Source organism: Pseudomonas sp. 31-12 (assembly GCF_003151075.1).
In the GTDB taxonomy this organism is placed as follows: Bacteria; Pseudomonadota; Gammaproteobacteria; order Pseudomonadales; family Pseudomonadaceae; genus Aquipseudomonas.
In genome coordinates, this window is sequence record NZ_CP029482.1 from 4,401,088 (window position 1) to 4,458,758 (window position 57,671).

Genomic DNA, 57,671 nt, shown 5'->3' on the forward strand with positions numbered 1-57,671 from the left:
CACGCTGGGCAGCACCACGGTGCCAGTGACCGGTCGCTGGAGGTTGTCGGTGAACAACAGCACCACGGTGATCCCGTCCGCTAATCCGACGGCGACCATCCGCTCATCCCAAGGCACCGTGCGTACCGTGACGGTTATCTCCAACTGAGTCTCGCCCACCCGCCGATGTCGGCGGGTGGGCCAGCCTCTTCCCCACGGGACAACGCCATGAAAACGCCGACCGCCGCCTGCTCTGCCTGCTTCTGCTTTGCAGCAGCGCAGGCGTGCGCCGACGATTGATGGAGAACGACGACCGGCACCTTCCGCCGACCTCGGCGAGTTGCTCCACCGGTGGGCCAGCACGCGCTGATCGACCAGAACGGCTGGGCCAACGTGGCGCTGATTCAACAGAACGGCCAATCGTTGCTCGGCACCATCGTCCAGTCAGGCAGTAACCGTGAAGCGTACATCCTGCAACAAGGCAGCGACCTCATGGCAATGATCACCCAGCAAGGTTCCGGCAACGCCGCCTCAATCACACAGAACGGCAGCCATAACCGCGCGCAGATTTCCCAGAACGGTAATAACAACGACGCCAGCATCAACCGGGCCGGTACGGGGCTTTCAAGCGCCGTGACCCAGTCGGGGAACGGCATGAGCGTTTCGGTCAAACAGTATCGCTAAAGCACTGCACCCCTTGGAGGTTTCATCATGTTCAAACTGAGCGCCCCTCACCGCCGCCATCCTGGTCATGGTCAGTGCCGCGCGATGGCCGACGACAGCGTTTCCACCCGGGCCCGGTCGGCACCGCCAGCATTGCCGAAGTGAAACAGACCGCGGCCCCTTTCAGTACCGCAGCCCAACAGCAACTGGGTGAGGGTAACGATGCCATGGCGGTACAAGACACCGCCACCGGCACCATCACCCGATCAGGTCGGCGACTTCAACGCCGGTTACGGTGAGCAACTGTTCGAGAACGGCAGCACCATCGTCCAGCAACAGGTCGGCAGCCTCAACACCAGCCATGCCAGCCAGTCGATCGGCATGGGCGAAAACCAGCACTGCAACAACAGACGGGCAGCGGCAACTTCTCGTTCCTTTATCAGGACAGCCAAGAAGCCACCAAAGGCCAGACCTTCCAGTTCGGTGACGCCAACGAGGCCAATATCGAGCAGATCCAACTGGCATCGCCAACAACGCGACGATCATCCAGTACGGCACCGCCAACTACGGCACCGCCGAACAGATCGCGCACATGGGCGGCGAGATCGGCATCAACCAGGCCGGCGAAGGCAACTATGCCTATGGCGACCAGCGCGACGGCAACGGCGGCGTCATCACCATCAACCAGTTCGGTGATTTCAACGGCAGTGAGGTCTGGCAAGGCGCACAAACCGCGAGCGAGGCCACCGTCAACCAGTACGGGCAAACCAACGAAGCTGTGGTCGACCAGAGCTTCGGCCAAAACAACAACGCCCGTGTCCTGCAAGTCGGCGACGTCAACGCCATCTATGCTGACCAGTTCGACTCGTCGGCTCGGTGCTCGCGCTGTACCAGCAAGGCACCGGCAACGTGCACTCACCTATCAGAGCGGCGACAGCCATGTGCTGACCGCCACCTCCGTGGGCACCGAAAACAAGGTCTACGCCAGCAACTGGAAAGGCCCGCAACTGGGCGGCAATTCTGGCAGCAACCAGCGTGCGACCGTCACCCGTGGCAACGGCAACATCGCCAGCTTTAACCGAGGATGGCGTCGGCCACATCATGACCACCAACCAGACCGGTAGCGGCAACAAAACCACGGTCAGCCGGGCTGAAAACTACAACGAGCTGTACTTCGACCAGAACGGCAGCGACAACATCCTGATCGCCGACCAGCGCGGCACCACCAACCGCCCAAGGCACCACCAACGGCACCGGCAACACCACCGAGTTCGACCAGTCCGGCACCGGCAACCGGGCATTCACCACACAACTGTATGGCAGCGACAACATGATCACCGTCAAACAGGCTGACAGCATGAACGTCGCGTACGTGACCCGTGGCGGTACCGGGAACACTGCCAGTGTTGATCAGAGTGGCATGACCCAGATGGCGACGGTTCAACAGATGGGTGCTGACAACCGGGCGACCGTGCTGCAGCAATAATCGCAAGGCATAAAACCGCGGCCTTGGGGAGGGTCGCGGTTTTTCGGTGAGTCTGTGGCGAACTGGATGCCTGACAAGCCGCTTTCGAACGATTACGCGGCCCGCCTGACGAACTCAAACTGTGGCGAGGGAGCTTGCTCCCGCTGGCTGCAGCAGACCAAACCCGGCAAACGCATCTCCATTGACACACCGCATTCACCGGTTTTACGACGGCTTCGCCGCCGAGCGGAGCAAGCTCCCCGCCACAGAAACTCTCTCACCACAGACTCAGCGTTTACCCCTGGGAACGACGTTATCCAGCGCCCGATTCACCGCCAGCTCGCCCAGCATGATGATTTGCTGAAGGGCCAGCATCGTGTTGCGGTGCGGGCCTTCGAGAAACCCGGAAGTCGCTGGCTATGACACTGGCTGAAGCCGGATTCGCAGGCATTGGCCAACAGGGTTTCGGTATCGATATCCAGGGCGATGAGGTAAATGGTGCTGGGCTTGCGTGCTGGGATCGCGCTTTTCAGCGGATTGAGATAGTGATCCAGCGCACGATCGGCAGCTTCGCTGAGTTTTTTGGGATCGAGGGGATCGTGGGGAAACGTCGTCGGAGTGCGGGGATTGGGTGTGGCTTTGAACATGGTGGATCTCCTTTGAAAATTGGCGCCACCAAACCCGTCGCTAAACAAATAAGGGTGGCGACTGTATGCAGGTTAGCGAACCGGTCAAGGCACCCGGTAGACCCGAAGGTCTCCCGCACACAGTCACCATGACGAAATTGCAGACGTAAAAGCCTGCTAGAAAGTCTGGAGCATTGATGCACTTTGAATGGTCCGAGTCGCTAAACCCGACCGCTGATTGGCAGCGATGCGGGAAACGATAAAGACCGTGCACAAAGCGCACAAGCCGGCGGATTCTGGCGCAGTCGTGAGGCAACGGCGCAAGGAGCTGTAGCTTTCAGGAAGTAACGCTAAACACAATTAAACACACCCCTCAAATCAGCACACATTCCCTGTAGAGTGAGCCTGCTCGCGATGGCATTGGATCAGCCGACATCAATGTTGAATGACACACCCCCATCGCGAGCAGGCTCGCTCTACAGCGAATTGATGGACGACAGGAAGAAAATGCTCGGCTGTCTACGCCATCGCAGGGCAGATAAACCACCCTCCCCAAACACCGCGAAAAATTCGGACTTCCCCACAAGCCAAACCGAATCCGCCGGCATCCACCCACAAGCCCCATCGCCAAAGTGCCCCATTTCCAGGACCGTGCACAACGCGTGACAAAACTCATCCCCAACACCAACTCGGCGGCGAGCGCGGCGGTACTCGATAGCCATCAAGCTGCCGACGCTCTTCGCCAAGCCCTCAACTACCCGTACGACGTGCAAGGCTTCGACGACCTGCTGAATGCCGTTGGCGCCAACCGCTCCAACTACATGCAAGCCGCCCACCAGCAGAAACTGATCAACGCCGTGAGCAGCGGCAATTGGGCAGTCGTCACGCCTCGCGTCAATCCGGATAACGGGGCGGCTCATGGAATGGGTTCAAGACCCAACCTGAACCACCCCGGCGCAACATCTGGTCGAAGATCACGCCTTCACGCAGCCCAAACCGGCGGAGTCGGGGTTTCACATTATTGAGAAGCCCATGAGTCTTGAATCACTGGAACGCTCGCTGTACGAGAACTCGCCCAGCGATGCATTACGTCGCGAATTCCGTTCGCTCAACCGCCATCTGGGTGAGCACGTGAAGCCGGGGCAAATTGTGATCTTCAGTGACTCACGGCATTACATGTGTCGGCGTGAAGAGGCGCAGATGATGATCGCGGCACAGAAGGTCAACGACGCGCTGAAGGATCTGAGTGATGAAGAGGCTTCGTTCTTGGTTGAGCACCATGAGGTCATAGAACCGTTTCTAGGTATCACTTCCGGTGGACTAGGCGTGGCATCGTTTATGATCAGTCGTCACTTGGAAGACCTCGGAGACACTCTCAAAGAATTGGAACGCCTACATCAAGAGCAGTACCAACAACATCGTCATCTTCATTCACCAGAATTTTTTGCTCGTCGCAAACGCCTGATGGCGAAACTGGACGCCGGATTCGGGCCTTTGGTGCGCGGGACTCGGACTCGCCGATCATCCCAAGCTCAAAAAAAGCGTTGGGGCTTTCGTCTCGTAAAACTATTCATCATTGGAACAAAGCAGGTTCTCCAACTCAGTTACCGGGATACGCAACGAACATCTCAGCAGTTTCTCAAGCCGTTAAATATAAGGAAGACAGGTGGTTACGTGGCGATTGCTCTGGGAGCAGGTTCAGCGGCAATGAAAATTAGCGAGGCTTGCCGCAGTGGGCGTGAAGAGGAGTGTCGTCAGGTGAAGTTTGTGGAGGGCCTCGAAATTGTCTGGCAATGTTTTGGGAGGCATAGCGGCTGGCCGACTGACCCCTCTGGTTGCCCCTGCAACCTGTGCTGCGATCGGCGCTGGAACGGCGGGTTAGGTGGACTCGTTTGTATGTTGATGGTGAGTGGGGCCGTGATCGCCGGTACCGCAGACGGGGGCTGTTCTCGGTGAAGTTGCCGGCGAAATGCTTTATCAGGTTACCGCTCCATGAGTCAGCATGACTGGGCATTTTGGCGTCTTGTTTACTTTGGGCGACAGTGATGTTGGTGAACACAGCGGTATCGGTATACGCAGCCTACGTCAAAGCAGAAGAATGCGGGCGCACTTTGTGAAATCGAATCTGGTCAAGCAATACCGATTTGAACCGTTCGATAGCTTCTTGAGCCGGCTAGAAGTATGGGAATGGTCTATTCCCTATTGGTATTCAAATATCAGCGCCGTTTAGATCCCGTCGCAATTGAAGAAGTGAGCACGTTTCCTGCACACCTGCGTCCTTGGATTGTAATTCCCGCCACATCAATTTGTTCTGCGTTGCCGGATGTTTGCAATGTTGGTTGGGCCAAATACACGGGCCCGGTTTAGGGAGTCAAGGGAGCGGACGGACGCCTGTGTTTAAAGAACTATGCGATCCGAAACTGCGAGCCGAACTCAGGCTTGAAAAATACAAAGACATCGCCTGTAAGTCGAAGTGAAGCAGTCCAAGTACAAATAAATCTGTCACATATTCTTGATCGCCAATCAGCGCGGCACCACCAGCCGCCCGTGGCACCACCAACGGCACCGGCAACACGGCCAGTGTTGATCAGGCGGCATGACCCAAATGGCGACGGTTCAGCAGTTGGGCAGTGACAACCGGGCGACTGTGTTGCAGCAGTAATCGCACGGCATAAAAAACCGCGGCCCTTGGGGAGGGTCGCGGTTTTCGGTGAGTCTGTGGCGAACTGGATGCCTGACAAGCCGCTTTCGAACGATTACGCGGCCCGCCTGACGAACTCAACTGTGGGCGAGGGAGCTTGCTCCGCTGGGCTGCAGCAGACCCAAACCGGCAAACGCATCTCCATTGACACACCGCATTCACCGGTTTTACGACGGCTTCGCCGCCGAGCGGGAGCAGCTCCTCGCCACAGAAACCCTCCCGCTCCAGACTCAGCGTTTACGCCTGCGGAACGACGTTATCCAGCGCCCGATTCACCGCCAGCTCGCCCAGCATGATGATTTGCTGAAGGGCCAGCATCGTGTTGCGTTGCGGGCCTTCGAGAAACGCGGCGAAGTCGCTGAGCTGACACTGGCTGAAGCCGTGATCTGCAGGCGTTGACCAACAGGGTTTCGTGTCGACATCCGGGGCGATGAGGTAAATGGTGCTGGGCTTGCGTGAGCGGGATCGCGCTTTTCAGCGGATTGAGATAGTGATCCAGCGCACGGTCGGCGGCTTCGTTGAGTTTTGGGATCAAGGGGATCGTGGGGAAACGTCGTCGGATTGCGGGGTTGGGTGTGGTTTTGAACATGGTGGATCTCCATTTATACCTGTTGGAACCACCAGCACCTGTCGCTAAACAAGTAAGGGGTGGCAGCTGTACGCAGGTTAGCGAACCGAGAGGTATAAGACCCGGCAGACCCGAGGGTCTCCGCGCACAGCCACCATATCGAAACTGCAGACATGCGCCTGCAATAAAGACGGAGGTTGTTGCGCTTATACCGATCAGGTCGCTAAACCCGATCGCTGATTGGCAGCGATGCGGAAACGATAAAGATCGAGGCACAAAGCGCACAAGCCGGCGGGATTCTGGCGCAGTCGTAGGCAACGGCGCAAGGATCTGTAGCTTTCAGGAAGTAACGCTAAACACTTTTAAACATAGCCCTCCAAATCAACACACATTCCCCTGTGGGAGCGAGCCTGCTCGCGATGGCATTAGTCAGCCAACATCAAATTGAATGACACCCCCATCGCGAGCAGGCTCGCTCCCACAGTGGATGGGTGTATGACTTGAGGATAATGGTCGGCTATCAGGCCGCCATCGCTGGCAAGCCAGCTCCCACAGGGTTCGGTGTACACCTGCAAGAGGTGGTCTAGTCAGGCCATCGCTGCAGGCCAGCTCCCACAGGGGTCGGGGTGCATCAGCAAGAGATTGGTCGGCTGTCAGGCCGTCTTCGCGGGCAAGCCTCGCTCCTACAAAACGGATTGGCGTACACCGTTTGCTTCTCACCACTCATCAGGCCGAGCGTTGCTCGCCTGCAGCTTTGATCTTGCTCTGCCCGCCCCGTCGGGAGGCTGAGTGGAGGTGTTCATCCGGAGTGGCGCGCAGCGCCGTTCGACGCAGTCGAACACGCTGCATGGGTCGTCGCGAAGCAGACCGGAGGGCAGTGTCCCCGGATGGATACCGAGCGAAGGAACGCCGAAGCCTAAGCGAGGGGCCGGACGTTGGGGCGAAGCCTTTTGGTTCCTTTTTGGCGTTTGAAAAAGGGACTCGCCGTAAGGGCGAAACCATAAGTAGCCGTTACCGCAGCAATGGATATGTACTCAGTCAACAAGAACCAGGTCGGCCCGAAGGCCGCCTAGGCTCACTCTTCCTCACCCTCACCCTCAGGCACAACCTTGGCCTGAGTCAGATAACGATCCAGCGTCGCATTGTTATCAGGCGAAGAATTATCCCCCGCCACCTGCCACAAACGCCGCTCAATCCCCTGGGCCAAAAGATGCCCGACGGCCGCCTCGATCGCCGACAACACACACAACTGCGCCGGCTCGTTCGTGGTGTACCCGACCTCAGCCTCAAGCAACTTCTTGAACTCGATAAACTTGAACACCCCGGCACTGCGACCCACCGAGTAAATCGTCTTGCTGGTCATCACATTCGCCAGCACCTGCCCACTGCGCACATCCACCGCCCGCAGGTTGACCGTGACCTGATCTATCCGATACTCCCGGGAAATATCGATCCCCAGGTAGCGCGCCCCTTCCCCGCCACTGCGCACATTGGTGTCGTAGGCGATGATCCCGCCTTCGAGCATCATGTTCGCCGCCTGCAGCGGAGGCAGTTCACCCTGGATGTTCACCGGCGTATTGGGCTTCTTCTGCGAGGCGCGGATGATCTTGCGCTCGGTCAGCAGGTTCTGCAGCCCCTCACGTTCCAGCACCACAAACCAGCCACTGGCCTGCAACGCATCCATCAACATGCTCGCCGCGCCCTGGGTCACGCTGGTCGAAAACGAACTGGCCGGGGTCGGTTTGTACTGCCCGGTCTGGTCCCGGAAGCCGTACACCACCGCCATCAACCGGCCCTTGGGTCGTGGCATGTTGATCAAGTCGTAATAGGTCGACGCCCGGGGTGTCAGGGTCGGTGATTCGGTGTCCTGCTCGGCACCCACGTTCTCGCGCAAACTGCACCCTTGCAATGCCGCCAACATCAGCCCCAGCGCTATTATTTTTTTCATGTCCGTCTCTCCCCATCCGACCCGAATCCCCGTCAAGGGGCGAGGCCATTCACCTGGATTTCCGAAATTTCACCGGTCGCTCGGTCGGTCACCTCAATGGTCAGTGCACCGGAGTCGTCGACGACGTTGACGATAAAAGCGTCGGTGGACAGGCTCCCGGTATTGCCCGTGGAGATGTTGTCCAGCAACTGCCCCAGCAGCCGCGATTGCAACTGGCTGGTGAAGCGTTCGAGGGCCGAAGTCCCGGCCACCGACGTGCGGTTTTTCAGGTCTGGATCGTCGTAATCGTTTTGCGCCTGAGCGTTGTTCAGCAACCAGGTGCCGTTCAACGGGTTACCGCCGAACGAGGGGTTGATGGGCGTGTAAACCAGCTCCGTGGCGTGCACCAGGCTGCAACTGCCCAGCCCGATCAACCAGAGCCCGAGGTTCCGTGAGACAGTTTTCGTTTTCATAATTCGTCCCTCTCAAGGTCCGTAGTGTCTTGCAACAAGGCTTCCAGCTTGCGCTGGACAATCTGTCCGCGAACCCAGTCGGCGGCTTCATAGGCCTCGTCCTTGAGTTCCACGGTGTTCGGCGGCAGGAAGCGCCGATAAACCAGTCGCTGCTGATATTCCACGGTCACCAGGCTGCCCCAGCGTGCCGAAGGTCGTTCGCGCACCACCAGGTTGAAATCCATCGGGCTGGTGGCACGCAGGCGTTCACTGAACGAGTAGTAAAAGTCGTGGCCGATGTGCGAGATCGTGTCATCGACGATAAACCCCTTCATTTCGTCCTCCTCGCTGGCGCTGGCGAACATCGCCACACCGGCAAGGATCAGGGCCGACAGCCACTGGCGGTTCATGGCGTCACCGCCTGCGGCGATCCGGCCTGGTTTTTCACCGGGCCCGAGGCGCCATCGAGGAAGGCTTTCTCGGCCACGAACTGCCAGTCCTTGTAGCTCGCCATGCCGGTGAAGTCCGACCACTGGCTGGGAAAATCCGACTGCTTGAGCGGCAGGTCGGTGGAAGGACTGCTGAGGCCGGTGATGCGCCCGTCGAAGCCGCGCATCAAGGTCCATTCACCGCCGCCAATCGGGTCCGGGTACAGCTGGCGAATGTGATGTTTGGGCGTTGGAAAACGCTCGTCCTGCAACAGGTCCTCAAGCTCTTTGGGGTACTGCGCCAGACCCGGCGAACTGCGGTAATAACTGCGCAATGCCTGGGCATATTGAGTGCCGACCCACAGCAACTGACGTTCGCGATCACGGCGCGAGGCGGTGGACCACAACTCGCCGGCACTGGCCAGGCCCATGCCCATCACCATGATCAGAAACAGCACGCCCAGGTAAGTGAACCCGGCCTCGTCGGCGGGCTTACCACTCGGAATAAAGGCTGCCATCACGCGCCCTCCCTGTGGCACCGCTTTTGATATCGGCCACCCCGCCCGGTACGCCGTCAGGCGGCGCGACCAGCACCCAGAGGTCCTTGCGTTCGGAAATCGGGTCCATCGGCGGGTTGCGCAAGTAACGCTGCTCCACCAGCTGTTCCAGGGAATCGGGATAGCGCCCGGTGTCGCCGTAGTAGTGATCCAGGGCTTCGCGCATGGCCGACAGGCTCTGGCGCAGCGTGGTTTCTTTCGAGGCCTCAAGGCTGTTGAAATAGCGTGGCAAGGCGATGGTCATCAGGGTTGCGATGATTGCCATGACCACCATCAGTTCCAGCAGGGTAAAACCCTTTTCCCGACGCATGATTCACCACTCCTTGTACGCGATGCCGTTGAGCCCCTTGCCGCGTGCATGGGAGTAAACGTCGAAGACGTCTTCCCCCTCCCGCGGGTTCTGAGCCGTGCTGTCGTAAGAGCGCAAGCCCCAGCCACCGTCGTCGTCACGCTTGACCGGCGTCAGCGGGTCATGGGGCACGCGCCGCAGGAAGTAGAACTTGGCCCCCTTGGCGCTGCGCACATCACGCACCCCTTCCACCAGCACTTGCAGGCTCGGTGGATAGCCGCTGCTGTTCAGCGACTTCTCGATGTAACCGGCGTCGAAGGCGCGTTTGTAGGCGTCTATGGCGTCGCGGATCTGGTACAGCGCCGTGCGTAACTCCTGCTCTTTGCCCCGGCGCACCACGGTCTCGGTCAGTGGCGCGGCCATGCCGGCCAGCAGGCCGATCAGGGCCAGCGTCACCACGACTTCGATCAAGGTAAAACCACGTTGCGAGGCGTTCATGATCAAGGCTTCTCGACGACGACAGTGGTGGTATTGGACGCAACCGGCCGGTCGATGTGTTCGTTCTGAATCGGCGCCGGCATCCGACGGTCAGGCGCCTGGATGTGCATGCTGGTTTCGGTGCCGGTGGGGAACTCCATGTCCGACGGGCTCTGGTACGGCAGGTTGCGCACGATGCGCGGAGTGATGGAGAGCACCAGTTCCGACTTGCCGACGGTGTCCTTGTTGCTGCCGAACAACCGGCCAAGACCTGGGATGTCGCCAAGGCCCGGAATCTTGTTGCCCGTGGCGCCATGGTCATCGCGCATCAGGCCGGCCAGCACCTGGGTTTCGCCGTCATGCAGGCGCAGGGTGGTCTGGGCGTTGCGGGTGTCGACCTGCACCGGAATCGTGCCCTGGCGGGTCGGCTCCAGCGGCGTGGCGTTACTGACTTCCAGGGCAATCTTGATCGCCACTTCATTGTTCAGGTGCACGGTCGGCTGCACTTCGAGCTTCAGACCGACGTCCAGGTAGGTGACGCTTTCGGTGATGACCGGGCCTTGGGTCGACGGCACCGAAGTGGCGCTGATGATCGGCACGCGCTGACCGATGTGGATGCGCGCCTGTTCACGGTTGCTGACGCGGATCACCGGGCTGGCCAGGGTGTTGATGTCGTTGTCCTGGGCGTTGATCTTGGCCTGCGGCGACGGCGAAATGCTGATCCGGCTGGAGTTGATGCCTTTGAGTTGATCGAGCAGGGTCACCGCCGAGCCATCGCTGTTGACCACGCCGAAGGTGTTCGGCCATTGCAGGCCAAGGTCGAGGATGCGTTGGGTGGCGACTTCCATCACTTCCACTTCCAGCACCACTTCCGGGTTGGACTGGTCTTGCGATTGCAGGAGTTTCTCGGCCATGCGCACAGCATCTTCGCTGTCGCGCATGGTCAGGGTATTGAGGCGTTCATCGACGAACACGTCACGGGTCTTGAGCATGGTCTTGATCATGTTCAGCGCGGTGTTGGCATCGATGCTGGTCAGGTAGAAGGTGCGCATCACCAGCTCTTGATAATCCTTGAGTTTCTGCGGCGAGTCCGGGTAGATCAGCAAGGTGTTTTCGTTCACCACTTTCTGGTGCAGCTGGTTCTGTTGCAGCAGCAGTTCCACGGCGTCTTCGATGCGCACGTCACGCACGAAGATGGTGGCTTTCATGTCGGGGCGCAGGTCTTTGTCGAAGATGAAGTTCAAACCGGCGACCTGGGACAGCACCTCGAAGATGGTTTTCAGGTTGGCGTCGCGAAATTCCAGGGTCACCGGCCGGTCGAGACGGGTGCGCAATTGTGGGTAAGGAATGACGTTGCGGCTTTGCACCAGACGGATATTGCTTTGCAGCTCCAGGGCGCCTTCATTTTTGGGGTCCAGTTCGAGGATCTGTTTGACCTGGCGATCGGCGCCATAGATGTCGCCGCGACGCAGGTCGCCCCGGGCCAGTTCGAGTTTGTCATCGAGGCTGCGCATGTGTTCGAGTTGGCGCAGGGAATCCTGGGCACGGCGGTTGTTCGGTTCGAGGGTCAACACCCGGCTATACGCCATGCGTGCCGACGCGAAATCACGCTGGGCGCGATCCATGTCGCCCTGGGCCAACAACGCCGTCACCGCACGAGCGCGGCCGCTGGTCAGGGCGATGTGCAACTCAGTGTCGCGAGGGTTTTCCTTGAGCCCTTCCTCGATACGGGCCAAGCCGGCTTCGTACTGCCCCGCCGCCATCAGGTCGGTGCCCTCTTGCTTGGCGACCTGCGCCGAACTGCACGCCGCCAGCCCTACGCATACACAAAGGTTCAACAGCAAACGGGAACTGTTCATTGCGTGCTCCCCACAGACAAGGTCTGGGACAAATGCAGAGGCAGGTAGACAAAGCTGAGTTCCACATCGGAAATCCCCTCGATCCGCCAGGTGTCGTCGATCACATCCCCTTTGCGTACGACGTATATTTTTTCGCCGTTCTGCAAAAACACTTGCAGGTCGGAACGGTCATGGAGCTTGCCGACGAACTGGAAAGGCATCGGCGGTACGCTGGGGACTGGCACCACCGGGGTCTGGTTGACGGGTTGTTCGGTGACGCTGGCCAGCGTCGGGGCAGCCTTCCAGCTGCGGGCGGCGAACAGGTCGCCAGACGGGCTCAGGTCCTTGATCACCGCTGGTTTGCCGCTGACTGAAGCAGCCGGCAGCGTGCCGCGGGTTTTGCTTTTGGTAGGTGTCGTCGCGGTCGCAACCGACGCCTCGCCTTCGTCCGACGGCATGAAGTAATCAGGCCCCCAGGTCAGCGCCGCGGCCACACCGAAGAACGCCACCCAACCCACTACGCGTTTGGTATTCATCATGACCTCGACAGGTAAAGGGTCATGCGGATCCGCCCGGTCAGGTCGGTGTCGGCGATCTTTTTACGCTGGAACTCCACGTCCTCCACCACCACGGCCGGCAACTGGCCAAGCAACGCGTGCAGGAAGCGCCGCAGTTGCGGGTAGCTGCCACGCACCGGCAACAGAATCTGATAACGCGCCAGATGGGTCTTGGGGTCGATGCCCAGTGAATATTCGCCGCGGGCCAGGGTGATGTGCTCCTGAGCCGCCAGCGCGTAAATCTTGTCGATGGCCACGGTGGCTTGGGGCTGCGACGGCAACTTGCTGCGGAAGTCGTCGAGCTGACGTTGCGGGATCACCGGGGCGGCGACACTGCCGTCCTCGACCTTGGCCAGGTACTCGCCGGCTTCGCGGGTCTGCTGGCTGAGGGTTTGCAGCGAGTTCCAGTCCGGCATCAAGCCACCCAGGGCCCAGACCAGCGCCAGCAGCAACATCGCCAGCCCTGCCAGCCCCGGCACGCCCAGGCCTTGCAGGTATTCGTGGACGATCAATCTAGAGATTCGCATCGCCGATCTCCCAGCTAGCCGACAGGTTGAATTGCACCGGTTGTTCCGGCGATTTCACGACGATTTCGTGGCTGAGCAGCGACACATCGGAGAGCTCGTCGCTGGCTTCGAGGCGGCGGTGGAAGTCGAGCATCGCTTCCAGGTCCCGTGCCTCGGCGCTGATGCGCACCTGGCCTTTGCGGGCATCCGGGGTCAGGGTCAGCAAGGCGACGTTGTCGCGCGGCATGGCTTCGAGCATGGCGAACAAGCGTTCCCAGGGCCGGCGCAGTTGCTGCGAGACCTTGCGCATTTCCGCCAGGTTCTGCGCCTGCTCGCGGGTTTCGGCCGGGCTCAGGGTGACTTTGCTGCCGGTGTCGCCGGTGAGTTCGCGCTGAGCGTTTTGCAGATGGCCTTGCTGTTGCGAGGCCTGTTCGGCGACGTGCTGCTGGGCGACAAAACAGGTCACCACCAGCACCACGCCGCCCGCCAACAGGCTCCAACCCAATGGGCCGGAGCGGCGGCGTGGCTGGAAGTCGAGCGTCAGGGCGCGCATGTCAGGCCACCGCCCGGGACATCACGTACAAACAATCGCGTACGCCAGTCCGGTCCTCTTCGAGGGTGCGCAACTGCACACCGGGTAAGTCGGGTTGCACATCGATGCGAGCTGGTGCGTGCAGGTAAACGTTCAGCGGCCGGTCGCTGGTGGAAGCCTGCAACTGGTTTTCCCGGCCGATCAGCGCGGTCAGTGCGGCATCGCTGTCGCTGCTGCCTACCGAACGCACCGAGGTCCAGCGCCCTTCCCTCGCCAGCAGCAAGACACTGCGCACAGGCTCGGCGACCACGAACAGGAAGTCGCCGCCATCAAGACTTTTATCGAAGTGATTGAACGCCGCCATCAGGTACGGCTGCACCGAACGCAGGCGCAGGCCACGACCGCTGACCAGGCTGCGCAGACGCGCCAGCAAGTCTTGCGGCAGCGCAGTGGCGATCCGGTCGTAACCTGCAGGTTCGGCCGACAGCACCATGTTCCAGGGTTGGGTCGGTACGCCGTAGAGGTCTTCGAAACACAGTTGGGCATACCCGAGCAATTCGTCAGGGCTGGTGATTTGTTCGCTCCAGGGCACCAGGCAGAAGCGGCTGAAGTGACCGGAAACCACCACGCTCAATTCCGCACCGGCGGGGGCGTGTTCGCCCAGCAAACGGTCGAGGGTTTCAAGGGCGACGGCCCAGGCGTGGAAGCCTTCGTCGATAAAGCCGACGCTGCCCAGCCACAGGGTGTCGCCACCCTTGCGCTGGCCCAGGCCGACACCACTGGCGCCGAGCACGGCGATATAACGATCACGAGACAAAAGTGACACGATTGATCTCCTCGAGCGTGGTCCGCCCCTCAGCAACCAGTTCCAGGGCTGACTCGCGCAACAAGCGCAAGCCACGTTTGCAAGCGTGTGCCTTGATCTTCGAAACCGGTTGGCGCTCGACGATCATTTGCCGCAGTTCGTCGTCCAGGTGCAGCAGCTCGGCAATCGCGGTCCGCCCGCGATAACCGGTGCCGCGGCAATGGCCGCAGCCTTTGCCATGGACGAAGTGGTAGTGATCGACCTTTTGCGGATCGAGCCCGGAGAGGCGCAGTTCTTCATCGGTCGGGTTGCTCGGCGCGCTGCAACTGGCGCACACCAGGCGGATCAGCCGCTGGGCGAGCACGGCGTTGAGGGCGGATACGAGGCTGTAGGGGTCGATTTCCATCTGGGTGAATCGGCCGATCACGTCAAACACGTTGTTGGCGTGAATGGTGGTAAACACCAGGTGCCCGGTGAGGGCCGATTGCACGGCGATCTGGGCGGTGTCGGGGTCGCGGATTTCACCGACCATGATTTTGTCCGGATCATGGCGCAGGATCGAGCGCAGGCCACGGGCAAAGGTCAGGCCTTTCTTTTCATTGACCGGGATCTGCAGCACGCCCGGCAGTTGGTATTCCACCGGGTCTTCAATGGTGATGATCTTGTCCACGCCGTGGTTGATCTCGGTGATCATCGCGTAGAGGGTGGTGGTCTTGCCGCTGCCGGTCGGGCCGGTCACCAGCACCATGCCGTAAGGTTCGGCGGCCAGCCGGCGCAACTGGCGCAGGGTGTCTTCTTCAAAGCCCAGGGCCTGCAATTGCACGCCGCTGACCTTGTCCGCCAGGTCTTGTTTATCAAGCACCCGCAGCACCGCGTCTTCGCCAAAAATGCTCGGCATGATCGACACCCGGAAGTCGATCTGCCGGCCGCTGATGCCGATCTTGAAGCGACCGTCCTGGGGCACGCGTTTTTCGCCGATGTCCAGTTCGGCCATGACTTTGACCCGGGAGATCACCTGCTCGGCGAACTCGCTGCCCTGGATTTTGCTGATGTTGTTCAGCACGCCGTCGATCCGGTACTTGATCACCAGGCCGCTGCCGGTGGTGCCCAGGTGGATGTCGCTGGCGTGCATTTTCAGCGCATCGTAGAGGGTCGAGTTGACCAGTTTGACGACGACGCTGGCGTCTTCGCTGATGCTGGTCAGGGACAGGCTTTGCAGGGTGTCGATTTCGACATTGGCGTCGGCCTGGGCGTTGAGCGATTCCACCGCATGGAAGCTCTCTTCGTGACGCGCCAGATAAGCTTTCAGGTCGTCGGCATGCACCAGGTACAGCGGCGCGCCGTGCAGGCAGTCATCGATCCAGGCCAGGCGCGAGGTGTCGAACGGGTCGGCAAACACGCCGATGACCGCATCGTCGTGACGCAGCAGGATGAATTCGCGCTTGAGGCATTGGGCCAGGGTGACCCGGTCGAACACCGGGGTGGCTTGAAACAGGGTGTCGGTGTCGAGCACCGGATAATGCAAGGTAGCGCCGAGGCTCTGGATGAAGGGCATGGGGGCCAGTTCGCACAACACCCCGAGGGCCTCCAGAACCCGCTCGCCGGAACTGGTTGCCCGGGCCCGGGCCTGGGCCAGTTGTTCACTGGAAAAGCGAGACGGTACACCTTCCAACTGCGCCGGTTCTACGGCAAGGGATAGACGGTCCATGGCATGCTCTCCAACGCCGGGGGCTTTGAGCCCTGTCGACGCGGCGAGCAATTACGGCATGTACCGGAACGGCTTGTCGCGCCACTACTCCCCGGTGAGCAATTGTTCGTCGTCTGGTGCCTTGGAGGTCGATGAACTTCGTCGACGATCTGCCAGCACCCAACTACCGTCGTACAGCTGCAGCGGGAAGCTTTCGGTCCTGCTCTGGCGTCGTTCGACGAATCCTTCGGATGGGCTCGCGCCTGTTCGGTTTTCCCGCTCCATCCCTAAAAGGTCACAGACTGCACGGGCCAATTCCGCCAACGGAAACGGTTTGAACAGGATATGGCTGACTCCCAGTTGCCGGGCCCGCTCACAGACTTCAGCGGTTGGGTGCCCGGTAATCAGCACAAAATGGCACTTCCTGTTCTGGCGGACGGCATCGAGCACCTGAAAGCCTTCCATATCGGGCAAGCGGTAATCGAACACCATCACATCGGGTGCAAAACTCTTGGCTACGCCAATCGCTGCTTCACCGTTGTGAGCTATCCGGACTTCCAGCGCTTGCGCCTGCAGGTAACCCTGGAGGTTTTCCGCCAGCAGCTGTTCGTCTTCAACAACCAGTACTTTGTTTAACAAGGTGGACTCCTTGAAACCGCAGGTCCGATATTCGTGCCTGGGAGTACGCGCCTTAATTAGGCTAACGCACACTTCATGCCAGACTGAGCGCCGGTTTTCGACCGCTTCATCTCTATGATTTTCATGAAAAAATCTTTTCGTTCAGGAACCCCGTCCCCCAAAGGCGGGGAAGCGCTCGGAATTGCCCCTGAAGCTTTCCCCACATTTGGGGGGGACGCTTCAATCATCGTCAATCCGTTCGATACGATTGCTTGATCGCAGCTGCGCCAGAACCTGAAGACGCGCCTGATCCTTTTGCTGTCGGGCAAGGTAAGCCCGAACCATTTCAAGCCCCTGAGATTCTGAGACATCGGCGGCCTCCTGGTGGTTCTGCACGTCAATCAAATGCCAGCCCAGCGGCGTGCGCACCGGTGCGCTGACCGCCCCCGGTGCCAAGGCAAACGCCGCCGCTTCGAACTCCGGCATCATGCGCCCACGAGGAAAATAGCCCAGATCCCCGCCTTCGGTAGCGGAAGCATCTTCGGAGCCGGCCCGGGCCACGCTGGCAAAGTCCTCGCCCTGGCTGATTTTCACCCGCATCTCTTCTAAGCGTAGCCGGGCTGCTTCAACTGTAGCGGCCTCGGCGCCCTGCGGCACTTTGACCAGGATGTGCCGCGCCTGGATTTGCTCCGGTGTGCTCATTTCGGCGCGATGTTCCTCGTAGAACGCACGGACCTGTTTTTCGTCCGGCTCAGCCGCCTGGACCAGCTCGGCAAACACCTTTTGTGCCGCGAGCTCACGGCGCGTGTACTCGATATAAGTGGCTTCGTCGAAACCGGCGTCTTCGAGCCGGCGGGCGAACACCTCGGCACCACCGATCGCTTGCCGCGTCTGCTCGACCTGGCTTTGCACCACTTCATCGCTGATCACCACCCCGCGCTTGCGCGACTCCTGCCACAACAACTCCTTGTCGATCAGGGCATCCAGCGCTTTCTGGCGCAATTGTTTGTAGGCCTTGGGGTTGCGAATGCTGCCCACGGCGCGACCCTGGTCCTCCAGGAATTCGGCGAAATAACGCTCCAGGCGGAACTCCGAAATTTCCTCGCCGTTGACGCGCGCGGCGGCCGGGCCATTGCTGGCGAGCGCCATGGGGCCCCACAGCGTCAGCAGGATCAGCAGCGTCTTGAACTTCATCATGAGGCCTCCCGTCAGGGTGTCGCTGCAATGGGTTTGTACGGTGCGACCAGATAAAAGCGCTGGTCCTGCAAATCTACGGTGACAATGTGGGCACCGCTCAAGCCCAGGCGGCGGCCGGGACCGAAGCTGAGCAGCGGGGTCAGTCCGGTGTCGAAATCGTGCAGGCCTTCCAGGGCGCTGATGAACTTGTCGCGGCTGGCGTCGCGCCCAGCCTGCTTCATGCCTTCGCTCAACAGCAGCATCGAACTGTAGGCGCCGACTTGCAGCACCGCGTGCTCACCGCCCAGTCCCTGGTTCTGACGCAATTGGGTCAAGGCCAGGCGTCCGGCCTGCGTCCAGTCACTGGGCACAAACGGATACGCCAGAAACACCCGTCGGGAAAAATCACTGGGCACTTGAAACAGGTCTCCGGCCACCTGATTCGACGCGGCGAACAGGTAAGGCACCTGCCCCGCCGTTTGCAAACGCTCGGCGAGGCGACTGAAACCGCCGCCGCTGCCCAGGTAAAACACCGATCGCGAGCCCAGCGGTAATTCGTCCTGCGCCGAGGTGTAGGTCTGCAGCCGCACTTGCTGCCAGGCTTGTTCCTGCAGGTGCTGGCCGAGGGTCTGCGCCGCCAGCCGCTGGCTCGGCTCATCCGGGTAGACAATCAGCGTCGGCCCCTGGAGCAAGCGCAAATGGGCAGCGCCGTAATCGGCCAGGGCGATCAGTTGCTCGCGAAGCCCGGACAGCGGCTCGAATATCTGCCTACTGGCCGGGGCCATGCCCTGCAGCGAGAGCGGCCCGATCAGCGGAACGCCGGCGCGTTCCAGCCGCGTGACCAGCTCAGTATCGAGCGCGGGTGCCAGCGGCGCGATCAGGGCGAACACCTGCTCCTGTTCGATCAAGCGGTCCAGCGCCTGTTCGGCACTGGCGCGATCCGGGCCCGGATCGAGAATGGTCAGGCGTAGTTGCCGGCCATGAATCCCGCCCGCCTGGTTGATCCGCGCCACGCTGCCCTTGAGCACCGCTGCCACGGTGGCGCCCTCCGCGCTCAACGGTCCCTGCCTCGGCAACAAGGTGCCCAGGTGCAGGCTGTCGGCGGTCAACCCCGGATCGCGGTCTTCGGCCACGCGCTTGAGGTAGGCCGTGAGGTTGCGCTGATCATTCATCGGCATCACGAACCGTGGCATCGCCGGGTCCAGCCGATTGTTCGCCGAATCACGCCCTTCCTGGATCGCGCGGGCCAGCGCGCCCTCGGTGTAGGCCGGGTAATTGCGGCCGTTGACCTGTTGCTGACCGTAACTGCTGGAGAGGCGCGACCAACTGATGTCTGGCGGCCGTACCCCGCCCTCGGGTCGTCCCTGAGCATCGGCGCCATGGCAATTGGCGCAGGGCAGACTGGTGGCCGGCAGCAGCATGCCGGCCGCGCCCACCCGGGCCATGATCGGTTCACCGCTTGCGGACACGCCCTCGCGATACAGCCGTTTACCGGCGCTTTCGCTGGGGCTCAGCGGCAACGCATTAGCGGTGAAGCTGATGCCGCCAATCAGTAGCAGGCCGAGGACGAGGGCAATTTTCATGGCGCGTGCTCAACGACCGGCCACGGGCATTGTCAGCAACTGCAAGCGCTGGGCAATGGCGGCGGCCGGTGCGTCGGGACGGATCTTGCTCCAGCGCTTGTTGGCCACGTCACCGACAATCAGCTGCGTCGAGTGCTGCTCGGGGGTCGGCACAATCTGGCCGATGCGCCCCAGCACAAGGTCCATTTGCGCCTTGTCGCCGGTGAGAAAAAGCCAGTGAGGACCATCGACGCCCTGCTTCAAGGTGTAAGCCTTGAGCACCGCCGGCGTATCGCGCAGCGGATCACTGGTAAGGGAAATAAAGGTGATGCCATCGGCCTTGTCGCCCAGCACCTCACGGACTTCCTTGAGCTTTTGGGTGATCAGCGGGCAGGCATCGTTGCAACTGGTGAAAATCACGTTCAGCAGCACCACGCGGTTTTGCAGCGCATCACTGTAGAAGCGCAGCGTGTTGCCGTTCTGGTCCAGCAACGGCGTGTCGGTGAACCAGGTTTTCGCATCCCGGGTGCCGCTGGCCGGTTGCTCGGCGGCGACCGCCGGCGAGGGCTCGTGATGCTCCTCGTGGGAAAACGCCATAAAACTGATCACGCAAAAACTCATCGTCAGGAAGATCAAAACGAGGGCTTTCATGGCTGATGCTCCATCGCAATGGCAGTGTGTTTGGCGTGGACGTTACGCTGGCCGCTGAGTTTCTCGACTTCACGTATGAGCACCGCCGGGTCGGTAAAACCGTAATAGCGCGTCCAGTGGCGGCTGTTGCCGTCACCGACGAGGATCAGCGGCTGATGACTTTTGAAGTCACCGCTGAAAGAGCCGAGGCCCTTGAGGGTTTCGTTGATCGACTGCGAGCTGCCGGTCAGCCAGCTCCAGCCCGGCCCCTTCTGGAAGCTGCGGGCGTAATCGTTGAGGCGCTTGGCGTCATCGCGCTGGGGGTCAATGCTGATCGACACCAGTTGCACTTCTTCACCGACCCGGGCGCCGAGTTGCTTCTGCACCTTGCCCATGATCGAGGACACCACCGGGCACACCGTGGTGCAACTGGTGTAGATGAAGCTCATGACCACGATCTTGTTGGTCACCAGATCCTTTTCCAGACGCACCGGTTTGCCGTTCTGGTCCACCAGCGCGACGTCGGCGAATTTGACCTGGGCGCTTTCCGAACTGGCGCTTTTGGCCGGCATGTCGTGCCCGGCGTGTTCATCCGCCGAGTGCGCCAGGGCCTGGCCGATGCCGACAGCCAACAGGCAGAGCGTCAGCAGTCCACGGTGTGCGAATCGATTCATGTCGGTTTCCTCTTCAGTGGGCATCGCCGGGCAACACCCGAACGCTGGCAAAGGTCTTGTCATCGAAACTCGCGCCAAGGGACGCCGCGCGAACGTGCAGGTACCAGGCGCCGTTCTGGTCGAGGGTCACCGGGGCTTCGTAGATGCCGTTGCCCACTTCAAGGGCAGCGACGTATTGGGCCCGGGAAGTCGGGGCGCGGAAGTAGCGCACCTGAACGTCCTTGACCCCGCTGCGCTGTGCCTTCTGCTGGCCCTGAACGATGCGAAACCGCACGGTGTAAGGGCTGCCGAGGGCCGCGGTGGACTTGTCGAGCATGAACTCGACTTTTGGCACGCCAGGAAGTTTTGCGAGGTTCTTGTCCGGTTCAACCAGCGCCGTGAAGCAATGGATGATGTTCGGTTGGTTGAGCAGGAACGCCACGTCGAAACGCCCGGCGACTGGCAGCTTGATCCGCGAACTGTAGAGCCCGGGCTCGATCTCGCGCAGGCTGCGGTCGATGACCATGGCCGCCCGCGCCACCTGCCCGCGATTGGGGTAACCGGACATCGGTGCGTTCATGCCTTCGGCGTAGAAGTAGGTGGTGTTGTCCACCGGGTTGACCACGAACACCGCGTTGTCGTCCCGCGACACCGCCAGGCTCGAGGCCAGCGGCAAATCACCGGCCAGCCGTGGTGCCTGAGGCCCGGCTTCGAAGCCCTGGCTGATCGGCGTACGGCCTGCGCCCAACGACGAGAGGTTGATCATCGTGACCTTGGCCGAAGCCAGACCGCGGATGTAGGCATAGGCCTTGGTGAACACCACTTGGTAGGGTTCAGCGGACACGTCCAGTTCATGGATCAACGAATCGGTGGCCGCGTCGATCACCGCAGCCTGGTTTTCCAGGGTGTTGAGGGCGATGCCGAAACGTCCGTCGGCGCTGAACCCCATCGGGCCCAGGCCCTGTTTCATCTTGATCACTCGCCGCACGGCGAGACTGCTGGTGTCGACCACGGTCACGGTGCCGTCCTTGCCGTCGGCGACATACACCGCCTGGGACAGCGGCGAGTACGCCACCGACAGCGGGTGCGAACCGGTCTTGAGTTGCTTGCTGATGGTCAGGCTGGCGATGTCGATGATGCTCAGCGTGCCGTCGTCGCGATTGCTGACGAAGGCGTAACGGCTGTCTTTGCTGAAGGCGATTTCGTGGTGCCCAGGGCCGGTGGCCAAGTGTTTGAGAGGCTTGAGGCTGCGGGTGTCGATCACCGTGACGCCGGACTGTTCCGGCGTTTTCGCATTGTTGCCGACCCACAGCAGGCGTTCATCCGGTTGCAAGGCTACGCGCACCGGGTTGCTGCCAGCGGCGACCGAGTCGACCAGTTTGAATTGCTCGCTGTCGATCACCGCCACTGCATCGGCGGTCGGCATGGAGACGAACACCCGTTTGTTGTCCTTGGGCGTGGTCCAGTCCATCGGCGGTTGCTTGATGTCGATCCGCGCCATGGTGCTGGTGATGCCGCCCACCGACACCGACGGATCGATCACCGAGACGCTGGCGTCGCGGTTCATCACCAACAGGAAGTAGCTGTTCAGATCGAGCATCGGCCGTGCGCCGATGCTGGATTTCAGGAAGACGCCGACCCGGGATTTGCAACTTTGCTCGCGGCCCTGGGCCTTGTCGGCGGCGACGGTTTCCGGATCGAGCCAGGCACCGGGATTGATGCCCGATAATGGCTGGCCCGAGGCACTGTCGCTGACGCGGAACTGCACGTCGGCAAACTCGCCTTCACGCAACACGCCATCCTCGGCCAACGCCTTGACCTCAAGCGCCACCGAAATCCCGTCACGGGAGAGGTCCTGACTGCTCCAGGTGTCGGGCAGTGCGACCTGACTCAGCAGGTTGGGCGGCGCGGTGCGCCAGACGCCGACACTGATCAGCGCGACCCCGACAGCCAGCACGCAAACGGCGAATCCGATAGTCCTGTTCATTACACTCTCCCCTTACAGATCTGTGCCTGCCTTCGAACACTGCCCCTGTGGCGAGGGAGCTTGCTCCCTCGCCACAGATCACTCATCGCACGTTCTTTCTCTTTACTGGCCAGTGCCCCTACGGTGCCGGTGCCGGCTCAGGTTCGTTGGTCACCCGCAGCAATCCCCAAAGCCCGGCGGTGTTGCCGTAGGCGCCGTAGTCGCGGTACAGGTAATCGCCTGGTATCGCGTTGCTGCCCCCGGCGCTCGGGTGCATGAAGCTGAAGTGCGCCGCCGGCAGGATGCTTTCACGCGCGCCGATGTACATCGACATCGGGTTGTAGCCGAACCGCACCGACCCCACCCCAGGCGTGGCCATCGGATAACCACCGACATCGCTCTTCTCCGACTGGAACGGGTTGACCGACCAGACGTGACCGTCCAGTTGGAAGGTCGTGCCGCGACTGCCACCGCTCGGCATCATGATGTGGGTGCGGAACGGTTGACCCGGTTTCACATACAGCACCGGTGTCTGCGGATCGCCCCCGATCAGCGCATTGCTGTAGGCCATATGCGCGTTCGGCACGTCACCGTAACCGGCACCGTTGGCATGCCCGAACGGTGCATCCGGCGCCAACCCGAAGCGGAACCAGATCGGCTCGGCCTTGTAGTTGATGGCCATGCTCGAGTTGTCCTGTGGATCGGTCGGTACACCGAAGCCTTCGGCGGCAATGCCTTCCACCGGCCGACCATTGGCCCAGCGGATGTTCAACGCTTTCTGCCAGACCATCGCAAAGTCGCGGTAAGTGGTCTGCCCTGGCACCGTGACCGTTGCGTTGGTTTTCCGTGCATCCTCAACCCAGGTTGCGCCGACCGGCAGGATGGTCATCGCCCCGCCCAAGCCTTTCTGCGGTTGTTTGATGAGGTCCGCCGGGGTGATATTCAGTCCGCCGAACTCCACCGCCGTGGCGATGATGTTGTCGACACTGCGGCCCAGTTGCGTGACCGGTTTGCCTTCACGTTCAAGATGCCCGGCGTAGTACTGATAAGTACGGGTCGGGTACGCGCCACTGTTGCCGATGCGCGGTGGCACGGTCTGGATAGGGTTGGCACCAACGTTGGTGCCGTCGGATTTTGTGATGTCGTACGCCAGCAGTTGCGCGTGCAGACCCACGTGGCTCGACGGCCGCAACAGGTTGTTGGTGAAGATGGTCGAACCCTGGCCATTGTTCCGGTCACGCTTGACCAGCCCTTGCATCACGGCCGTCTGAGTCAGGTCGGGCATGACCACCGGCAAGCGGTTTTCCAGGGTGATGTTGATGCAATCGCCCGCCGTTGCGCGCAATACCAGCGGTTCGACAGGCACGCCGGCTTTCAGCTTGCCGGTGGCCGGATCGAGGTCGGATTTGCGCACATACAGGATCGCAGTCGGATCATGCAACGGGCCGCTTTGCCCGCCGACGGTGATGGTTTCACCATCCTCAGGATCGACCACGGTGACCTGCGGGATGTTCACCGGCCGCGAGTTGAACACCAGGGTGCCACCCGCCGGATTCAACGGCCCGCCCACGTGTTGCCCGATGCCGGCCGGATCGCCGATGGTCAGGTTCAACGGATTGAGCAGGATGTCGTTGGCCAACGCCGCAACCACTTCATAGTTGCGTTGCACGGTCGGCCGGGTGCCGATGCCGTTGGGGTTGGCACTGATCCGTGGGCAGGAGCCATTGAATGCCACGGTGTTGCGCATGCCCGCAGGTTTGGGGTTGTTTGGCACGGCGAACAGGTCGCTGCGCTGGGCCGTGTAGTTGCGCATCACGCCCCAGATACCGTTCCAGTAACCTTCAATGGAAGCGTCCATCGAGTACAGGTAGTCCCCCGTGGTCGCCGCTGAACTGGAAAGCATCGAGACCGGTGCATTGAAGCCCATCTGTTCGGAGATACCGACCATCTGCGACGCGCGCCAGCCGGAGTTGGAGCTGTTGCCGAAGCCGGAACCGCTTTGCAGCCATTTCACGCCGTGCAGGGTCACGTTGTGCTCTTCTTCGTGACCGCCGGCATGCACCCGCAGCCGCACGTTGTCACCGGTGTAGGTGCGCAACATCGGGGTGAACGGGTCACCCGGCTCCGCGCCGCCACGGTTGACGTGCGGCGGGAACAGCGTGGTGCCGCCGGTTGGACCGGTGGCCGAGGTGACCAGGTTCGGTGCCAGGTTCATCGCCGGGATGGCGCGGTCGGTACGGCTTTGCATGGCGTACGCCAGGTCACCGCCGAGGCCGTCGGCCTGCATGCCGCGCTTGCCGTCCGGGCCGACCTTGTTCGGGTCGTACACCCGTAGGGCCAGCGGTTCGTTGCGGTAGTTGACCACGAACATGCCGGGGTCATCGACCGAGATCGCCTGTGGGCATGGCCGAGTCGGACAACCCGGCACCATGCCGCCCTGCACTTCGATGATGCCGTCGAGCAAGGTGCTGGCGTTGTTACGCACCGGCGGATTGATCGCGTAGCGGAAGCTGTCGGCGGTGGCCGGGAAGGCTTGCGGATCAGGCACGCCGTTAGGACCGGCGCCCACATACACACCGGCTTCATAGGCGTGCTGGAAGTCGCTGTATTCGAGGAAGAACTCACGGAAGCTGTCGTTCTTGCCGTCGCCGTCGATGTCACCGGTGGACACCACCGCTTGCCACGAAGTCGGCCCGCCGTCCTGGCGCGCGCCGCTGTACAACGGCTCGCCGGTTTCAGCGTGGAACCAGGTGGAACCGGCCGGTTCAGCCAGCACGGTGGCGTACAGGCCAATCTGTTGGTGAGTCGATGGGCCGAGGTGGTCGTGGGTGAAAATGGTCCCCAGGCCACGGTCGACACCTTTGGCGTTTACCACCGGATCGACGAACCAGCGCTGCATTGCCGTACGCGCCCCGACCCAATCCGCCCGGCCAAATTGACCGAAGTACGGGTGATTCTTGGCTTTCGGACAGGCCGGTGTGCCGTCACGTGGATCGGTGCCTGTGCACTGGTTGAACTCGCGAATGGCGAGGATTCGTTCTTGCACGGCCCCCGGGGAAAGCACGCCATCTTCGTAGTTCCAGCCGTTGGCCGAACCGTCGGCCGCCGTCAGGTCCCATTTCGGCAGGTGAATGTGCTGACCGATCACGTCGGTCGGCGTGCGCACCTGATAATCGTCCATTTCATAGACGGCAGGCACCAGGTTGGTTTGCTGGTATTGCACGCAGTCGAAAGTGTTCATGCGCATTACCAGCGGCTCTGGCGGACGCTGTTTGGTGATGACCGGCCAGGCGTCTTCCCACAGCGCCAGGATGCGCGCTTGCGGGAAGTGGTAGCCGACTTTGTTGTACACCGCGTCGAACTGGATGTTCGCCGCTTTGTAGACCCGTGGACGGTCGGCGGTGAAGGCCGAGGAGCCGGTGTAGGACATGCCGTCGATGCGCTCGCCGCTGGCAAATTCGCCGGTGCCGGCGCTGCTGGTCAGGCGTTTTTGCCGGTCGTCCATGCACGGTTCGTAGTACGGCGCGCCGGCAATCGGCAAGGCACCGTTGGTGCGGAAGGCCTTCGCCACGATTTGATTACCCGGCAGCACGGCAAAGCTTGGGTGGTCCTTTTTGGCGTGGAAGGCCATGGCCGCCTGTTCGACTTCGGTGCCCTCTTCCGGCATGTAGATCGGTTTGGCGCGGGTCACTTCCTTGGAGAAATCCAGCGACGTGGTAATGGTGTTCGCCACGCCACCGGCGGAGAAACCGTCCAGGGAGTGACGCCCCAGGCCGCCGTCCCAACCGCCGGACTGCACCGGGTCGAGGTTGGCCCACAGGGCGTTGCCGCTGGTTTTCAAGGACTGGGCCTTGGCCGCGTCAAGCATGTCCAGCGGTGGAGTCGGTGGACGTTGGCCGACCGAGGTTTCCATGCCGCCGATCCAGAACGGATAGCCAGGGTTTTTCAGGCTGCCGTCGGCATTGCGGTTGGCTTCGCTACGATCCACCAAGGCCAGGGAACCAATGGCCTGTGCACCACCGCTGCCGCCGTGATGTTCGCCGTCGTCATCTTCTTCGTCATCGTCGTCATCACCAGCGACCAGTATCTCGCCGATTTTCGGCACCACCGCGACCTTGCCTGGCATCGGCGCCATGGCTTTGCCCGGCAGCGGCACGACCGCAGGAATCGGGGTACCGGCAATGATTTCGCCATCGGGCAAGGCCCGGGCGCCCGCCGCCGGTTTGCCGCTGCGCAATGCGTAAGGTTCGTTGTGGAAACCGTCGGTGCCTTGTTGGGAGACTTCGAGTTTGGTGCCTTCTTCAAACACGTCGTGCACCCGCCACATGCTCCACATGCCCTGGGCAAAGTGTGGGTAGAAGTGGCAGTGGTAGATCGCATCACCGGCGACGCGGTTGCGGTTGCCCGAACCGCCGTTGGCGATTTCATAGGTGTAGCCGGCGCCCGGGCCGATGCCCTGGGCATCCACATAGTCGGAGTTGTCGTCGTTGGGGTTGAACAGCCACTGATGGCCGTGCAAGTGAAAGATGTGCTGCTCGTGGCCGTTGTGGGTGTTGCGGAATTTGACGAAGTCGCCGATGTAGCTGTGGTTGACGTTGGACGGCTCGGACGGATACAGCGCCATGGTGGCCTTGACGCCAATCTGATCGGCGCGCGGAACCTGCCCTGGAAGAATGCCTTCCAGGCCGGCGTTGGCCGGTACGTCCACCAGCATCGCCACGTCGCCGACGGTGTGCGAACTAAGGAAAAATTCTTCATAGGCGCAAGACAGGCAATCGTGCATCGGCCCGACGCCCAAGCGGTTGGCCACCACCTCGGCGCCCATGCCGCCGGAGCCATAGTTGATCATGAACGAATCGCGGGTCGGCTCCAGCACGTGGGCCATTACCGGGTCTGCCCAATACGCGGGGAACGCCTGGGTCGCGGCGGTTTCATCCTGGAACTGCGAGGCGAAATCGCGAAACGGCTCCAGCCGATTCGGAATCGCCGGGTTGCGTTTGCCCACGGCTTCCAGCGGATAGGTGGATGGAGGGAAGCTGCCGTCGGCATTGCTGCCCATCACAATCGCGTCGCTTTCGCTGGAGATGATTTCATTGCCGTCGACCATGTTGATGATCGGCGTGCCGGCCTTGCCTTCACGGATCCACGGTTCGCGCTGCGGGTAGCGCGCCTGGTAATCGACGATCGGTTGACCGGCCGGGGTGCGGCCGCTGCTGGCCAGGCGCATCTCTTCTTCGGTCACGGTGTTGCGATAGCTGCGGCCGCCCTTGGGCACCACCACGACCTGGCCGAACAAGCCGTTGGCAACGTTGCCCGCATCGCCCTCACCACCGAAGGTCGCACCACGGCTGCTGGCGGCGAATGCACCTTCGCGCTCAGCGAACAACGTGTAGGAACGGGTGCCGCCCGGGGCGACCAGCGAATTGCCGTTGCGCCCGGTGTACGAGGCGATGTCGTCGATGCTGTTGACCGCTTGCATGCCGTTGACCTGGAAGCCGACATGGCGATCAGCGACCTGCTCATCGACTTTGAACTGATCGACGTTACCGATTTCGACCTCACCCTCAATCTCACCCTCCTCCCCGTTTTCGTGGCTTCCGGGGTTGGCCTGGTACGCCAGCAGGTTCTGCAGGTTGATGGTCAGGCAGTCACCGGCCGCCACGCGCAACACCAAGGGGCGCGGACGCTTGTCGGGACGCAGCGAGACTTTGCCCGGCACCGCCGCGCCGCCCTGGGCCAGGGACACGTTATGGTCGTCGACCACATCGCGGCGCAGGGCGAACATCATGCCATTGACGTTTTGTGCGCCGAGGCGGTTGAACATCAGCGGCTGATCCAGCGCCACGACGTTCGCCACCAGGTTGCGCTCGCAGCGCAAGGCCGCCTCGGCCAGCTCGATGCCGAACATCGACACCACCAACAGCGCACATTTGAACAAGGACGAAGCGTGGGGTATGCCGGTCATGATCACGGGCCTCGCTGTGGGTGCTCACAAGGAAATAATTCTCGACAAATCCTTTGGAGCAATCCGCATGCCATAAAAAATTCAGTTAGTTTTCAGCCACTTGAAGCAACGATTTAATAACGCGGGGGATATTCCCCACTTATTCCCCCCTTTTCCGGGTGGATGACAACCTCCACCCCAAAACTCAAACCCCATAGCAGCTGTCGAGCTTGCGAGGCTGCGTTCGGCGACGAATGCGGTCTTCGGTCAGTGGTACAAATCGGGTTACCCCACATGTGGGGGATTGCCCCAATCACAGCGGTGCGTCCATGGCCAGGCCCTGCAAGCGCCGGTACTGGCGCAAGACATTGGGCACATAACGCTGGGTTTCAGCGAACGGCGGGATCACCCCGCCACGGCTCAGGACCGCCTGTGGTCCGGCGTTGTAGGCCGCCACGGCGAGGGTGATGTCGTTGTCGAACAAGGTCAGCAGGCGCTTGAGGTATTTGGCGCCGCCCTGGATATTGGCTTTCGGGTCATAGACGTTTTTCACCCCCATCTCCCGCGCGGTATCGGGCATCAATTGCATCAGCCCGCCAGCGCCTTTTGGGGACGTTGCATCCGAGTTGTAGCGCGACTCTTCGCGGATCACCGCGTGCAACAACGCCGCCGGCAATTCATTGGCCGTGGCGGCCGCCGACACCAGCTCTGCATAAGGTTGTCTGGCAATCATCTGGGGCTGCTGATCAAGACCGACCAGCGAGGATTGGGGTTCGTGAATGACTCGTTCATAGGTGCGGCCGGGACGGTGAACATTGGACAGCACGTAGCTGCCCTTGGCGTCCACGGAAACGAACACATCGGCCTGTACGACGCTCGTCAGCAGCAAGCAGCCGAGCAGTCCCGTGGTGAGTGTTTTCATTATTTTGCCTCCCCTGCCCGGCCCCGAAAAATGGGGGTAATGCCCCAATGGCCGGTAGTAAACCAGCCATACGCAAGCACTGTGCCGAAAGCGCAAAGGCCCGGAATACAGGGGTTTCGCAAGGATGAACGGGGGTGAGCATGGCAATTGCATACGCCTTCAAGGCGACCCTTCTGCCGACTGTGTGAGGTCATCATGAATCAGCGTTTGCGTTCCGCCCCGCGTACTCAAAGCGGGTTCACCCTGCTCGAACTGTTGGTGGTGCTGGTGGTGCTCGGGCTGTTGGCCGGTATCGTCGCGCCGAAGTATTTCGCCCAACTGGGCCGCTCCGAAGTGAAGGTGGCCAAGGCGCAAATCGAAGGCCTGGGCAAAGCGCTCGACCTGTACCGTCTGGAGGTCGGCCATTACCCATCGACCGAACAGGGATTGCAGGCGCTGGTCACTGCGCCGAGCGATGAAACGAAATGGACCGGTCCGTATTTGCAGAAAAAACTGCCGCAGGATCCATGGGGTCGTAACTACAACTACCGCTACCCCGGCGAAAACGGCGAATACGATCTGCTGTCCATGGGCAAGGACGGCCAACCCGGCGGCGAAGGCGAAAACGCCGAAGTCACCAGCTGGCAATGACGGGGAGTGGCGACCATGCGCTTTCATCTCAAGGCAGTGGGCAAGGCCGGCGTGGTCTCGATGACCGTCGAGGCGCCCGGCCACAGCGAAGCCCGGCGCATCGTCGAAGACCAGGGCTTGCGGGTGGTCAGCTTGCATGTCGAGCGGCACTGGCGCGCGTTGCGTCTTCGACAGCGCGAGACGTTCAACCTGGTGCTGTTCAGCCAGGAGCTGACCACCTTGCTCAATGCCGGCCTGCCTTTGATCGATGCGCTGGAAAGCCTGGCGGAAAAAGAGAACGCGCCGCAGGCCCGTAAAACCCTGAGTGAACTGGTGCGCCTGCTTTACGAAGGCAAATCCTTCTCCCAGGCACTGGCCCAGCTGTCGGCGGTGTTCCCTCCGCTCTACGTTGCGCTGGTGCAGTCCAGCGAGAAGACCGGCGCCGTGGGCGATGCCCTGGGCCGCTATGTCAGCTATCGCCAGCGCATGGACGAGGTCCGGCAAAAGATCGTCAGCGCTTCGATCTACCCCCTGCTGTTGCTGGTGGTGGGCGGTGGCGTGGTGTTGTTCTTGATGGGTTACGTGGTGCCGCGCTTCAGCCTGGTGTTCGAAGGGCTGGGGTCGAACCTGCCGTGGCTGTCACAAGTGCTGATGAGCTGCGGGATGTTCCTGCACGCCCACCAGGGTGAATTCTTCGGGGGCTTGGCGGCGATCGTCGTCGCCCTCGGTTTCCTCCAGCGCCAACCGGCCTTTCGCCGGGGCGTCGACCGTGTGATCGAAAAACTCCCGGCAGTCCATCAACGCATCTTCATGTACGAACTGGCGCGCTTCTATCGCTCACTGGGCATCTTGCTGCAGGGCGGCATCCCCCTCGTCACCGCCATGGGCATGGTCCGCGGCCTGCTCACCCCCGCCTCCCGCGTGCGTCTGGACCAGGCCTGCGAACGGGTGCGCGAGGGGCAATCGCTGTCGGCCGCCCTGGAACTCAATCATCTGGTGACCCCGGTGTCCCTGCGCTTGCTGCGAGCAGGCGAACAGTCCGGCAACCTCGGGCAGATGATGGAACGCAGCGCAGACTTCTACGACGAAGAAATCAGCCGCTGGATCGAATGGTTTGTGCGCCTGTTCGAACCGTTGCTCATGACCTTCATCGGCCTGCTGATCGGGGTCATCGTGATCCTGATGTACATCCCGATCTTCGAACTGGCTTCGAGTATTCACTGACCCTCTGGAACGGGGTCGAGTGGAACGGGGTCGAGTCGTACCGTTCATCGCTCATCCACGTTGCAAATGAATTAATCGGCGCGCTGCGGTGTTCACCTTTTGAATCGAGCAGCACGTTGCATTGTTCATCAACGTTCCAACCTGAATAAGAAGACGGAGAACGACATGCACATCAACAAGCTTTTACTGGCAGTTGCGATTGGCGCAGTTCTGTCGGCGTCTACCGTATTGATTCCGGACAGTTTGTCCGGGGTGTCGAGTGCCCAGGCCAAGGACGGTGGTAGTGGTGGCGGCGGTGGATCTGGTGGCGGTGGTCACGGTGGCGGTGGGTCTGGCGGTGGTGGCGGCGGTCACGGTGGTGGTGGGTCTGGCGGTGGCGGCGGTCACGGTGGTGGGTCTGGTGGCGGTGGCGGCGGTCACGGCGGCGGTGGGTCTGGCGGTGGCGGCGGCGGTCACGGCGGCGGTGGGTCGGGTGGCGGCGGTGGTGGTCACGGCGGAAGCGGCGGCAATGGTGGCGGCCACAGTGGAAACGGCAGCGGTGGCAACAGCGGCAGCGGTCACAGCAGCAGCGACCATGGGTCTGGGCACTCCGGCAACACAGCCTCATCCTCCTCCGGGCGCAGCGGCACTCACGCCGAACCGGGTGACGATCATGGCGTTCATCGCTCCGGCGAAATCGGCGACGACCATGGCGTTCATCGTTCCGGCGAAATCGGCGATGACCACGGCGTCCATCGCTCCGGCGAAATCGGTGATGACCGCGGCGTGCATGTCGGTGGCGAGCCTGGCGATGACAAAAGGTCCTGACAAATACTGATCACAAGACAACAACCGATCCCTGTGGGAGCGGGCTTGCCCGCGATTGCGGTGGCTCATTCAACATTGATGTCGACTGAACCACCGCAATCGCGAGCAAGCTCGCTCCCACAAGGTAAGTGGTGAACCCTACAACCCACCCTCAACCCGATCCAGCCGCTCGCGCAGAAACTCAATCAACGCCTGCACCGGCCGTGAACTCTGGCGATGCTGCGGATACACCGCTGACAACGTCAGCGGCTTCGGACGAAACTCATCCAGCACCGGCACCAGCCGCCCCTCCTTCAGCGCCGAGCCGATAATGAACGTCGGCAAGTACGTAATCCCCATCCCCGCCACCGCCGCATCCTTGAGCAACTCACCGTTGTTGACCCGCATCCTGCCCGTCACGTTGACGGTCAGCGGCTTGCCCTGCCCTTCAAAACGCCATTGCACCTGACGCCCGTGGCCGTAAGGCAGGCAGTCATGGCTGTGCAAATCTTCGGGTCTGAGCGGCGTACCACGCTCGGCCAGGTAAGCCGGGCTGGCGCAGTACACGCGTTCGATGGAGGCGATACGGCGGGCGATCAGGGTCGAATCTTCCAAAATGCCGATACGCAACGCCAGGTCGTAACCCTCGCTGAGCAAGTCCACCGGACGATCGCTCAGGTCCACTTCCACCGTGACATCGCGATAGCGCTGCAAAAACAACGGCAGCAGACACCCCAGATGCGCCAACGCAAACGACAACGGCGCGCTCACGCGAATCGTGCCGCGCGGCTCGGTGGTCTGGCCTGCGATGCCCTGCTCCACCTGCTCGACTTCACCGAGCAGGCGTAACGCCGACTCGTAGTAACTCTGGCCCAGCGGCGTGACATCCAGCCGTCGCGTGGAGCGGTTGAGCAAACGCACGCCCAGGCGCTCTTCAAGTTGCATCAGACGACGGCTGACGAACTGCTTGGACAGGCCCAATTGATCGGCTGCCGAGGTGAAGCTGCCGGAGTCCATGACCTGGCAAAAAATACGCATATCTTCGAACGGGTTCATTGTCACGCCTTGGTTGACAGTCAAACACTTTATAGCCGCTTTTTCCCTTTTGGGCGACCTATTAATCTGTGTCCACGGTGTTGCTGAGGCCTGAACTACAGCGCCAGCAGCGACCTGACCTTAGGTAATCAAACTCTAATTAATTAAAAAGGATTTGCCCCATGAACATCGTCAACAAAACCCTGACCGCCTCCCTCCTCGCCCTTTCCATCGGCAACGCATTCGCCGCCGGCAGCCCGGGTGTCGAACACAACACCCAGGCCTTCCTCGAAGCCCTCGCCGCAGGGGGTGGCAAGCCGCTTGAGCAGTTGAGCCCGAAGGAGGCCCGTGCGGTGCTGACCGGTGCGCAAAACTCGGTGAAGGTTGACCTGTCGGGTGTGGACGTCAGCGACCGTGCGATCAAGGTCGATGGGCAAACCATCAATCTGAAAATCGTTCGGCCGGCCAAGGTCAAAGGTGAATTGCCGGTGTTCATGTTCTTCCACGGTGGCGGCTGGGTGCTGGGCGATTACCCGACTCACCAGCGTCTGATCCATGACCTGGTGGTGGGCTCCGGCGCGGTCGCGGTGTATGTCGACTACACGCCATCGCCGGAAGCGCACTACCCGACCGCAATCAACCAGGCCTACGCCGCGACCCGTTGGGTGGCCGAGCATGGCAAGGACATCGGGGTCGATGGCAAACGCCTCGCGGTGGCCGGCAACAGCGTCGGCGGCAACATGGCGGCGGTCGTGGCGTTGATGGCCAAGGAACAGAAAACCCCGGCGCTGCGCTTCCAACTGTTGATGTGGCCGGTGACCAACGCGCAGTTCGACAGCGGCTCGTACCAGCAATTTGCCGAAGGCCACTTCCTGACCAAGGGCATGATGAACTGGTTCTGGGACAGCTACACCACGGACAAGTCCGAGCGTGCGCAGATCCATGCCTCGCCGTTGCAAGCCAGCGCCGAACAGCTCAAAGGCCTGCCCGCCGCCCTGGTGCAAACCGCCGAGTTCGACGTGTTGCGTGACGAAGGCGAAGCCTACGCCCGCCACCTCGACGCGGCCGGTGTGCCGGTCACGGCGGTGCGCTACAACGGCATGATTCACGACTTCGGCCTGCTCAACCCGCTGAGCCAGATTCCGGAAGTCAAGGCGGCGGTTCGTCAGGCGGCATTGGAACTCAAGACTCACCTGAACTGAGACCACCTCGCCTCGCCACACAGCAATGTGTGGCGTAGTTGCTTTCTGTGGCGAGGGAGCTTGCTCCCGCTTGAGTGCGCAGCACTCACAAAATCTGCATTGACTGCGAGAATTTTGGGGCTGCTTCGCAACCCAGCGGGAGCAAGCTCCCTCGCCACAGAAAGCTTGTCTGCAATGACCTCATACGCGCCGGAGTTCCCCCATGTCCTTTATCCTCGCCCATCTGCTGTCCTGGAGTGCCCTGTTGCTGGTGATTGACGCCGTGCTCTGGCACCTCGCGCCGTTCAAGCATCGCGTCACGCGGGTTGGCGTGCGGCTTGCGTTATTCGTGATATTCAGCGCTCTGGTGATCAATGCCGGTGTGAGCCCGTTGCAGGCGCCGCTGTTGGCCGAGGATCGTGTCGCGCAACTGGGTGCCACGGCATTGGGGATTCTCTGGTGGCTGTACGCCGCGCGGGTGATCACCGAAGTCATCGGCCTGGTGCTGATGCGCCGCATCGGTCACAGCGGTCGCTTGTTGCAGGACGTCATCGGTGCACTGGTGTTTCTGATCGCCATCGTCGCGGCAGCCGGTTACGTGCTGGAGCTTCCGGTGAAAGGTTTGCTGGCGACGTCCGGCGTCGTGGCCATCGTCGTCGGCCTGGCGTTGCAAAGCACCTTGAGCGACGTGTTTTCCGGGATCGTGCTCAACACCACCAAGCCGTATCAGGTGGATGACTGGATCATGATCGATGGCGTCGAAGGCAAAGTTCTCGACATCGACTGGCGCGCCACACATATGCTGACCAGCGCCGGCAGCACGGCCGTGGTACCGAACTCGGTGGCGGCCAAGGCGAAGATCGTCAATCTGAGCCGGCCGAACAACATGCACGGCGTGTCGATCAGCATTCAGGTGCCCAATCACATTCGCCCGCGCCGGGTGCTGGATGCCCTCGAGCGCACGCTTCAAGGCAGCAGCAGTTTGCTGCTAAACCCGGCGCCGAAAGCGGTGCTCAAAGAGGCAGGGGAAACCATGTCCGAATACGTGGCCAGCGGATTTATCACCGAGCTTGGCCAGAAAAGCGAAGTGCGTAATCAGCTGTTCGACCTGGCACATCGGCACCTCGAAGCGGCGGGGATTTCCCGGCAGATCGATGGCGTGATTGAACCGACAACCCGCGCTCGGGCATTGCTCGATGAAGTGAAGGTCTTCCGTTCCTTGAGCGAGGACGAGCGTGATCAATTGGCTCAGTCGATGGTCCCGCAGCAGTACGCGGCAGGCCAGGTGGTGCTGGCATTGGGTGAAGTGCCGGACAGCCTGATGGTGATCGCCACGGGCGTCGTCAGCGCTACAGTTCCGGACGGCACCGGTCAAACCGAAGCAGGTCGCATGGGGCCGAGTGAGGTGATGGGTGAACAGAGCATCCTCACCGACACACCGTCCCAGGCCACCTTCACCACCTTGACCTCGTGCATCATTTACCGGATCGACAAATCCCTGACCCGTAGCTGCATGGAACAACGGGTTGAAGTGGGTCGGGCGTTGAACAAGCTGCAGGCGGTACGCCAGCAGAACAGCCGGTTGGCGTTGATGGCCAAGCCGGTGCAAATCAAGAAAAGCGGCTTCCTCAGCTGGCTGCAAAAACGCCAACAGGCCTAGTTTTTGTGGCTGCCTCCGAATTTTGTGCTGAAGGGCTTTTGTGGCGAGGGGGCTTGCCCCCGTTGGAGCGCGCAGCGGTCCCAAAAGATGGAGAGTGCTACGCACTCTAACGGGGGCAAGTCCCCTCGCCACAGGAACTTCGCTCACCTTGAGACTGTGCAAAAAAATGCCCGCACAGTCGCGGGCATTTTTATGGATCGCCGGGCTTACTTCGACGTCAACACCGCGTAGCTGTTCATCAAATTGCGATAGTTCGGAATGCGCGTCGACAGCAGGTTCGCCAGGCCTTCCATGTCGTTGCGCCAGTCGCCCTGCAGCTCGCAGGCCACCGAGAACCAGTTCACCAGTTGTGCACCGGCCGCGGTCATGCGTGCCCACGCGGCTTGCTGCACGGTTTCGTTGAAGGTGCCCGAAGCGTCGGTGACCACAAACACTTCAAAGCCTTCCGCCAGCGCCGACAGCGTCGGGAAGGTGACGCACACGTCGGTTACCACACCGGCGATGATCAGTTGCTTGCGGCCGGTGGCTTTAACGGCCTTGACGAAATCTTCGTTGTCCCAGGCATTGATCTGGCCTGGACGCGGGATGTACGGCGCGTCCGGGAACAGTTCCTTGAGCTCAGGCACGATCGGGCCGTTCGGGCCGCTTTCGAAACTGGTGGTGAGGATGGTCGGCAGTTTGAAGAACTTGGCCAGGTCCGCGAGGGCCAGCACATTGTTCTTGAATTCGTTCGGCGAGAAATCCTGGACCAGCGAGATCAGGCCAGTCTGGTGGTCGACCAACAGGACAACAGCATCGTCTTTGTTCAGGCGTTTGTACGGAACGTTGCTCATGTGAATCTCCTCGATGGATGGGTGTTACGCATGGCGCCGACGTGCTGGATCGGCGCTGATTGTGATCGTCAGAACGCGAAGCACGAGCAGCCGAACGCGCCCCAGAAACCCGCAAAATCACTGACCGGCGCGTTCGACAACCGCGCCTTTTCATGGCTGTGGGCATGCACGCCACACGGCCCGCTGCAATGGTGAACCTGCGCCTGCATCGGCGACGTCGGACGCCAATGCCCCGGCACCTTGACCACCGGCGACCAGTCCGGCAGCACCGGCACGCTGGCCGGTCCGAGTTTTTCGAAATCACCGGCGGCGTACACCACCTTGCCGCCGACCACGGTCAACACCGATTCGATCCACTTGATCGCTTCTTCATCGACGCTGAAAAAGTCCGCACTCAAGGCCGCCAAGTCAGCCAGTTGCCCGACCTTGATCATGCCTTTCTTGCCCTGCTCGGAAGAGAACCAGGCGCTGCCGTGGGTGAACAGTTCCAGTGCCGTTTGTCGCGAAAGCCCCTCGGCGTGCAGCTCCAGGCCACCGACGGTGCGGCCGCTGACCATCCAGTACAACGAAGTCCATGGATTGTAGCTGGACACTCGTGTGGCATCGGTGCCGGCGCCGACCGGTACGCCTTCGGCCAACATGCGCTTGATTGGCGGCGTGGCTTCGGCCGCTTTGGCGCCGTAACGCTCGACGAAATACTCGCCCTGAAACGCCATGCGATCCTGAATCGCAATCCCGCCGCCCAGCGCCCTCACCCGCTCGATGTTCTGCGGCGTGATGGTTTCGGCGTGGTCGAAAAACCACGGCAAACCGTTGAACGGAATGTCACGGTTGACCTTCTCGAACACGTCGAGCATGCGGCTGATGGATTCGTTGTACGTGGCATGCAAACGGAACGGCCAGCGCTGCTCGACGAGGTGGCGAACCACCGGTTCCAGCTCGTCTTCCATGGTTTGCGGCAGGTCGGGACGCGGCTCGAGGAAGTCCTCGAAATCCGCCGCCGAGAACACCAGCATTTCCCCGGCGCCGTTGTGTCGCAGGTAATCGTCGCCCTGATGCAGGGTCACGCTCGACGTCCAGTTCTTGAAGTCGGTCAGCTCTTCTTTCGGCTTCTGCGTGAACAGGTTGTAGGCGATACGAATGGTCAGTTGCTGGTCCTTGGCCAACTGCTCGATCACCTGATAATCGTCCGGATAATTCTGGAAACCACCGCCGGCATCGATGGCACTGGTCAGGCCGAGGCGGTTGAGTTCACGCATGAACTGGCGGGTCGAGTTGACCTGATATTCCAGCGGCAACTTCGGCCCTTTGGCCAGCGTCGAGTACAGAATCATTGCGTTGGGACGTGCCACCAGCATGCCGGTCGGCTCACCGTTGCTATCGCGCACGATCTCGCCACCCGGTGGATTCGGCGTATTGCGGGTGTAACCGGCCACGCGCAAAGCGGCGCGGTTGAGCAAGGCGCGGTCGTACAAATGCAGGACAAACACCGGGGTGTCCGGCGCGGCCTGGTTGAGCTCTTCGAGGGTCGGCATGCGCTTTTCGGCGAACTGGAATTCGTTCCAGCCACCGACCACGCGCACCCATTGCGGCGTGGGTGTGCGATCGGCTTGATCCTTGAGCATGCGCAAGGCATCGACCACCGACGGCACGCCTTCCCAGCGCAGTTCGAGGTTGTAGTTCAAACCGCCACGGATCAGGTGCAGGTGTGAGTCGTTAAGGCCGGGAATGACGCAGCGACCCTTGAGGTCGATGACCTGGGTGCCCGCCCCCCGCAGGGCCATGGCGTCGGCATCGGTGCCGACCGCAACGAAGCGGCCTTCGCTGATCGCCACCGCACTGGCGCGCGGGTTTTCACGGTCAACGGTATGAAATTGGCCATTGAATAAAATCAGATCGGCGTTCATCGCGTTTCCTTGGACTGAGGGGAATGGGACAGCCACGGCGCGAACAGACGCGTCGCCATCGGCATGAACAGGTACACCACCGAAACGACGATGGTCAGCGTGATCAGGAACGTCGCGACCACGTAATTGGACAGGATGGCGTTGAGTTGCAGCAGCGGGCCCCAGAGCAGCGGCACCAGCAAGGTGTGCGGCAGAATCACCAGCAGCGTCACCACGGCCTGCTTCCAGCGCGGCGGCGGTGGCGACGCGGCGTCGGCTTGCGGTGCGAACCAGAATTCATTGACCGGGTTGACCTCGGTCTGGTCGCCATCGGCGAGCATTGGCGTGGCTTCGTTGACCAACTCCAGCCGCTGCGGCGAATCGAGCCAGCTTTGCATCGCGTCGGTGGAGCAAAAGCGCAGCACGCAGGTGTACATGTCGAGGCCGGCGTTTTTACCGCGCATCACGTCCACGCCCAAGTGCCCTTCCTGCTGCCCGGCGATGCTGACAATGTTGCGCAACCAGGCTTCATAGGGCACTTCAAAACCGGCCTTGACCCGGTGCTTGATCACCAGGGTCACGACTTCCTCGAAACGATTGGATTCAGGCATAACGCAAAGCTCCGGCAAATCGGACATTGAGCGCCAGCCGTCCCGGCCCGGCGATAAAAAGGCTGGTGAACACAATCAACAGCAGCCAACCGAACTGCCCTTCCTCGACACTCCATTGCGCATGCACCACTAGCAGCGCGATCAGCAACACCGCCAAAATCGGCAGGCACGCCAGACGCACCAACACCCCGGCGATGATCAGCAACGGGCACAGCACCTCGGCAAAAATCGCCAGCATCAGCGTGATGTTCGCGCCCAAGTGAAAAGGGTCTTCGATGACTTGCAGTTGAGCGCCGTAGTTAAGCAACTTCGGCAAGCCGTGCACCCAGAGCAGAAACAAACCGCCACTGACCCGCAAAAACAGCAGTCCGAAATCCTGCGCCCGTTCATCCCATCGCGACGTATTCATGGGCTACCTGCTCAAATGAAAAACCACCGGCAACGATGCGCCGGGACGTCTTTCGATAGTGCCGGTGTGGGTGCCGGAAAAATTGGATGTGTGTGCTCTTTTTGCCAATGAGCCGGATCTACAACCGACGAAGCTCCCACAGGGGAATCTTCATTGCTGGAAGCTTTCTGCCAGGCACAAAAAACGGCCTCTACCGAGACCGTTTTTTTTTCGCATCAAAACCACAGGCGTGACGCTCGCCCTGCTCAAGGAGTGGCCCGAACGATATATTCACGGACATCAAAGGGCTGCACCGTCGCGGGATCCGGGACCTGATCCATATTGACCCTGAAGCGAATGGACAATGTGCTGCCGACAGCCAATAGCCTCAAATAGCTGTACGCAATCGTAATGCTGTGGCCATTGGTCGTAACCCAATTTCGATGAACCGAATTGCGGGCACCCGTCCATACAATGAGATTGTGACTGCCGCCGCTGGCGTTCTCGCCTTCCAGATCCAGCCAGATCCGCTGTCCAATGGCGATATGCGGCCAGCCACCAAACGTGAGAGTCGCCCCGGCCATAACGTCTTTCAGATCCAGTTCGTCTGTACCGTTCGCCTGGGTAATCACCGGAGCAATCAGCGCGGTTGACGGGATCGCCAGCACGTTAAGGGAAAACGGTTGTGAGGTCACCGGAGGCGATGCTCCGAGTGTGTAAGTGAAGGTAATCTGGGCTTTTTTACCGACGCTAAACGCCACCAATGACTTGGGCAGCGAAATTTCCAATGGGCGAGTAGCGCCAGCGATAACCGGGTTTGTCGTGTGCGTACCCGCTGAGGGCGTACCCGAGGCGGCTGTCCACGTCACCGTAACACTGTCGCCGGCTTCCAGGTCATCCACGACAGCGGTCAAACTGTCTGTAGCCGCCAGCGGATCCAGGTTGAGATTATCGGGCGCTTCTTTGATCGATAGGGGTCGATCCTGCAACTCCACGTTGATCGTCCATCGATTGGACTTCTCTCCATCACCGTCAACAACAATAGCCGTCAACACGTTTTGACCATCAATCAGCCCGTTCACTGGATGCTGCCAACTACCGGCAACGACATTGGCCGTGCCTTGGGGAGTTTCCCCGTTAAAGATTTCCACTTCTTCAGCTTTCGCACTGCCATGTACCGTCGCAGTGGAGTACTTGGTATTCCCACCATTGGCAATGTCCTGACCGAGCGGATCTTTCACCGACAAGATCTTCGGTGGTTCGGGCGTTATCGATGCGGTTGTTCTGACGATGTAGTTTCGATGCGCAAACTTCTGGGCAAGGGCCTCATCCTGGCTTCCTTGCAGGCCTGCCTTTAACATCAGGGTCAGCGTGCTGCGATCCTTGAGCCCCTTCAGCCGGACAGCGGGGTAGTTTTGCGCATAGAAACCCTTGCTGAATGACTGGCCGACAACGTTGTCCGGCGGACGCCAGTACACCTCATTGAAATCGCTACCGTCGGCATTGACGCCTCTGAGACGCAACCAGAAATACTGGTCTCGGGTTTGCAGAGCCCATGAGTTTATCCGCAAGGTGAATTCAGTCAGGTCCCTGACATCAAGGGCCAAGCCTTCGCCTGAGTCCGGCGCCTGCGTAATGAAAGGTCTGGGCAAATCGTTTTGCGTGACAGGCAGCACGTACAAAATCAGCGGCTGCGAAGTCACAGGTTCCGCAGAGCCTCGCATCACGGTGTAGCTCAGCGCCACCGTCATTCCCTGATTAAAGATCACCAGCAACGCGCCGCCAATCCCGACCTCCAGCGGCCGCAACCCATCCACCGAGAAAAACGCCGAGGTATATGACCCGGCGCCCGGCGCGCCTGCCCAAGTCACGCGGACCCTGTCACCGGGTTCCATCGGGTACTCCATGACAACCCTGCAGTTGTACCTGACCTCCACTGAATCCAGTAGGCCGGGCAACCGGTTTTCCCGAATGTACGGAGGCGGCAAGTCGGCGGTGACCAGCTCGGCAGGCTGACTATTCATCATTCGTTCCCTGTGCGTGATTGATCTGATTCCTTGGGCACGGGGTATCACACACCGGATCGTGAAGAACCGCTACTGTCAGAACTTACAGGTCAAGGGCGCTTACAGACGAACGGTCGATAGCGTTGAGGGATCGAGGGGATCGAAAGGGGAAACGTTGTCGGTTTCCGGGGAATTGGGTGTGGCTTTGCATGTGGTGAATCGCCGGTATACCTGGAACCACCAACACCTGTCGCTAAACAAGTAAGGCTGGCGGCTGTACGCAGGTTAGCGAACCGAGAGGCAAGTAACGCCAAACACCTTTAAACACAGCCCTAAAATCAACATACATTCCCCTCTGATAGCGGGCTTGCTCGCGAAGGCATTGGGTCAGCCGACATCAATGTTGAATGACACACCCCCATCGCGAGCAGGCTCGCTCCTATAGTGAATGGGTGTATGACTTGAGGATAATGGTCGGCTGTCAGGCCGCCTTCGCGGGCAAGCCTCGCTCCTACAATGGATCGGTGCACATCGTACGCTTTTCACCACTCAACAGGCCGAGCGTTAGCTCGCCTGCAGCTTTTGATCTTGATCTGCCCGCCCCGTCGGGAGGCCGAGTGGAGGCGTTCATCTGGGGGGGGGCGCGTAGCGCCGTGCGGCGAAGCCGCACACATCGAGAGGAGGTCGAAGCGAAGCCGACCGGAGGCGATGCCCCCAGATGAATGCCGGAGCGAGGGTACGCCGAGCCCAGGCGAGGGGCCGGACGCTGGGGCGAAGCCTTTTGGTTCCTTTTTGGCGTTTGAAAAAGGGACTCGCTGTAAGAGCGAAACCATAAGTGGCCGTTACCGCAGGAACGGATATGTACACCCAGGAAGAGATAGGTCGGCTGTCAGGCCGCCTTCGCGAGCAAGCCCGCTCCCACAGTTGGATGGCGTACATCAAGGGGAACCTGGTCGGCCCGGAGGCCGCCACGTTCAAGCCGAAATCGGCAAAGGCCTCGACATGAACTCGCTGATCCGCGACCGCAACCACCGCTCCGCCGGATCGTTGTCATGCACCCCGCTCCAGGCCATCGACAACTGCGCCGCATCAATGGGAAACGGCGGATCCTCCGCCCGCAACGCACACCCCTCAACCAACGCACACGCCGCATAATCCGGCACAGTCGCAATCATCTCAGTCCCGGCCAGCAACGCCCGCAACCCGCTGAACTGCGGCACGCCCAATACCACACGGCGGCTGCGACCAACCTTGGCCAGATCCAGATCGATATTGCCACTCAGATCGCCCGAGAACGACACCATGGCATGCGGTCGTTCGCAGTATTCATCGAGCGTCAGCGTCCCCGGTCGCTTGTCCCCGCGCAGCACCTTGCAGGGGATGTCCCGCAACTTCTTGCACTTGGCATTCGCCGGCAAATCCGTGGTGTAGCTCACCCCCACGGAAATTTCCCCCGAGGCCAGCAGTGCCGGCATCAGCAGATAGTTGGCACGACGCACCACCACCACGATCCCGGGCGCCTCTTCCTGAAGTTGCCGCAACAACGGCGGAAACAAACCGAATTCTGCGTCGTCCGACAAACCAATGCGGAACACATCATTACTGGTTGTCGGATCAAATTCCTTCGCTCGGCTGACCGCCCCGGAAATCACATCCATCGCCGGTTGCAGTTCCTTGAGAATCGCCAGCGCCCGCGCCGTCGGCTCCATGCCGCGACCGTTGCGCAGCAACAACGGATCGTCGAACAGGTCCCGTAACCGCCCCAGCGCCGCACTTACCGCCGGTTGCCCCATGAACAGCTTTTCGGCCACACGGGTGAGGTTCTTCTCGAACATCAACGCTTCGAAAATCACCAGCAGGTTCATGTCGACGCGACGCAGATCGTTACGGTTCATAGGCACGGTTTCCTTGTGTGTTCAGCCAGGCAAGAAGCGTTGCGACTTTACTCGATCAGCGGGACTTTCGCCGCACGTTTGTAAGGCCCGTATTCCACCGGCACCCACTGGAAATGCTTGCCCTCTGCGGCGATGTGGCCGATGCCAGGAAACGGCAAGTGCGCCGCCGTCACCCAGGTCTTGCTCGCCGCCGCCTCACTGAACACCTTGGCGCGACTCTTGATGGCCTGCTGACTGTTGACGTCAAAACTGATCGACACTTGCGGGTGTTCAAACTGCACAGCGAGGTTATGCACCAGGTCGCCCATGAACAGAATGCTCTGCCCCTGGGAGGTGAAGCGGTAAGTGGTGCTGCCCGGCGTGTGCCCGCTTTCCAGCTCGGCCTCGACCACGCCCGGCACCGGCGACTGGCCGGTGGCGAAGGTTTTGAAACGGCCTTCGGCCGCATACGGCGCGGTCGAGTCTTGGGCGATTTTGAAGTACGGCTTGGCACCCTCCGGGGCCTTGGCGAGGGCCTGCGGATCAAGCCAGTAATCGGCCTCTGCTTTCGCCGCAAACACCGTGGCATTGGCAAAAACCGGTTTCTGCTGGCCGTCGACCAGCCCGCAGACGTGGTCCAGGTGCAGGTGCGTCAACAGGATGGTGTCGACTTGCGCAGGCTCGTAACCGGCCGCTTTTATGTTGTCCGAGAGCATGCCGGCTGTTTCGCCGATGCACTGGCCAGCGCCGGTGTCTACCAGGATCAGTTGCTTGCCGGTGTTGATCAGAAAGGCGTTGAACGCAGTCTGCACGCCTGGCGTTTCAATCGAGCGACGGGCCAGCAGCGCGCGGATCTGGCTCTGGGTCAGGCCCTTGAGCAGTTTGGGCGACAGGTCGTTGTAGCCATCGAACAGCGCCGTCACCTCGTAATCGCCCACCGCCAGACGGAAGTAACCCGGCACTTGCGTGCCGACTTGCGCCGGTGCCTGCGCCGAGACAATACCGGACGCCAGCGCAACCGCGAGCCCCAGCGCGCAAACCAGAGAATGTTTCATGCCTTCACCCTTGATCGAGTCAGAAAAGCGGCAAGGTATACGCCGCCGGATTGGGGGCGATTTTGCACGGGGCGAGCCCGAAGAAATTGCAGCAATGTGCTGAGTTAGCGCTGTTGTTCATTCCTGAGCAACGACGGAATTAACAACGTTTAACTCGCCTGTCAGCGCCCTGCGACCAAGAATGAAGCTCACCGACACGGACATTTGTCATGGCCCATTCTCAGCAAAACGTCGCCCGCGCGACTGTCACTGAAGCGCGCAAGAAAACCACCGGCGGCCTGACCCCGTGGCGCGAAAGCCTGGTCAAGCAACTGATCCTCGAACGCCTGGGTGAAACCGTTGAAGTGACCGAACTGGCACGCGCCTGCGCCCTGTCGCGCAGTCATTTCTCCCGCGCGTTCAAGTGCAGCACCGGGCTCTCGCCGCAGGACTGGATCCGCCACCAGCGCATCGCCCGGGCCAAGCAATTGATCCAGAGCACCGACCTGACACTGACCCAGATCAGCCTCGAATGCGGCTTCTGCGATCAGGCGCATTTCTGCCACATCTTCACCCGCAGCGAAGGGATCAATCCATTTGCGTGGCGATGCCGTGCGGTGCGCACCCTCCCCCAGCGCCCCGCGTACACCGCTCAAACTCACGCGCAATAAAGCCCGACCCGCACGCGCTGTAGCAGCTGCGTTCGGCTGCGCAGGCTCGACAGCTGCTACAGACGTGGGTTGCGTTAGCCCAAGGGGGACAGGCGCTCCAACGCCTCGGCCACGCCAAACCCGTACGCCGGATCAGCTCGGGTGCAGTTGTCGATATGGCGCTGACGAATCGCCTGCGGCACGCCGTTCATGGCCCGTGCGGTGTTGTCGAACAGCAGTTGTTTGCGCACCGGATCGAGCAAGCGGAACAAATTCCCCGGCTGTTCGTAATGATCCTCTTCCAGCCGATGATCGTAGTGCTGAGCAAAGCCTTCCACCGGCAGCGGCGGCTCGGCCAGTTCCGGCGAATCCTGCCACTCGCCCACGCTGTTCGGGAAGTAGCTGGCGGTGCCGCCGAGGTTGCCGTCGGTGCGCATCGCGCCGTCGCGGTGATAGCTGTGGGCCGGGCAGCGCGGTGCGTTGACCGGGATGTGATTGAAGTTCACCCCCAGGCGATAGCGCTGGGCATCGCCATAGGAAAACAGCCGCGCCTGCAGCATGCGGTCCGGCGAAAAGCTCACGCCCGGCACCACGTTGGCCGGCGAGAACGCCGCTTGTTCGATTTCGGCGAAGTGGTTTTCGGCATTGCGATTGAGCTCCATGATGCCGACCTCGATCAGCGGAAATTCGCCATGCGGCCAGACTTTGGTCAGGTCAAAGGGGTTATGCCGATAGTTGATCGCCTGCTCTTCTTCCATCACCTGGATGCACAGCTTCCAGCGCGGGAAGTTGCCCTGCTCGATGACTTCATACAGGTCGCGCAGGTTGCTTTCGCGGTCCTTGCCGACCACCGCTGCCGCCTCGGCGTCCGATAGGTTTTCGATGCCTTGCTGGCAGACAAAGTGAAACTTCACCCACACCCGCTGATTATCACTGTTGATCAGGCTGAAGGTGTGGCTGCCGAAGCCGTGCATGTGGCGGAAGCTGGTGGGAATCCCGCGATCACTCATGACGATGGTCACCTGGTGCAGCGCCTCGGGCAGCAAGGTCCAGAAATCCCAGTTGCTGGTGGCGTTGCGCAGGCCGGTGCGCGGATCGCGCTTGACCACGTGGTTGAGGTCGGAGAAACGCAGCGGGTCGCGGAAGAAAAACACCGGCGTGTTGTTGCCGACAATGTCCCAGTTGCCTTCGTCGGTATAAAACTTCACCGCGAAACCACGGATGTCGCGCTCGGCATCCGCCGCACCGCGTTCGCCGGCCACCGAGGAAAAGCGCACGAACAACGGCGTTTCCTTGCCCACAGAACTGAAGATATTGGCTTTGGTGTAACGCGTGATGTCGTTGGTGACGGTGAAGGTGCCGTAGGCGCCCGCGCCCTTGGCGTGCATGCGCCGCTCGGGGATCAGTTCGCGGTCGAAGTGGGCGAGTTTTTCCAGCAACCAGATGTCTTGCAAGAGCGCCGGCCCACGAGGGCCGGCGGTCTGGATATTGAGGTTATCGACGACCGGAGCGCCGGTGGCGTTTGTGAGCTTTTTCATGAACGGGATCTCGATGGTTGTCTGCTCTCATCAGGAGCGAAAACCGGCGCGGATCTACGCCCGCGCCGGGGTACATCAACCCTTGAGGAACGCCAGCAGATCAGCGTTGAGCTGATCCTTGTGAGTGTCAGTCAAGCCATGGGGTGCGCCGGGGTAGACCAACAGCTGCGAACCTTTCACCAGTTTTGCTGAGGCGATGCCCGCCGCTTCGATCGGCACCACCTGGTCCGCGTCGCCGTGCACCACCAGCGTGGGGATGTCGAATTTCTTCAGGTCTTCGGTGAAGTCGGTTTCCGAGAACGCCTTGATGCAGTCATAAGCGTTCTTGTGGCCGGCCATCATGCCTTGCATCCAGAACCAGTCGATCATGCCCTGGGACGGCTTGGCGCCCGGTTTGTTGAAGCCGAAGAACGGCCCGCTGGCGAGGTCGATGTACAGTTGCGAACGGTCGGCCAGGGACGCTTGGCGAATGCCGTCGAACACTTCGATCGGCAGGCCGCCGGTGTTGGCTTCGGTCTTGAGCATCAGCGGCGGCACCGAGGAAATCAGCCCCGCCTTAGCCACGCGACCGGTGCCGTGGCGACCGATGTAGCGCGCCACTTCGCCGCCGCCGGTGGAGAAGCCGAACAGCACGGCGTCCTTGAGGTCGAGCAACTCGATCAACTGCGCCAGGTCATCGGCGTAGGTGTCCATGTCGTTGCCGGTCCACGGCTGGCTGGAACGACCGTGACCACGGCGGTCGTGGGCGATTACCCGGTAGCCTTTGGAGGCCAGGAAGATCATCTGCGATTCCCAGCTGTCGGCGTTCAACGGCCAGCCGTGGCTGAAAACGATGGGTTGGCCGGTGCCCCAGTCCTTGTAGTAAATCTCGGTGCCGTCTCGGGTCGTGAACGTACTCATGCGATATCTCCTTTTGCGAATGTTGGGGTGGATCAAATCGGTGGATGAGCCATGCGTTCGGCCAGACGCGCCACCCGTTCGCCCAGATGAGCGGCGGTGCAACGGTCTTCGGCAGGTGGGGCAAGGTCGGGGGACTGTTCGACATTCGACTGGGCCATGGCCCCGAGCGAGCTGCCGAGGCGATTCATTTGCCCGTCGAAGGCGCCGGTGCTGGAGCGCGCCGGTAGCAGATCGAGGCCGACCCAGATCATCGAATGCTGCGCGGCGAACACCGCCATCTGCAGCAAGGTGTTGAGTTTGTCGCCGCACAGGCAGCCGGAATTGGTGAAGCCGGCGGCCAGTTTGTCGCGCCACGGCTGGGCGAGGTAGAACGCCGCCGTCGACTCCATGAAACTTTTGAACGGTGCCGACGCGCTGCCCATGTAGGTCGGCGCGCCGAAGATGATGGCGTCGGCGCTGTGCAGCCGGTCCCAGTGCTGCTCAACTTCGTCGACCGGAATCAGCAGGCAGGTGCTGCCCAAGTGGCGCTGCACCCCCTGGGCCACGGCTTCGGCCATGACCCGGGTGTGCCCGTAGCCACTGTGATAGACCACCACCACATTGCTCATCCCGGTGTCCTCATGACAAGTTGATCCCTTTGCAACACCACCGCCCTCTGTAGGAGCGACCTGTGGTGAGGGGATAAATCCCCTCACCACAGTTCGCTACCACAGGTTGAGTATTTCCACAGACCAGCGGGTGTTGAAGCAGCAGAGTTTTGGGCGTAGACCAGACGCAGGACGAGTTAAACGTTGTTAATTTTCATTGGCGCGCCAAATGCCTCAACACCTGCTTTGCTGCGGTTGCACCCAATAAACACGGCGTCTGCCAGTGGCGCCGGGGGCCGGGCGGTCGCCGCGAACCCGCAACCGTCAGACGAACCCTCGTTGCGTTGCCGGAAAAACCTGAGGAATATGCTCGAAAACCGCGTACTAGACGGATGCAAGCAGGAGCCACACGTTGACCCTTTCCCCCGAGCAGGCCATCCATTTCGGCCCCTACCGGATCTATCCCGGACAACGCCTGGTGCTGGAGGCCGACCAGCCCCTGCGCCTGGGCCGGCGCGCCATGGATATTCTGTTGATCCTGCTGGAGCACGCCGGAAAGGTGGTCAGCAAACAGCAACTGATCGCCGGGGTCTGGCCCAATAGCGTAGTCGAAGACATCAACCTGCGCGTGCACATGGCCGCACTGCGCAAAGCCCTCGGCGATGGCCAGGCCGGCCAGCGCTATATCGTCACCGTCGCCCAGCGCGGCTACAGTTTTGTCGCGCCGTTCTCGCTGGAAGCGATCGAACAACCTCTCGCCAGTGAAAGGATCGAGCCAAGCACCCATAACCTGCCCATCCGCCGCACGCGGATGATCGGTCGCCAATTGCTGGTCGAGAGCCTGGTCACGCAACTGTCACGCCAGCGCTTCATCACCCTCGTCGGCCCTGGCGGCATCGGCAAGACCACGGTAGCGCTGCGCGTCGCCGAACTGTTGATCAGCCGTTATCAGGACGGCATTCGCCTGCTGGACCTGGCGCCGATCAATGACCCGACGCTGATCACTACCCATCTGGCCACCCTGCTGGATTTGTCACTGCATGGCGCAGAACCGATGAGCAGCCTCGCAGCGTGCCTGCGCGAGCGGCAGATGCTGCTGGTGATCGACAACTGCGAGCACCTGCTCGACGCCGTCGCGCTGCTCTGCGAAAGCATCCTGCGCGCCGCGCCACACGTGCATATCCTGGCCACCAGCCGCGAAAGCCTGCGGGCCGAAGGTGAGTTCGTCCAGCGTCTCGAATCCCTCGACTGCCCACCGCCCATCGCGGTGCTGGACCGCGCCCAGGCGCTGACCTTTTCCGCGCTGCAACTGTTCGTCGAGCGGGCCATGGCCAGCCACGACAGCTTCGAGCTGAGCGATGACGACCTGCCGCTGTTGATTGAAATCTGCCACCGCCTGGACGGCATTCCGCTGGCCATTGAACTGGCGGCGGCGCAAGTCGGCACCTTTGGCCTGAGCGGATTGCTGACGCAGCTGCAAGGCAGTTTTCGCCTGTTGACCCAAGGCTGTCCGTCGACACTGGGCCGACACCAGACCCTGCGCGCCACGCTCGACTGGAGTTTCGAACTGCTGAACGCCTGCGAGCAAACCTGCCTGCGCCGGTTGGGGGTATTCAGGGGCGGTTTTACGCTGGAATCGGCCGCGGCGGTGATTGTCGGCGAACACATCGAGCCCGGCGAGGTGTTCGGTTCGATCACGCAACTGGTGGCCAAGTCGTTGCTGAACGTGGAAGTGGGCGACGAAGAAGTGTTCTACCGTTTGCTCGACACCACCCGCAGCTACGCCCTGGAAAAACTCGACCAGGCGATGGATCTGCCGGACACGCGAAAGCGCCACGCTGAGCGCTGCCTGGCCTTGATGCGTCAGGCTCAGACTGACTGGGAACTGATCGCCACCGACCTGTGGATCGAGCGTTACGCCCGCAGTCTGGATGACATTCGTTCAGCCCTCGACTGGGGCTTGAACGCTCAAGGTCCGCAGGCACTGGCGATCCGTTTGACTGCGACCTCGACGCCACTCTGGCAGGAACTGTCACTGCTCAAGGAACACGGCGTTTACGTCCGCAAGGCACTGGCCTTGCTTGAGTTGGCACCCGAGCCCTGCCCTCATCTGGAAATCCCCCTCAAGCTGGCCCTCGGCAGCTCCTGCTATCACACCCAGGGCGGCACGGCCGAGACCATCGCCGCGTTCGTCAGCGCCAGAACCCTGGCCAAACACAACAACGATGTGGCCGGTCAACTGCGGGCGGTGTCCGGGCACATGGCAGTCAACCTCAGTTGCGGCCATTACCAAATGGCGCTGGAGCAGAGCCTGCTCTTCGACCGCTTGGGCGCGCAAGGCGACGCCGTGTTGTCGCTGAGCATGCACCGCTTGCGCGTACTGGCCCTGCACTTCGCCGGGAACCAGGGGCTGGCCCGGTTGAACGCCGAACAGGTCATCCAGAGCATGGCCCAGAGCGGGAACCTCAACCGCTTCACCCACGGTTTCGGCGTGCAATACGATCAGAGCGTGGCCGCCCTGACGATTCTGGCACGCATCCTCTGGTTGCAAGGTCAACCGGAACAAGCCTGGCGCACTGCCCGTCAAGCATTGGACATCGCGATCCAAATCAACCATGGCACCTCCATTTGCTACACCCTCGCGCTGGCCGGTTGCCTGATCGCGCACTACAACGGCGATAACCGTAAGGCTCGTGAACTCTTGCGCCTGCTGCTGGAGCAATCACAGAAACACTCGGTGCTGCTGTTCTACACCTGGGCCCGGCACTATGCGCAGGTGATCGACCGCGCCGAGGCGCACTTGCCGCTTCAACCGGGCGTGGGGTTGATCAAGGACATCATGGTCACACTCGATAGCGGTTTCGTTGATGACGCCCTGTTGCATCGGGCCGACACCGGTACGGCCGGCTGGAGCACGGCGGAAATATTGCGCGCCAGGGCTGATGCATTGTTGGCGGAGAATAATCAGCCGGAGATGGATTGCCTGGACGGACGCTATCGCGAGCATGCTCGCTCCCACACGGTCGTCGCAGCCGAGGAGATATTGGTTCGGGCGTTGAATGTGGCCAGGCATCAGGGCGCGCTGGCCTGGGAACTGCGCAGCGCCACCTCGCTGGCGCAACTGTGGCAGCGTCAGGGTCGGTATCAGCAAGCCCATGAACTACTGGCGCCGATCTACAACCGCTTCACCGAAGGTTTTGCCACGCCGGACCTGAGCAAAGTCCGGCGCCTACTAGACGAGCTCCATAGGCAACTGCACGCCTGAAACCCAGCGTGCACGGCTGATGTAATGCGAGTAACGCCGCTCGAACGTGCGCAGGTGGCCACTGAGTTCGAGCTTCTCCAGCGCATAGGTGCGCGTGGTGTTGAGAAAGCGATATCGCGTTGTGCCGTTGACCTGATCCATCGAGAGCAACGACTTGGCTACCAGGCGCTGCATCAGCGCCGCCAGTTGATTGGGCTTGAGCACCTCGCAACTGCTCACACCAATCGCGGCATCGAGGGTGAAGGACATTTTGAAGACCGAGAGGCGCTGCAACAGGGTTTGCTCCCACTGGTTCAGCCGCTCATAGCTCCAGTCCAGCGCGGCCTTGAGGGTCTGATGCCGGGGCACAGCGGTGCGTCGCCCCTGGGTCAGCAACTGAAAACAGTTATCCAACTGAGCTTGCACACCGACCAACGCCAGCGCATCGATCTGCGCCGCGGCCAGTTCGATGGCCAGTGGCAAACCGTCGAGCCGCCGACAGATTTCCCGCACCGCCTCGAGGTCCTGTTCGCGCAAGGCAAACCCTTGTTGTCGGGCTCGGGCGCGACTGACGAATAACTGCACCGCCGAATAGCCCATGGCCTCGGCCACGCCATGCAACGCCGACGCGGGTGGCACCGCCAGGGACGGCAAGCGCTGCACCGTTTCCCCCACCGCCATCAGCGGTTCACGACTGGTGACGAGAATCGACAGCCGAGGCGCCGACGCCAGCAAGTCCTCGACCAAGGTCCGACAGCGTTCCAGCAGGTGTTCGCAGTTGTCGAACACCAGCAACGTGTGCCGTTGCGCCAACACGTCCAGTGTCGTGCCGACCTCCAGCTCAAGGGTTTGCGTCAGATGATCGACCACCCGCGCGGGGTCATCGAGCGCCGCGAAATCCACCAGCCACACGCCATCCTCATAATGCTGCAACAGCAGTTCGGCCGCGCGCAGCGCCACGGTGGTCTTGCCGATGCCACCGGGCCCGACAAGGGTCAGAAGACGCCGAAGCGGCAACTGGCGGACCAGGCTGCCGACAATCGAATCCCGCCCGGTCACCGGCGTGAGCCGCGCTGGCAGATTGTGTTGATGCTTTTGCACGGTCTCGATCAAGACCAAGGTACCCGCAGGCACCCGCTCCACCGGCGCAATAAAGCAGTAGCCACGCTGGGGAATGTTGACGATGTAGCGCTGCCCATCTTGCCCGTCACCGAGCGCCCGGCGCAGGGCCGCAATATGCACGCGCAGGTTGATTTCTTCGACCACTGACGTCGGCCAGACCTGGGCAATCAATTCGTCCTTGCTGACGACGTTACCGGCGCGCTCCACCAGTACCTGGAGGATATCCAGGGCGCGACCGCCCATGCGCAACGGCCGATCACCGTCCAGGATCAGCCGTTGCCGCTGGTGAAAGGCGTAGGGGCCGAACCGCAGCACCGTATCGCTGTTTAAATCTCTGAGGCTGTTCATGCACGTTTGCGTGCTGAAACCTGGCCCGGCTCACAGTGCTGAACTGTCCATCGCACCCGCCTTCCAGGTTCCCGCACCTCCATTGCAAAGAGTTCAGGTTTATCTTGGCAGGCCTCCGTGACGGCACAACTGCCACGGTGGGAGCGTCACGGCCATTGCGGTGCGCACAACGGCCAAGAACGCTCTAGCTGAACTGTTCGCGGTATTGCGTCGGGGTCAGGCCGAGCTTTTCGGCGAACAGAAAGCGCATATGCCGCACGCTGCCAAAGCCACTTTTGAAGGCCACGGTCTTGAGCGGCAAGTCGCTGGTTTCCAGCAGGTTTCTCGCGCAGTCGATGCGCGCGCTTTGCAGAAACTCCATGGGCGTCATGTTCACGTCCCGGGCAAACATCCGGGCGAAATGCCGCGTGCTCATGTTCGCCAGGCTGGCCATTCGTTCAATGCTGAAGGCTTCGTCGAGGTGTTCCAGCACATGGTTCTGCACGCGGGTGATCGGCGTTTCCTGTGGTGCGACGGTGGCCATCAACGGGCTGAACTGCGCTTGCCCGCCCTGGCGTTTCATCACCACCAGCAACACCTTGGCCACGTCCTGGGCGACTTTCTTGCCGTGGTCTTCGGCGACCACCGACAGGGCCAGGTCGATGCCGGCGGTGACACCGCCGGAGGTGATGAGGTTGCGGTCCTGCACGAAAATCTGATCGGTCTCCACCGTTGCCTTGGGGAAGCCTTTGATCAGCCGCTCGGTGTAATGCCAGTGGGTGGTGACACGATAACCGTCCAGCAGACCGGCATGCCCCAGCACAAACGCGCCGGTGCAGATCGAGCCGTAGCGCTCGGCGCGATGCACGGCGTCTTTGAGCCAGCACAGCAACGGCGGATGTTTTTCGTTGTAGGCACCCGGGCCGCCCGGCACGAGCAACAGGTCATACGCTTGATCGGCCTGATCGATGTGCAGATCGGTGTGCACGCTGACGCCGTTGGAAGCGCGCAGTGCGCCATGTTCGGTGCCGATGGTCGACAGCTCATAACGGTCCTCCGCTGCCAGGTATCGATTGGCGATGGAAAACACTTCCATGGGCCCGGCCATATCGAGCAGCAGAAAGTCCGGAAACAACACCATAGCCACGGTTTTCATGGGTTAAACATCACTGAAGTCAAAGAAGGTCTATCGACCGGACTCAATTCCTGTGGGAGCGGGCTTGCCCGCGATAGCGGTGTGTCTGTCATCCACACTGTTGGATGTGATGCCGCCTTCGCGGGCAAGCCCGCTCCCACAGGGTTTGATGTCCGGCAGAAAAGGGATGCTGTGCATTATGGCCAATGTACGGCGTCAGCGTCGGAGGAAAATACCTGATTTCCCGCCCATCACTGTCAACCTCAAAGCGACAGTATTTCAATTTCCATCTACTTATTGCACCGAACAGTAACCATTAACCTTCTCCTCACTCGGACGAATCAACGTCCCCACAGGAGATTTCATCATGCTGACCCTTCGCAAAGCCTCCGATCGCGGCGCCGCCAATCACGGTTGGTTGAAGTCGTTCCACACCTTTTCCTTCGCCAACTATCGCAACCCGAAAGAGCAGGGTTTTTCCGACCTGCTGGTGATCAACGATGACCGCGTGGCGGCCGGTAAAGGTTTTGGCCAACACCCACACCGCGACATGGAGATTTTCTCCTACGTGCTCGAAGGTGCGCTGGAACACAAGGACACCCTGGGCACCGGTTCGGTGATCCGCCCCGGCGACGTGCAATTGATGAGCGCCGGCAGCGGCGTGGCCCATAGCGAGTACAACCATTCGGCCACGCGGCCGGTGCACTTCCTGCAAATATGGATCGTGCCGGAAGTCAGCGGCGCCAAACCGCGTTATCAGCAAGAGCACTTCAGCTCCCAGAAAAAACGCGGGCGCCTGCAACTGATCATCTCCCCCGACGGGGCCAAGGGTTCGCTGAAGGTGCGTCAGGACGCACGGGTGTATGCCGCGCTGATCGACGGCAAGGAAAGCGCCACCCTGGAACTGGCTGCCAACCGCTACGCGTATGTGCATGTGGCCCGAGGCAGCGTCGAACTCAACGGCGTGCAGCTGCAGGAAGGCGATGGGGTGCGGGTTCGTGATGAGCAGGTACTCGTGTTGAGCAACGGTATGGATGCCGAAGTGCTGGTGTTCGATTTGCGCCCGCAAGAACTGCCGCAAATGCCATGACCGTGAATGACCTGGGGGGCTTCTGCCCCCAGGTTTTTACCAGCCAGCCACAGGGGTTGTGTTAATCCTTCGACTAGCGACGACTCACTCGCCGGTACCGGAAAACACCGCGACAATTTCATCGATGACCGCACGAACCCTGGCGGTATGCCGCAAGTCCGCATGGGTCACCAGCCAGACGTCATACGGCACCGGTCGCGTGCGCTCCGGCCACAGCCTGACCAGCCCGTCCCTCTCCCCCATGTACACCGGAATTTCCCCGACTCCGAGTCCCGCCGCCAGGGATCGACGCACCAGCAAACTGGAACTCAGACTCGCCACAATCCGTCCGCGCCCCAGCGGTTCCGAGACCAGGGTCATGTCTTTGTTGCCCTGCAGATACGGCTGATACACCACCAGATCATGCCCCTCGAACGCCGAGCCCGGCGCCGGCACGCCATGGGCATCGACATACTCCTGAGAAGCAAACAGGCCCACCGGCCAACGCGCGATGCGGCGGGCGATCAGGTCCGGGTTGTCCGGCCGGGTGTTGCGCACGGCGATGTCAGCTTCGCGTTTGGCCAGGCTGAGAATCTGCGTGGAGGCGTCCAGTTGCACCCGCACGTCGGGGTGTTGTTCATGCAAGTTAGCAATGGCCGGGATCAGGAAATCGATGGCCAGTGAGTCGGTGGTGCTGACCCGCACCAGCCCGGTCAGTCGATCGTCGAGCCCTTGAATCTGGCGCTCCAGCTCCAGCGCCGAATGCTCCATTTTCTCCACGGCCGCCAGCGCCGCCTCCCCCACCGCTGTCAGCGCATAACCTTCAGAAGTGCGCAGGAACAGCGTCGCACTCAATGACTTTTCCAGCGCCGCGATCCGTCGGCCGACCGTCGCCTGATCGACCCCCAGCACCCGCGCCGCGCCCCGGAGCGTCGACTCGCGGCACACCGCCAGAAACACCCGTGCGTCATCCCAATTCATGCCGTTCCCTGCCGATGCATAATCGCATCACCATAACGCAAAATCGCTGCGTTATTGCATCAGTCGTTCGGGATAGTCTGGGGGCCAAGCGTAAAACCTCACAGGACGTTTCCCATGCACAGCACATCGACCACCCCGCGCAGCGCGATCTGGCTGCCGATCTTCGCCGGCCTCGCCGCCAGCCTGGTCAGCATCGGTCTGGCGCGGTTTGCCTACACACCGCTGATTCCCTCATTGATCCAGGCGCACTGGTTTTCGGCGAGCGACGTGGTGTACCTCGGCGCGGCCAACCTCGTGGGTTACCTGATCGGTGCGCTGATCGGCCGACCACTGGCCAACCGCACGTCGAACAAAACCGCGTTGCGCCTGATGATGCTGGCCGTGACCTTGTCGTTTTTCGCCTGTGGTTTTCCATTGTCGGTGAGCTGGTTCTTCGGCTGGCGCCTGCTGTCGGGCGTTGCCGGCGGCGCAATCATGGTGCTGGTGGCCGCGACGGTGCTGCCCCATGTGCCAGCGTCGCGCCGAGGCCTGGCCAGCGGTGCGATCTTTTTGGGCATCGGCCTGGGCATTGCCGGCTCGGGGACGATTGTTCCGCCGCTGCTGAGCCTTGGCTTGCAGCAAACCTGGTTTGGCCTGGGCCTGTTGTCACTGGTTCTGACGGCCGCGAGTTGGTTCGGCTGGCCGAAAGAGGCGCATCATCAAGCCGTTGAAGTGTCGATCGAGAAAACCACCACGCCGACCGATCCTGGAGTTTACCTGTTGTACGCCCAATACGCGTTCATGGCGGCCGGGCTGGTGCCGGCGATGGTGTTCCTGGTGGATTACGTGGCCCGCGGGCTCGGCGCTGGGCCGCATGTCGGTGCGTTGATCTGGGTGATGTACGGACTGGGCGCGATCATCGGGCCGGTGAGTTACGGCTTCCTGGCCGATCAACTGGGTGCGAAGCTGAGCATCCGGCTGGTGCTGGTGGTGCAGGCGATTGCCGTCGGCCTGTTGGCGATTTCCAGCTCGTTCACGGCGCTGGCCGTATTGGCCGTGATCCTCGGTTCGTTCCCGCCGGGCATCGTTCCACTGGCGCTTGCCCGGGTTCATGAACTGCTCCCGAACCATCACCAGCAGCAAATTGCCTGGAGCCGCGCCACGGTGTCGTTCGCCACGTTTCAGGCGATTGCAGGGTTTGCGTATTCGGCGTTGTTCAATGCCAGTGGTGGGCAGCATGGGTTGCTGTTTGTGATGGCGGCGGGCGCGATTGTGGTTGCGTTGTTGCTGGAACAGGCCATGCGTTTGCTGAACAGACCAAACCCTGTGGGAGCGGGCTTGCTCGCGAAGACGGCGTCACATTCAACACATTAGGTGACTGATGCACCGCTTTCGCGAGCAAGCCCGCTCCCACAAGGGATTGGTGGTTTGGACTGAATTATTGGTTCACTGATGCGATCCCATTTACAGACGACTTTCTCAAC

The 57,671-nt window shown here is 61.2% G+C and carries 46 protein-coding genes and 4 pseudogenes (1 of these 50 running past the window's edge); 14 read left to right on the plus strand and 36 right to left on the minus strand.

Annotated features, from left to right (window positions below; all coding sequences use genetic code 11):
• From DJ564_RS20795 to DJ564_RS20805, 3 pseudogenes are all read left to right on the plus strand, one after another.
• Window positions 1-148, plus strand: a pseudogene (locus tag DJ564_RS20795) (Ig-like domain-containing protein); it begins 2,081 nt to the left of the window's first position.
• 59 nt (window positions 149-207) lie between these two features.
• Window positions 208-663 (plus strand): annotated as a pseudogene (locus DJ564_RS20800) (curlin).
• 27 nt (window positions 664-690) lie between these two features.
• Window positions 691-2,128, plus strand: a pseudogene (locus DJ564_RS20805) (curlin).
• 267 nt (window positions 2,129-2,395) lie between these two features.
• Here the strand turns inward: DJ564_RS20805 and DJ564_RS20810 are convergent.
• Window positions 2,396-2,754: pseudogene (locus DJ564_RS20810) on the minus strand (DUF6124 family protein).
• A gap of 641 nt (window positions 2,755-3,395) precedes the next feature.
• Between DJ564_RS20810 and DJ564_RS32075 the strand changes: the two are divergent.
• Together DJ564_RS32075 and DJ564_RS20820 are read left to right on the plus strand one after the other, a co-directional pair.
• Window positions 3,396-3,758 carry a hypothetical protein gene (locus DJ564_RS32075; RefSeq protein WP_162556226.1) on the plus strand — a complete coding sequence of 121 codons (363 nt, stop codon included), beginning with the start codon at window positions 3,396-3,398 and terminating at the stop codon, window positions 3,756-3,758.
• 7 nt (window positions 3,759-3,765) lie between these two features.
• On the plus strand, window positions 3,766-4,689 hold the full coding sequence (locus tag DJ564_RS20820; RefSeq protein ID WP_109632927.1) for a hypothetical protein: 924 nt from the start codon (window positions 3,766-3,768) through the stop codon (window positions 4,687-4,689).
• 982 nt (window positions 4,690-5,671) lie between these two features.
• Here DJ564_RS20820 and DJ564_RS32885 read toward each other — a convergent pair.
• From DJ564_RS32885 to DJ564_RS20925, 21 genes are all read right to left on the minus strand, one after another.
• A complete protein-coding gene (locus DJ564_RS32885; RefSeq protein ID WP_371922085.1) occupies window positions 5,672-5,752 on the minus strand; it encodes a hypothetical protein in 81 nt (26 codons plus the stop codon).
• A gap of 1,325 nt (window positions 5,753-7,077) precedes the next feature.
• Window positions 7,078-7,950, minus strand: a complete 873-nt coding sequence (locus tag DJ564_RS20830; protein ID WP_109632929.1) for a CsgG/HfaB family protein — start codon at window positions 7,948-7,950, stop codon at window positions 7,078-7,080.
• A gap of 32 nt (window positions 7,951-7,982) precedes the next feature.
• A complete protein-coding gene (locus DJ564_RS20835; protein ID WP_109632931.1) occupies window positions 7,983-8,402 on the minus strand; it encodes a curli assembly protein CsgF in 420 nt (139 codons plus the stop codon).
• Window positions 8,399-8,791, minus strand: a complete 393-nt coding sequence (gene csgE, locus DJ564_RS20840; protein WP_109632933.1) for a curli production assembly/transport protein CsgE — start codon at window positions 8,789-8,791, stop codon at window positions 8,399-8,401. Before csgE ends, DJ564_RS20835 begins: the two co-directional genes overlap by 4 nt.
• Window positions 8,788-9,327: a type II secretion system protein gene (locus DJ564_RS20845; RefSeq protein WP_109632934.1), complete on the minus strand. Its 540-nt coding sequence runs from the start codon at window positions 9,325-9,327 to the stop codon at window positions 8,788-8,790. The genes csgE and DJ564_RS20845 overlap by 4 nt, the downstream gene beginning before the upstream one ends.
• Window positions 9,302-9,676, minus strand: coding sequence for a type II secretion system protein (locus DJ564_RS20850; RefSeq protein ID WP_042932745.1), 375 nt, complete (start codon window positions 9,674-9,676; stop codon window positions 9,302-9,304). The genes DJ564_RS20845 and DJ564_RS20850 overlap by 26 nt, the downstream gene beginning before the upstream one ends.
• A 3-nt stretch (window positions 9,677-9,679) precedes the next feature.
• Entirely contained in the window at window positions 9,680-10,153 is a 474-nt protein-coding gene (locus DJ564_RS20855; protein WP_109632936.1) for a type II secretion system protein, read from the minus strand.
• A gap of 2 nt (window positions 10,154-10,155) precedes the next feature.
• Window positions 10,156-11,991, minus strand: a complete 1,836-nt coding sequence (locus DJ564_RS20860) for a secretin N-terminal domain-containing protein (protein WP_109632938.1) — start codon at window positions 11,989-11,991, stop codon at window positions 10,156-10,158.
• On the minus strand, window positions 11,988-12,506 hold the full coding sequence (locus DJ564_RS20865; RefSeq protein WP_109632940.1) for a hypothetical protein: 519 nt from the start codon (window positions 12,504-12,506) through the stop codon (window positions 11,988-11,990). The genes DJ564_RS20860 and DJ564_RS20865 overlap by 4 nt, the downstream gene beginning before the upstream one ends.
• On the minus strand, window positions 12,506-13,054 hold the full coding sequence (locus tag DJ564_RS20870; protein WP_109632942.1) for a GspMb/PilO family protein: 549 nt from the start codon (window positions 13,052-13,054) through the stop codon (window positions 12,506-12,508). Before DJ564_RS20870 ends, DJ564_RS20865 begins: the two co-directional genes overlap by 1 nt.
• The gene (locus tag DJ564_RS20875) at window positions 13,041-13,586 is read right to left on the minus strand and encodes a PilN domain-containing protein (protein ID WP_162556228.1); all 546 of its coding nucleotides are present in this window, start codon (window positions 13,584-13,586) and stop codon (window positions 13,041-13,043) included. Before DJ564_RS20875 ends, DJ564_RS20870 begins: the two co-directional genes overlap by 14 nt.
• A gap of 1 nt (window position 13,587) precedes the next feature.
• Entirely contained in the window at window positions 13,588-14,391 is an 804-nt protein-coding gene (locus tag DJ564_RS20880; RefSeq protein ID WP_109632943.1) for a hypothetical protein, read from the minus strand.
• Window positions 14,372-16,078, minus strand: coding sequence for a GspE/PulE family protein (locus DJ564_RS20885; protein ID WP_109632945.1), 1,707 nt, complete (start codon window positions 16,076-16,078; stop codon window positions 14,372-14,374). Before DJ564_RS20885 ends, DJ564_RS20880 begins: the two co-directional genes overlap by 20 nt.
• An 84-nt stretch (window positions 16,079-16,162) precedes the next feature.
• Window positions 16,163-16,696, minus strand: coding sequence for a response regulator (locus tag DJ564_RS20890; protein ID WP_109632947.1), 534 nt, complete (start codon window positions 16,694-16,696; stop codon window positions 16,163-16,165).
• Window positions 16,697-16,915: 219 nt separating this feature from the next.
• Window positions 16,916-17,869, minus strand: coding sequence for a peptidylprolyl isomerase (locus DJ564_RS20895; protein ID WP_109636149.1), 954 nt, complete (start codon window positions 17,867-17,869; stop codon window positions 16,916-16,918).
• A 14-nt stretch (window positions 17,870-17,883) separates the two neighbouring features.
• Window positions 17,884-19,434 (minus strand): ABC transporter substrate-binding protein, encoded by a 1,551-nt coding sequence (locus tag DJ564_RS20900; protein ID WP_109632949.1) that lies wholly within the window; start codon window positions 19,432-19,434, stop codon window positions 17,884-17,886.
• Window positions 19,435-19,443: 9 nt separating this feature from the next.
• Complete coding sequence (locus DJ564_RS20905; protein WP_109632951.1) at window positions 19,444-20,064, minus strand: SCO family protein; 621 nt, start codon at window positions 20,062-20,064, stop codon at window positions 19,444-19,446.
• Entirely contained in the window at window positions 20,061-20,717 is a 657-nt protein-coding gene (locus tag DJ564_RS20910) for an SCO family protein (protein ID WP_109632953.1), read from the minus strand. Before DJ564_RS20910 ends, DJ564_RS20905 begins: the two co-directional genes overlap by 4 nt.
• 13 nt (window positions 20,718-20,730) lie before the next feature.
• Window positions 20,731-22,683 carry a cytochrome D1 domain-containing protein gene (locus DJ564_RS20915; RefSeq protein ID WP_109632954.1) on the minus strand — a complete coding sequence of 651 codons (1,953 nt, stop codon included), beginning with the start codon at window positions 22,681-22,683 and terminating at the stop codon, window positions 20,731-20,733.
• A 118-nt stretch (window positions 22,684-22,801) separates the two neighbouring features.
• On the minus strand, window positions 22,802-28,627 hold the full coding sequence (mnxG, locus tag DJ564_RS20920) for a manganese-oxidizing multicopper oxidase MnxG (RefSeq protein ID WP_109632956.1): 5,826 nt from the start codon (window positions 28,625-28,627) through the stop codon (window positions 22,802-22,804).
• 292 nt (window positions 28,628-28,919) lie between these two features.
• Entirely contained in the window at window positions 28,920-29,528 is a 609-nt protein-coding gene (locus tag DJ564_RS20925; RefSeq protein WP_109632958.1) for a lytic transglycosylase domain-containing protein, read from the minus strand.
• Between the two features lie 195 nt (window positions 29,529-29,723).
• On the opposite strand from DJ564_RS20925, the gene gspG reads away from it, so the two are divergent.
• The 3 genes from gspG (at window position 29,724) to DJ564_RS32655 (ending at window position 32,168) form a co-directional block, all read left to right on the plus strand.
• Window positions 29,724-30,158 carry a type II secretion system major pseudopilin GspG gene (gene gspG / locus DJ564_RS20930; RefSeq protein WP_094471703.1) on the plus strand — a complete coding sequence of 145 codons (435 nt, stop codon included), beginning with the start codon at window positions 29,724-29,726 and terminating at the stop codon, window positions 30,156-30,158.
• Window positions 30,159-30,173: 15 nt separating this feature from the next.
• On the plus strand, window positions 30,174-31,361 hold the full coding sequence (locus tag DJ564_RS20935) for a type II secretion system F family protein (RefSeq protein ID WP_109632960.1): 1,188 nt from the start codon (window positions 30,174-30,176) through the stop codon (window positions 31,359-31,361).
• Between the two features lie 165 nt (window positions 31,362-31,526).
• A complete protein-coding gene (locus DJ564_RS32655) occupies window positions 31,527-32,168 on the plus strand; it encodes a hypothetical protein (RefSeq protein ID WP_109632962.1) in 642 nt (213 codons plus the stop codon).
• A 138-nt stretch (window positions 32,169-32,306) separates the two neighbouring features.
• On the opposite strand, the gene DJ564_RS20945 is transcribed toward DJ564_RS32655, so the two are convergent.
• Entirely contained in the window at window positions 32,307-33,203 is an 897-nt protein-coding gene (locus DJ564_RS20945; protein WP_109632964.1) for a LysR family transcriptional regulator, read from the minus strand.
• A 161-nt stretch (window positions 33,204-33,364) separates the two neighbouring features.
• Between DJ564_RS20945 and DJ564_RS20950 the strand changes: the two genes are divergently transcribed.
• Window positions 33,365-34,384 (plus strand): alpha/beta hydrolase, encoded by a 1,020-nt coding sequence (locus DJ564_RS20950; RefSeq protein ID WP_109632966.1) that lies wholly within the window; start codon window positions 33,365-33,367, stop codon window positions 34,382-34,384.
• Between the two features lie 202 nt (window positions 34,385-34,586).
• A complete protein-coding gene (locus DJ564_RS20960) occupies window positions 34,587-36,023 on the plus strand; it encodes a mechanosensitive ion channel family protein (protein ID WP_109632968.1) in 1,437 nt (478 codons plus the stop codon).
• A gap of 206 nt (window positions 36,024-36,229) precedes the next feature.
• On the opposite strand, the gene ycaC is transcribed toward DJ564_RS20960, so the two are convergent.
• The 7 genes from ycaC to DJ564_RS21005 form a co-directional block, all read right to left on the minus strand.
• Window positions 36,230-36,856 (minus strand): isochorismate family cysteine hydrolase YcaC, encoded by a 627-nt coding sequence (gene ycaC / locus DJ564_RS20970; protein WP_109632970.1) that lies wholly within the window; start codon window positions 36,854-36,856, stop codon window positions 36,230-36,232.
• Between the two features lie 68 nt (window positions 36,857-36,924).
• Window positions 36,925-38,763: an amidohydrolase gene (locus DJ564_RS20975; RefSeq protein ID WP_109632972.1), complete on the minus strand. Its 1,839-nt coding sequence runs from the start codon at window positions 38,761-38,763 to the stop codon at window positions 36,925-36,927.
• Window positions 38,760-39,353, minus strand: a complete 594-nt coding sequence (locus DJ564_RS20980; protein WP_109632973.1) for an antibiotic biosynthesis monooxygenase — start codon at window positions 39,351-39,353, stop codon at window positions 38,760-38,762. The genes DJ564_RS20975 and DJ564_RS20980 overlap by 4 nt, the downstream gene beginning before the upstream one ends.
• Window positions 39,346-39,762 carry a DoxX family protein gene (locus DJ564_RS20985; protein ID WP_109632975.1) on the minus strand — a complete coding sequence of 139 codons (417 nt, stop codon included), beginning with the start codon at window positions 39,760-39,762 and terminating at the stop codon, window positions 39,346-39,348. The genes DJ564_RS20980 and DJ564_RS20985 overlap by 8 nt, the downstream gene beginning before the upstream one ends.
• A 245-nt stretch (window positions 39,763-40,007) precedes the next feature.
• Window positions 40,008-41,636, minus strand: a complete 1,629-nt coding sequence (locus DJ564_RS20990) for a hypothetical protein (RefSeq protein WP_162556229.1) — start codon at window positions 41,634-41,636, stop codon at window positions 40,008-40,010.
• A 1,085-nt stretch (window positions 41,637-42,721) separates the two neighbouring features.
• Window positions 42,722-43,642 carry a LysR family transcriptional regulator gene (locus DJ564_RS21000; RefSeq protein ID WP_109632979.1) on the minus strand — a complete coding sequence of 307 codons (921 nt, stop codon included), beginning with the start codon at window positions 43,640-43,642 and terminating at the stop codon, window positions 42,722-42,724.
• A 47-nt stretch (window positions 43,643-43,689) separates the two neighbouring features.
• The gene (locus DJ564_RS21005; RefSeq protein ID WP_109632980.1) at window positions 43,690-44,676 is read right to left on the minus strand and encodes an MBL fold metallo-hydrolase; all 987 of its coding nucleotides are present in this window, start codon (window positions 44,674-44,676) and stop codon (window positions 43,690-43,692) included.
• A 209-nt stretch (window positions 44,677-44,885) separates the two neighbouring features.
• Between DJ564_RS21005 and DJ564_RS21010 the strand changes: the two genes are divergently transcribed.
• Window positions 44,886-45,326, plus strand: a complete 441-nt coding sequence (locus DJ564_RS21010; protein WP_109632982.1) for a helix-turn-helix domain-containing protein — start codon at window positions 44,886-44,888, stop codon at window positions 45,324-45,326.
• A gap of 74 nt (window positions 45,327-45,400) precedes the next feature.
• Here DJ564_RS21010 and DJ564_RS21015 read toward each other — a convergent pair whose 3' ends face one another.
• The 3 genes from DJ564_RS21015 to DJ564_RS21025 all read right to left on the minus strand — a co-directional run bounded on the left by DJ564_RS21015 (window position 45,401) and on the right by DJ564_RS21025 (window position 48,351).
• Window positions 45,401-46,843, minus strand: coding sequence for a catalase (locus DJ564_RS21015; RefSeq protein WP_109632984.1), 1,443 nt, complete (start codon window positions 46,841-46,843; stop codon window positions 45,401-45,403).
• Between the two features lie 75 nt (window positions 46,844-46,918).
• Complete coding sequence (locus tag DJ564_RS21020; protein ID WP_109632986.1) at window positions 46,919-47,743, minus strand: alpha/beta fold hydrolase; 825 nt, start codon at window positions 47,741-47,743, stop codon at window positions 46,919-46,921.
• A 32-nt stretch (window positions 47,744-47,775) separates the two neighbouring features.
• A complete protein-coding gene (locus DJ564_RS21025) occupies window positions 47,776-48,351 on the minus strand; it encodes a flavodoxin family protein (RefSeq protein ID WP_109632988.1) in 576 nt (191 codons plus the stop codon).
• A 391-nt stretch (window positions 48,352-48,742) separates the two neighbouring features.
• On the opposite strand from DJ564_RS21025, the gene DJ564_RS21030 reads away from it, so the two are divergent.
• Complete coding sequence (locus DJ564_RS21030) at window positions 48,743-51,595, plus strand: winged helix-turn-helix domain-containing protein (protein WP_109632989.1); 2,853 nt, start codon at window positions 48,743-48,745, stop codon at window positions 51,593-51,595.
• On the opposite strand, the gene DJ564_RS21035 is transcribed toward DJ564_RS21030, so the two are convergent.
• A complete protein-coding gene (locus tag DJ564_RS21035) occupies window positions 51,563-53,044 on the minus strand; it encodes a winged helix-turn-helix domain-containing protein (protein WP_109632991.1) in 1,482 nt (493 codons plus the stop codon). The two genes, DJ564_RS21030 and DJ564_RS21035, sit on opposite strands and share 33 nt — an antisense overlap.
• Window positions 53,045-53,228: 184 nt before the next feature.
• Window positions 53,229-54,179 (minus strand): GlxA family transcriptional regulator, encoded by a 951-nt coding sequence (locus tag DJ564_RS21040; RefSeq protein ID WP_109632993.1) that lies wholly within the window; start codon window positions 54,177-54,179, stop codon window positions 53,229-53,231.
• Between the two features lie 346 nt (window positions 54,180-54,525).
• Here DJ564_RS21040 and DJ564_RS21045 point away from each other — a divergent pair, with 346 nt between their 5' ends.
• Window positions 54,526-55,248, plus strand: coding sequence for a pirin family protein (locus DJ564_RS21045; protein ID WP_109632995.1), 723 nt, complete (start codon window positions 54,526-54,528; stop codon window positions 55,246-55,248).
• An 84-nt stretch (window positions 55,249-55,332) separates the two neighbouring features.
• Here DJ564_RS21045 and DJ564_RS21050 read toward each other — a convergent pair whose 3' ends face one another.
• Window positions 55,333-56,208 (minus strand): LysR family transcriptional regulator, encoded by an 876-nt coding sequence (locus tag DJ564_RS21050; protein WP_109632997.1) that lies wholly within the window; start codon window positions 56,206-56,208, stop codon window positions 55,333-55,335.
• 114 nt (window positions 56,209-56,322) lie between these two features.
• Here DJ564_RS21050 and DJ564_RS21055 point away from each other — a divergent pair, with 114 nt between their 5' ends.
• Entirely contained in the window at window positions 56,323-57,561 is a 1,239-nt protein-coding gene (locus DJ564_RS21055; protein ID WP_109632999.1) for a YbfB/YjiJ family MFS transporter, read from the plus strand.
• Window positions 57,562-57,671: the final 110 nt, after the last annotated feature.

Coding starts and splice junctions, on each gene's coding strand:
- DJ564_RS20820 (WP_109632927.1), top strand. CDS start 3,766: ATGAGTCTTGAATCACTGGAACGCTCGCTGTACGAGAACTCGCCCAGC.
- DJ564_RS32885 (WP_371922085.1), bottom strand. CDS start 5,752: ATGCTGGCCCTTCAGCAAATCATCATGCTGGGCGAGCTGGCGGTGAAT.
- DJ564_RS20830 (WP_109632929.1), bottom strand. CDS start 7,950: ATGAAAAAAATAATAGCGCTGGGGCTGATGTTGGCGGCATTGCAAGGG.
- DJ564_RS20835 (WP_109632931.1), bottom strand. CDS start 8,402: ATGAAAACGAAAACTGTCTCACGGAACCTCGGGCTCTGGTTGATCGGG.
- csgE (WP_109632933.1), bottom strand. CDS start 8,791: ATGAACCGCCAGTGGCTGTCGGCCCTGATCCTTGCCGGTGTGGCGATG.
- DJ564_RS20845 (WP_109632934.1), bottom strand. CDS start 9,327: ATGGCAGCCTTTATTCCGAGTGGTAAGCCCGCCGACGAGGCCGGGTTC.
- DJ564_RS20850 (WP_042932745.1), bottom strand. CDS start 9,676: ATGCGTCGGGAAAAGGGTTTTACCCTGCTGGAACTGATGGTGGTCATG.
- DJ564_RS20855 (WP_109632936.1), bottom strand. CDS start 10,153: ATGAACGCCTCGCAACGTGGTTTTACCTTGATCGAAGTCGTGGTGACG.
- DJ564_RS20860 (WP_109632938.1), bottom strand. CDS start 11,991: ATGAACAGTTCCCGTTTGCTGTTGAACCTTTGTGTATGCGTAGGGCTG.
- DJ564_RS20865 (WP_109632940.1), bottom strand. CDS start 12,506: ATGAATACCAAACGCGTAGTGGGTTGGGTGGCGTTCTTCGGTGTGGCC.
- DJ564_RS20870 (WP_109632942.1), bottom strand. CDS start 13,054: ATGCGAATCTCTAGATTGATCGTCCACGAATACCTGCAAGGCCTGGGC.
- DJ564_RS20875 (WP_162556228.1), bottom strand. CDS start 13,586: ATGCGCGCCCTGACGCTCGACTTCCAGCCACGCCGCCGCTCCGGCCCA.
- DJ564_RS20885 (WP_109632945.1), bottom strand. CDS start 16,078: ATGGACCGTCTATCCCTTGCCGTAGAACCGGCGCAGTTGGAAGGTGTA.
- DJ564_RS20895 (WP_109636149.1), bottom strand. CDS start 17,869: ATGAAGTTCAAGACGCTGCTGATCCTGCTGACGCTGTGGGGCCCCATG.
- DJ564_RS20900 (WP_109632949.1), bottom strand. CDS start 19,434: ATGAAAATTGCCCTCGTCCTCGGCCTGCTACTGATTGGCGGCATCAGC.
- DJ564_RS20905 (WP_109632951.1), bottom strand. CDS start 20,064: ATGAAAGCCCTCGTTTTGATCTTCCTGACGATGAGTTTTTGCGTGATC.
- DJ564_RS20910 (WP_109632953.1), bottom strand. CDS start 20,717: ATGAATCGATTCGCACACCGTGGACTGCTGACGCTCTGCCTGTTGGCT.
- DJ564_RS20915 (WP_109632954.1), bottom strand. CDS start 22,683: ATGAACAGGACTATCGGATTCGCCGTTTGCGTGCTGGCTGTCGGGGTC.
- mnxG (WP_109632956.1), bottom strand. CDS start 28,627: ATGACCGGCATACCCCACGCTTCGTCCTTGTTCAAATGTGCGCTGTTG.
- DJ564_RS20925 (WP_109632958.1), bottom strand. CDS start 29,528: ATGAAAACACTCACCACGGGACTGCTCGGCTGCTTGCTGCTGACGAGC.
- gspG (WP_094471703.1), top strand. CDS start 29,724: ATGAATCAGCGTTTGCGTTCCGCCCCGCGTACTCAAAGCGGGTTCACC.
- DJ564_RS20935 (WP_109632960.1), top strand. CDS start 30,174: ATGCGCTTTCATCTCAAGGCAGTGGGCAAGGCCGGCGTGGTCTCGATG.
- DJ564_RS32655 (WP_109632962.1), top strand. CDS start 31,527: ATGCACATCAACAAGCTTTTACTGGCAGTTGCGATTGGCGCAGTTCTG.
- DJ564_RS20945 (WP_109632964.1), bottom strand. CDS start 33,203: ATGAACCCGTTCGAAGATATGCGTATTTTTTGCCAGGTCATGGACTCC.
- DJ564_RS20950 (WP_109632966.1), top strand. CDS start 33,365: ATGAACATCGTCAACAAAACCCTGACCGCCTCCCTCCTCGCCCTTTCC.
- DJ564_RS20960 (WP_109632968.1), top strand. CDS start 34,587: ATGTCCTTTATCCTCGCCCATCTGCTGTCCTGGAGTGCCCTGTTGCTG.
- ycaC (WP_109632970.1), bottom strand. CDS start 36,856: ATGAGCAACGTTCCGTACAAACGCCTGAACAAAGACGATGCTGTTGTC.
- DJ564_RS20975 (WP_109632972.1), bottom strand. CDS start 38,763: ATGAACGCCGATCTGATTTTATTCAATGGCCAATTTCATACCGTTGAC.
- DJ564_RS20980 (WP_109632973.1), bottom strand. CDS start 39,353: ATGCCTGAATCCAATCGTTTCGAGGAAGTCGTGACCCTGGTGATCAAG.
- DJ564_RS20985 (WP_109632975.1), bottom strand. CDS start 39,762: ATGAATACGTCGCGATGGGATGAACGGGCGCAGGATTTCGGACTGCTG.
- DJ564_RS20990 (WP_162556229.1), bottom strand. CDS start 41,636: ATGGAACCCGGTGACAGGGTCCGCGTGACTTGGGCAGGCGCGCCGGGC.
- DJ564_RS21000 (WP_109632979.1), bottom strand. CDS start 43,642: ATGAACCGTAACGATCTGCGTCGCGTCGACATGAACCTGCTGGTGATT.
- DJ564_RS21005 (WP_109632980.1), bottom strand. CDS start 44,676: ATGAAACATTCTCTGGTTTGCGCGCTGGGGCTCGCGGTTGCGCTGGCG.
- DJ564_RS21010 (WP_109632982.1), top strand. CDS start 44,886: ATGGCCCATTCTCAGCAAAACGTCGCCCGCGCGACTGTCACTGAAGCG.
- DJ564_RS21015 (WP_109632984.1), bottom strand. CDS start 46,843: ATGAAAAAGCTCACAAACGCCACCGGCGCTCCGGTCGTCGATAACCTC.
- DJ564_RS21020 (WP_109632986.1), bottom strand. CDS start 47,743: ATGAGTACGTTCACGACCCGAGACGGCACCGAGATTTACTACAAGGAC.
- DJ564_RS21025 (WP_109632988.1), bottom strand. CDS start 48,351: ATGAGCAATGTGGTGGTGGTCTATCACAGTGGCTACGGGCACACCCGG.
- DJ564_RS21035 (WP_109632991.1), bottom strand. CDS start 53,044: ATGAACAGCCTCAGAGATTTAAACAGCGATACGGTGCTGCGGTTCGGC.
- DJ564_RS21040 (WP_109632993.1), bottom strand. CDS start 54,179: ATGAAAACCGTGGCTATGGTGTTGTTTCCGGACTTTCTGCTGCTCGAT.
- DJ564_RS21045 (WP_109632995.1), top strand. CDS start 54,526: ATGCTGACCCTTCGCAAAGCCTCCGATCGCGGCGCCGCCAATCACGGT.
- DJ564_RS21050 (WP_109632997.1), bottom strand. CDS start 56,208: ATGAATTGGGATGACGCACGGGTGTTTCTGGCGGTGTGCCGCGAGTCG.
- DJ564_RS21055 (WP_109632999.1), top strand. CDS start 56,323: ATGCACAGCACATCGACCACCCCGCGCAGCGCGATCTGGCTGCCGATC.